Annotated in this window: 41 protein-coding genes and 1 pseudogene; 15 read left to right on the top strand and 27 right to left on the bottom strand. The window is 70.9% G+C overall.

The window, feature by feature from the left end:
• Nucleotides 1–889: 889 nt before the first annotated feature.
• Nucleotides 890–1,417, bottom strand: coding sequence for a TerD family protein (locus ON26_RS21570; protein ID WP_040798034.1), 528 nt, complete (start codon nt 1,415–1,417; stop codon nt 890–892).
• A gap of 134 nt (nt 1,418–1,551) precedes the next feature.
• Nucleotides 1,552–2,451 carry a LysR family transcriptional regulator ArgP gene (locus ON26_RS21565; protein WP_040798033.1) on the bottom strand — a complete coding sequence of 300 codons (900 nt, stop codon included), beginning with the start codon at nt 2,449–2,451 and terminating at the stop codon, nt 1,552–1,554.
• Between the two features lie 70 nt (nt 2,452–2,521).
• Here ON26_RS21565 and ON26_RS21560 point away from each other — a divergent pair, with 70 nt between their 5' ends.
• Nucleotides 2,522–3,148 carry a LysE/ArgO family amino acid transporter gene (locus ON26_RS21560; RefSeq protein WP_040798032.1) on the top strand — a complete coding sequence of 209 codons (627 nt, stop codon included), beginning with the start codon at nt 2,522–2,524 and terminating at the stop codon, nt 3,146–3,148.
• A gap of 113 nt (nt 3,149–3,261) precedes the next feature.
• On the opposite strand, the pseudogene ON26_RS34695 reads toward ON26_RS21560, so the two are convergent.
• The 7 genes and pseudogenes from ON26_RS34695 to ON26_RS21530 form a co-directional block, all read right to left on the bottom strand.
• Nucleotides 3,262–3,798: pseudogene (locus ON26_RS34695) on the bottom strand (Rpn family recombination-promoting nuclease/putative transposase); the annotation flags it as partial.
• Nucleotides 3,799–3,935: 137 nt separating this feature from the next.
• A complete protein-coding gene (locus tag ON26_RS21555; protein WP_169333759.1) occupies nt 3,936–7,748 on the bottom strand; it encodes a multifunctional oxoglutarate decarboxylase/oxoglutarate dehydrogenase thiamine pyrophosphate-binding subunit/dihydrolipoyllysine-residue succinyltransferase subunit in 3,813 nt (1,270 codons plus the stop codon).
• A 195-nt stretch (nt 7,749–7,943) separates the two neighbouring features.
• Nucleotides 7,944–11,636, bottom strand: coding sequence for an ABC transporter ATP-binding protein (locus ON26_RS21550; RefSeq protein WP_083884269.1), 3,693 nt, complete (start codon nt 11,634–11,636; stop codon nt 7,944–7,946).
• A 195-nt stretch (nt 11,637–11,831) separates the two neighbouring features.
• Complete coding sequence (locus tag ON26_RS21545) at nt 11,832–12,611, bottom strand: ABC transporter permease (protein ID WP_040798031.1); 780 nt, start codon at nt 12,609–12,611, stop codon at nt 11,832–11,834.
• Nucleotides 12,608–13,582 (bottom strand): ABC transporter ATP-binding protein, encoded by a 975-nt coding sequence (locus ON26_RS21540; RefSeq protein ID WP_051027330.1) that lies wholly within the window; start codon nt 13,580–13,582, stop codon nt 12,608–12,610. Before ON26_RS21540 ends, ON26_RS21545 begins: the two co-directional genes overlap by 4 nt.
• Nucleotides 13,579–14,346: a hypothetical protein gene (locus ON26_RS21535; RefSeq protein WP_051027329.1), complete on the bottom strand. Its 768-nt coding sequence runs from the start codon at nt 14,344–14,346 to the stop codon at nt 13,579–13,581. Before ON26_RS21535 ends, ON26_RS21540 begins: the two co-directional genes overlap by 4 nt.
• Nucleotides 14,347–14,471: 125 nt before the next feature.
• The gene (locus tag ON26_RS21530; RefSeq protein ID WP_040798030.1) at nt 14,472–15,494 is read right to left on the bottom strand and encodes a glutathione S-transferase family protein; all 1,023 of its coding nucleotides are present in this window, start codon (nt 15,492–15,494) and stop codon (nt 14,472–14,474) included.
• Nucleotides 15,495–15,532: 38 nt separating this feature from the next.
• Between ON26_RS21530 and ON26_RS21525 the strand changes: the two genes are divergently transcribed.
• Nucleotides 15,533–16,336 carry an enoyl-CoA hydratase/isomerase family protein gene (locus ON26_RS21525; RefSeq protein WP_040798029.1) on the top strand — a complete coding sequence of 268 codons (804 nt, stop codon included), beginning with the start codon at nt 15,533–15,535 and terminating at the stop codon, nt 16,334–16,336.
• A gap of 119 nt (nt 16,337–16,455) precedes the next feature.
• Entirely contained in the window at nt 16,456–17,661 is a 1,206-nt protein-coding gene (locus ON26_RS21520; RefSeq protein ID WP_040798028.1) for a class I adenylate-forming enzyme family protein, read from the top strand.
• Nucleotides 17,662–17,665: 4 nt separating this feature from the next.
• On the opposite strand, the gene ON26_RS21515 is transcribed toward ON26_RS21520, so the two are convergent.
• Nucleotides 17,666–18,412: a tyrosine-protein phosphatase gene (locus ON26_RS21515; protein WP_040798027.1), complete on the bottom strand. Its 747-nt coding sequence runs from the start codon at nt 18,410–18,412 to the stop codon at nt 17,666–17,668.
• A 431-nt stretch (nt 18,413–18,843) separates the two neighbouring features.
• On the opposite strand from ON26_RS21515, the gene ON26_RS21510 reads away from it, so the two are divergent.
• Nucleotides 18,844–19,323, top strand: coding sequence for a hypothetical protein (locus tag ON26_RS21510; RefSeq protein ID WP_040798026.1), 480 nt, complete (start codon nt 18,844–18,846; stop codon nt 19,321–19,323).
• 53 nt (nt 19,324–19,376) lie between these two features.
• Nucleotides 19,377–20,555, top strand: a complete 1,179-nt coding sequence (locus tag ON26_RS21505) for an amino acid deaminase/aldolase (RefSeq protein ID WP_040798047.1) — start codon at nt 19,377–19,379, stop codon at nt 20,553–20,555.
• A 16-nt stretch (nt 20,556–20,571) separates the two neighbouring features.
• Here ON26_RS21505 and ON26_RS21500 read toward each other — a convergent pair whose 3' ends face one another.
• Both ON26_RS21500 and ON26_RS21495 read right to left on the bottom strand, forming a co-directional pair.
• Complete coding sequence (locus ON26_RS21500; protein ID WP_245545944.1) at nt 20,572–23,904, bottom strand: bifunctional RecB family nuclease/DEAD/DEAH box helicase; 3,333 nt, start codon at nt 23,902–23,904, stop codon at nt 20,572–20,574.
• Nucleotides 23,905–24,040: 136 nt separating this feature from the next.
• Complete coding sequence (locus ON26_RS21495; protein WP_040798025.1) at nt 24,041–25,870, bottom strand: DEAD/DEAH box helicase; 1,830 nt, start codon at nt 25,868–25,870, stop codon at nt 24,041–24,043.
• Between the two features lie 62 nt (nt 25,871–25,932).
• Between ON26_RS21495 and ON26_RS21490 the strand changes: the two genes are divergently transcribed.
• Together ON26_RS21490 and ON26_RS21485 are read left to right on the top strand one after the other, a co-directional pair.
• A complete protein-coding gene (locus ON26_RS21490) occupies nt 25,933–26,787 on the top strand; it encodes a carbon-nitrogen hydrolase family protein (protein WP_051027327.1) in 855 nt (284 codons plus the stop codon).
• 13 nt (nt 26,788–26,800) lie between these two features.
• Nucleotides 26,801–27,427 carry a phosphoribosyltransferase gene (locus ON26_RS21485; protein WP_040798024.1) on the top strand — a complete coding sequence of 209 codons (627 nt, stop codon included), beginning with the start codon at nt 26,801–26,803 and terminating at the stop codon, nt 27,425–27,427.
• Nucleotides 27,428–27,450: 23 nt separating this feature from the next.
• Here ON26_RS21485 and ON26_RS21480 read toward each other — a convergent pair whose 3' ends face one another.
• The 6 genes from ON26_RS21480 to ON26_RS21455 all read right to left on the bottom strand — a co-directional run bounded on the left by ON26_RS21480 (nt 27,451) and on the right by ON26_RS21455 (nt 32,620).
• Nucleotides 27,451–27,981 carry a gamma carbonic anhydrase family protein gene (locus ON26_RS21480; protein ID WP_040798023.1) on the bottom strand — a complete coding sequence of 177 codons (531 nt, stop codon included), beginning with the start codon at nt 27,979–27,981 and terminating at the stop codon, nt 27,451–27,453.
• Nucleotides 27,982–28,000: 19 nt separating this feature from the next.
• Nucleotides 28,001–28,870 (bottom strand): ESX secretion-associated protein EspG, encoded by an 870-nt coding sequence (locus ON26_RS21475; protein WP_040798022.1) that lies wholly within the window; start codon nt 28,868–28,870, stop codon nt 28,001–28,003.
• Nucleotides 28,867–30,495, bottom strand: a complete 1,629-nt coding sequence (locus tag ON26_RS21470; RefSeq protein ID WP_040798021.1) for a PPE domain-containing protein — start codon at nt 30,493–30,495, stop codon at nt 28,867–28,869. The genes ON26_RS21475 and ON26_RS21470 overlap by 4 nt, the downstream gene beginning before the upstream one ends.
• Nucleotides 30,488–30,874, bottom strand: coding sequence for a hypothetical protein (locus ON26_RS21465; protein WP_040798020.1), 387 nt, complete (start codon nt 30,872–30,874; stop codon nt 30,488–30,490). Before ON26_RS21465 ends, ON26_RS21470 begins: the two co-directional genes overlap by 8 nt.
• A 57-nt stretch (nt 30,875–30,931) precedes the next feature.
• Nucleotides 30,932–31,657, bottom strand: coding sequence for an alpha/beta hydrolase (locus tag ON26_RS21460; protein ID WP_040798019.1), 726 nt, complete (start codon nt 31,655–31,657; stop codon nt 30,932–30,934).
• A gap of 96 nt (nt 31,658–31,753) precedes the next feature.
• Nucleotides 31,754–32,620 carry a glycosyltransferase family 2 protein gene (locus ON26_RS21455; RefSeq protein ID WP_040798018.1) on the bottom strand — a complete coding sequence of 289 codons (867 nt, stop codon included), beginning with the start codon at nt 32,618–32,620 and terminating at the stop codon, nt 31,754–31,756.
• Nucleotides 32,621–32,799: 179 nt separating this feature from the next.
• Between ON26_RS21455 and ON26_RS21450 the strand changes: the two genes are divergently transcribed.
• Together ON26_RS21450 and ON26_RS21445 are read left to right on the top strand one after the other, a co-directional pair.
• On the top strand, nt 32,800–33,099 hold the full coding sequence (locus tag ON26_RS21450) for a DUF6191 domain-containing protein (protein WP_051027326.1): 300 nt from the start codon (nt 32,800–32,802) through the stop codon (nt 33,097–33,099).
• A gap of 252 nt (nt 33,100–33,351) precedes the next feature.
• Nucleotides 33,352–34,668, top strand: coding sequence for a wax ester/triacylglycerol synthase domain-containing protein (locus ON26_RS21445; RefSeq protein ID WP_040798017.1), 1,317 nt, complete (start codon nt 33,352–33,354; stop codon nt 34,666–34,668).
• A 3-nt stretch (nt 34,669–34,671) separates the two neighbouring features.
• Here ON26_RS21445 and ON26_RS21440 read toward each other — a convergent pair whose 3' ends face one another.
• The 6 genes from ON26_RS21440 to ON26_RS21415 form a co-directional block, all read right to left on the bottom strand.
• Complete coding sequence (locus tag ON26_RS21440) at nt 34,672–36,930, bottom strand: SDR family NAD(P)-dependent oxidoreductase (RefSeq protein ID WP_040798043.1); 2,259 nt, start codon at nt 36,928–36,930, stop codon at nt 34,672–34,674.
• A 9-nt stretch (nt 36,931–36,939) separates the two neighbouring features.
• On the bottom strand, nt 36,940–37,968 hold the full coding sequence (locus ON26_RS21435; protein WP_040798016.1) for a zinc-binding dehydrogenase: 1,029 nt from the start codon (nt 37,966–37,968) through the stop codon (nt 36,940–36,942).
• Nucleotides 37,965–38,657, bottom strand: coding sequence for an O-methyltransferase (locus ON26_RS21430; protein ID WP_083884264.1), 693 nt, complete (start codon nt 38,655–38,657; stop codon nt 37,965–37,967). Before ON26_RS21430 ends, ON26_RS21435 begins: the two co-directional genes overlap by 4 nt.
• Nucleotides 38,650–39,480, bottom strand: coding sequence for a 3-methyl-L-tyrosine peroxygenase-related protein (locus tag ON26_RS31760; RefSeq protein ID WP_051027324.1), 831 nt, complete (start codon nt 39,478–39,480; stop codon nt 38,650–38,652). Before ON26_RS31760 ends, ON26_RS21430 begins: the two co-directional genes overlap by 8 nt.
• On the bottom strand, nt 39,477–40,988 hold the full coding sequence (locus tag ON26_RS21420; protein ID WP_169333758.1) for an HAL/PAL/TAL family ammonia-lyase: 1,512 nt from the start codon (nt 40,986–40,988) through the stop codon (nt 39,477–39,479). Before ON26_RS21420 ends, ON26_RS31760 begins: the two co-directional genes overlap by 4 nt.
• Before the next feature lie 350 nt (nt 40,989–41,338).
• Nucleotides 41,339–42,061 carry a hypothetical protein gene (locus ON26_RS21415; protein WP_051027323.1) on the bottom strand — a complete coding sequence of 241 codons (723 nt, stop codon included), beginning with the start codon at nt 42,059–42,061 and terminating at the stop codon, nt 41,339–41,341.
• A gap of 237 nt (nt 42,062–42,298) precedes the next feature.
• Between ON26_RS21415 and ON26_RS21410 the strand changes: the two genes are divergently transcribed.
• Both ON26_RS21410 and ON26_RS21405 read left to right on the top strand, forming a co-directional pair.
• A complete protein-coding gene (locus tag ON26_RS21410) occupies nt 42,299–43,471 on the top strand; it encodes an acyl-CoA dehydrogenase family protein (RefSeq protein ID WP_040798015.1) in 1,173 nt (390 codons plus the stop codon).
• Nucleotides 43,472–43,480: 9 nt separating this feature from the next.
• Complete coding sequence (locus ON26_RS21405; protein WP_040798014.1) at nt 43,481–44,611, top strand: acyl-CoA dehydrogenase family protein; 1,131 nt, start codon at nt 43,481–43,483, stop codon at nt 44,609–44,611.
• A 295-nt stretch (nt 44,612–44,906) separates the two neighbouring features.
• Here ON26_RS21405 and ON26_RS21400 read toward each other — a convergent pair whose 3' ends face one another.
• Nucleotides 44,907–45,635 carry a hypothetical protein gene (locus ON26_RS21400; protein ID WP_040798013.1) on the bottom strand — a complete coding sequence of 243 codons (729 nt, stop codon included), beginning with the start codon at nt 45,633–45,635 and terminating at the stop codon, nt 44,907–44,909.
• Nucleotides 45,636–46,072: 437 nt separating this feature from the next.
• Between ON26_RS21400 and ON26_RS33930 the strand changes: the two genes are divergently transcribed.
• A complete protein-coding gene (locus tag ON26_RS33930; protein WP_169333757.1) occupies nt 46,073–46,243 on the top strand; it encodes a hypothetical protein in 171 nt (56 codons plus the stop codon).
• Nucleotides 46,244–46,303: 60 nt separating this feature from the next.
• On the opposite strand, the gene ON26_RS21390 is transcribed toward ON26_RS33930, so the two are convergent.
• Complete coding sequence (locus ON26_RS21390) at nt 46,304–47,275, bottom strand: hydroxymethylglutaryl-CoA lyase-like TIM-barrel protein (RefSeq protein WP_051027322.1); 972 nt, start codon at nt 47,273–47,275, stop codon at nt 46,304–46,306.
• Between the two features lie 291 nt (nt 47,276–47,566).
• Nucleotides 47,567–48,337, bottom strand: coding sequence for a deoxyribonuclease IV (locus ON26_RS21385; RefSeq protein WP_040798037.1), 771 nt, complete (start codon nt 48,335–48,337; stop codon nt 47,567–47,569).
• Between the two features lie 249 nt (nt 48,338–48,586).
• Between ON26_RS21385 and ON26_RS32500 the strand changes: the two genes are divergently transcribed.
• From ON26_RS32500 to ON26_RS21370, 3 genes are all read left to right on the top strand, one after another.
• Nucleotides 48,587–50,290: a serine/threonine-protein kinase gene (locus tag ON26_RS32500; protein ID WP_306307250.1), complete on the top strand. Its 1,704-nt coding sequence runs from the start codon at nt 48,587–48,589 to the stop codon at nt 50,288–50,290.
• 105 nt (nt 50,291–50,395) lie between these two features.
• On the top strand, nt 50,396–52,171 hold the full coding sequence (locus tag ON26_RS21375) for a serine/threonine-protein kinase (protein WP_040798011.1): 1,776 nt from the start codon (nt 50,396–50,398) through the stop codon (nt 52,169–52,171).
• Nucleotides 52,172–52,173: 2 nt separating this feature from the next.
• The coding region (locus ON26_RS21370) for a serine/threonine-protein kinase (protein WP_040798035.1) at nt 52,174–53,045 on the top strand (872 nt) is incomplete at its 3' end.

Raw genomic sequence — 53,045 nt, 5'->3', positions numbered from 1 at the left:
GTTGCCCCCGACCACCCGTATGCGAATCACCGCGCCGTCTTGCATCATGCTGCCCCCTGGCTGGTCCGGCATGGCGAAAGCCGGCATGCTCGTCGCCCCGCCCGATTTTCCGACCCGGCCATACTACTATCGAAACACGTTCTGTCAGAGCAACTTTGGCGACACTCTAGTCTTCGTCCTCGTTGTCCTCGCATATCCAGCGGGACGCTGGGGCCGATCCGCCGTTCAACCGCACAGGCAGTTGCCGGCCACATCGGGCCGGATATCGCATGCGGGACATGGCTCCGGCCGGCGTGAGCTGAGCTGGCTTGCCGTCGCCTCGATCGGTTCCGGGACGTAAGGTGTGTACTGCTTGCATTCTTCGAAAGCCCTCCCGCGCGGACGGGGCGCGAGGCGCCTACGTGCCAGCGCGATCGTGTGCTCGGTCACGCCTTCGAAGTGAACCTCTGCTGCCGTTGCGCAGGCCTTGTCGTCCTCCTGCGGGTGATCCCGGAACCGGGTTCTCGCCCACGCGTCGAACAATCGGGTGTCGGTCGGGCGCTTTCTGCTGTCTCGGCTCCGTCGATCGTAGGTGTCCACGGCTGAGCGGCTCCTCATATGTCACTGATTCCAGGGCAACGCGTGACGGAAATGTACATGGTGAGGAGGACGTACTCGCATACTTGAAAGTCTCTGCCGGAGTCACTCGATCCGATCGGGATCGAATCGAGGGGCAGCACCTTTGGTTGTCGGGAAAGGTGGATCGCGATCGGCGGTCGGAACGCCAACGGGGAGCTTCCGGTCGTCTTCGATCGGTATCCGGCAGTGCTGACGACGCCCCTGGGTCTTTCCTTCTACCGCGTCGGCGTCGCAGAGTGGGGCTGTTGCCGGGCATTCGTCCGGCGCGGGTTCAGGGGAGGTACTGATCCAGCTGCTGGATCGCCTCGACCGGATGCTGGGCGTCGATGGCCGACGCGATCTCGCGGTACATCCAGCCCTCGCCCGCGCGCACCAGTTCGCCCGCGAGGAACCCGTGGGCGGGGTCGTTGAGCAGGTAGTAGGCGATCTGCTGTCCGGTGACGCCGTCGATCAGGCGGCAGTAGGAGTTCTGGACCTCGTCCATGGTCTGGCCGGTGTAGGAGGTCATGAGGAAGACGATGGCGGTGACCACCGGGGAGATGCGGGTGAGGTCGACGGTGATGATCTCGTCGTCGCCTTCGCCCTCGCCGGTGGTGGAGTCGCCGAGCAAGCGCACGGCGCCGTCCTGGGAGAACAATTGATCGTGATAGACCACGTCCACCAACTGGTGTCCCGCGAAAAGTATCGCCGCGGCATTGAGATCGATCTCGCTGCGGACTCGCGTCCATCTGGCTCGATCGGCCGGGTCCCAGCCCAGCCCCAATGTCACGAAGGACAGTCCTGTATTCGACACGTGCACCCTCTCGTCGCCGCCCCGACCTGAAAAATGTTGTGTCTGCACGCTATACCCTGGCAAATGCTCGCGTATCGTGCGTTCGTCCGGCAGACAGTATGTGCCCCTTGATTCCTCGACCCGCGCGTTTCGAGGGATGTTCAGTGATGAAGGGATTCGGCTGCCGCGGCGGCGATGGCCTCAGCGACGAGTGCGAGCGCTGGCACGTCCAGTTTCCACTGTTGCCAGTACAGCGGCACATCCACCCACCGGCCGGGTGTCAGATTCTCCAGAACGCCCGAGTCGATCAGGGGTCGGGCGTGGGGTTCGGGCAGCATGCCCCAGCCCAGGCCCGCGGCGACGGCGTCGCGGTAGCCCTCGGAGGTGGGGATGTGGTGGCGGTGGCGGCAGGCGTTCGAAGATCCGTATCTCAGGCCCCGGATGAAGCTGTCCTGCAGGTTGTCCTGGCGGTCGAAGACGATCACGGGTGCCTGGGGGAGGCGTTCGCGTAGTGGGCTGCCGGTGAGGTGGCGGGCGATGAACGCGGGAGTCGCGCAGGGGAGGTAGCGGGCGGCGCCCAGCGAGCGGACGCTGCAGCCGGTGACCGGCTCGGCGGCCGAGGTCACCGCCGCCATGACCTGGCCTTCGCGCAGCAGGGTCGCGGTGTAGGCCTCGTCCTGGCGGTGCAGGTCGAACAGGATCGGTGGATCCTGCGGGACGCGAGTGAGGGCGGGCAGGAACCAGGTGGCCAGGGAATCGGCGTTGACGGCGATGGACAGCCGGGCGGGGCCCGATTCCGCCGCGATGCCGAGTTCGCGCACGGCGTCACGCTGCAGCGTCGCGAGCTGTCGGGCGAAACGCACCACGGTCCGGCCTGATTCGGTGGCGCGGACCGGTTTCGTGCGGGTCACCAGTACTCGGCCGGTGCGCTGTTCGAGTGCCTTGATCCGCTGGCTGACGGCCGACGGAGTGACGTGCAACGCGGCCGCGGCGGCGTCGAAGGTGCCCTCGTCCACTACCGCCAGCAGCGTGAGCACCTGATCGGCCGGTAGCTCTGTCATCACGACATCTAATGATAGATAAGAAACTTCAGCTGTACTGATGATGCTGTGCTGCCTAGCGTCGGAGGGCGTGGACAGCGGCATTCTCACCACGGCGGGCGCGGGATTCGGTGCGGGCCTGTCTCTCATCGTCGCGATCGGCGCGCAGAACGCATTCGTTCTGCGTCACGGTGCGCGCGGACGATCGGTGGCGCCGGTAGTCGGGATCTGCGCGCTGTCCGATGCGGTTCTCATCGCGCTCGGTGTCGCGGGTTCGGGGGCGGTGGTCACCGCTTGGCCGGCCGCACTCACCGCGGTCGGTGTGGCCGGCGGCGGATTCCTGATCTGCTACGGGCTGCTCGCCGCCCACCGGGCCCTGTGCCCGGCCGCCGGGCAAGCGCTCAGCGCCACCGGTCCGGCGCCGGGTTCCGTCCGCGCCGCGATCCTCACCTGCCTGGCCATGACCTGGCTCAACCCGCACGTCTATCTCGACACCGTGCTGCTGCTCGGCTCGATCGCCACCGGCCACGGCTCGCTGCGCTGGATCTTCGGGCTGGGGGCGATGACCGCCAGCTTGGTCTGGTTCACCGGGCTCGGCTACGGCGCCAAGATGCTCAGTCCTGTTCTTAGCCGGCCGAGCGTGTGGCGGGTGCTGGACCTGCTCGTCGCCGTCACGATGCTCACGATGGGTGTTGCCTTGCTGGCCCGCGCTTGGTGACTACGCCTGGAGCGCAGATCATCCAGCCCACCCGGAGCGGCGAGCAGGTCCTGCAGGTCGGTCAGCAGGGGTGTCAGGTCGTCGCCCAGAGTGCGGTTGCCTGTGGCGATCCGGTGCAGTACCAGCATCAGCCGCGTGGCCGGGGTGAGGTGGCGGGCGCGCAGGGTGGGGAGGTCGACCGTGGTCAGGTCGTCGAGGATCAGGCGCAGGCGGGGTAGGTGCTCGCCGAGGGCGGGGCGGGTGACCGGATCGATGTCGATGAGTTCGGACAGTTCGGTGGGGGTATTCCAGCGTCGGGCGTTCGGGCCGCTGTGGATGACGACAGGGACGACGGCGGGCAGCACGGTGGTGTCGGGATGCTCGTCGAGGTAGCGGTTCCAGATGGCGACGAGGTATTCGGTCATGCGCAGTGGCATGAAACGGTCGGGGCGGCTCTGGTGTTCGACGAGCAGGTAGACGAACGCGTGATGGCCGTCGAGGCGGGTGCGGAAGGGCAGGTCGCTGTAGCGGGAGCGCAGCTGGGTGGATACGAAGCTGCACGACTCCAGCGTCAGGGTGTCCCAATCGAACCGGGCGGCAACGGTTTCCGGAAGAACGGCGCGTAATTCGCCTGCGGCGTGGTGGGGTCGCGACATGATGCGCCGGAACAAGGATCGGCCGAATCAGTGTGTCGCGCAGAGGAATCCGCCTACATATCGGCGTGTCCTGCTACGTGTCGGTTGGAGGGGAACGAACGCCCGCGGGCCGGGCAGCGTGATCGCTGCCCGGCCCGCGGAGTCGGTGAGAACTACTTGGTCGGCTCGAAGGCCTCGGCGATGATCTCGGCCTGCTCCACCGCGTGCACCTTCGACGATCCCGAGGACGGGGCCGACATGGCGCGACGGGAGATGCGGCGCAGCCTGCCCAGGCGGGCGGGCAGGTGCTCGGGCAGGTTGAGCCCGTAGAAGGGCCAGGCGCCCTGGTTGGCCGGCTCTTCCTGGACCCAGGCGATGTCGGTGGCGTTCGGGTAGCCCTCGAGTGCCTCGTTCAGGCGGAACTTCGGCATGGGGTAGAGCTGCTCGACGCGCACGATCGCCACGTCCTCGCGCTTCTGCTTGGCCTTCTCCGCGGCCAGCTCCCAGTAGAGCTTGCCGCTGGTCAGCAGCACGCGCTTGACCTTGGACCGGTCGCCGATGCCCTGCTCGTAGGCGGGCTCGTCGAACACCGAGCGGAACTTCGACTCGGTGAAGTCCTTGATGTCGGACACCACGGCCTTGTTGCGCAGCATCGACTTCGGAGTGAAGACGATCAGCGGGCGGCGGATGCCGTCGTGGTGGTGACGACGCAGCAGGTGGAAGTAGTTCGCCGGGGTGGACGGCACCGCCACGGTCATCGAACCCTCCGCGCACAGCTGGAGGAACCGCTCGATGCGGCCGGAGGTGTGGTCCGGGCCCTGGCCCTCGTGGCCGTGCGGCAGCAGCAGCACCACATCGGAGAGCTGGCCCCATTTGGCCTCACCGGAGGAGATGAACTCGTCGATGATGGACTGCGCGCCGTTGACGAAGTCGCCGAACTGCGCCTCCCACAGCACCAGGGCGTTGGGGTTGCCCAGGGAGTAGCCGTATTCGAAGCCCACCGCGGCGTATTCGCTCAGCGCCGAGTCGTGCACGGCGAACCAGCCGGGGTTCTCACTGCCGATGTTGTGCAGCGGGGTGTATTCCTCGGCGGTCTTGCGGTCGATGATGACCGCGTGGCGCTGGGTGAAGGTGCCGCGACGGGAGTCCTGGCCGGTCAGGCGGACGGCCTTGCCCTCGTCGATGAGCGTGCCGAAGGCCAGCAGCTCGGCGAAGGCCCAGTCGATCTTGCCCTCGTAGGCCATCTCGCGGCGCTTCTCCAGCACCGGCTTGACGCGCGGGTGCACGTTGAAGCCGTCCGGCACGTTGAGGAAGGCGTCGCCGATGCGCTGCAGGACCGATTTGTCCACAGCGGTGTGCACGGTGCCGGGCACGGTCTGGTCGTCCTCGACCGACTCGCTCGGCCCCGGCGGGTACTTCTCCAGCTCGCGGACCTCGTTGAACACGCGCTCCAGCTGACCCTGGTAGTCGCGCAGCGCGTCTTCGGCTTCCTTGAGCGAGATGTCGCCGCGGCCGATCAGGCTCTCGGTGTAGCTCTTGCGGACCGAGCGCTTGGTGTCGATGACGTCGTACATGTACGGCTGGGTCATCGACGGGTCGTCGCCCTCGTTGTGGCCGCGACGGCGGTAGCAGATCAGGTCGATGACCACGTCCTTGCGGAACTTCTGCCGGAAGTCGACCGCCAGGCGCGCGACCCAGTCGCAGGCCTCCGGGTCGTCGCCGTTGACATGGAAGATCGGCGCGCCGATGAACTTCGCGATGTCGGTGGAGTACTCGGTGGAGCGGCTGTTCTCCGGGGCGGTGGTGAAGCCGATCTGGTTGTTCACCACGATGTGGATGGTGCCGCCGGTGCGGTAACCGCGCAGACCCGACAGGTTCAGCGTCTCGGCGACCACGCCCTGGCCGGCGAACGCGGCGTCACCGTGCAGCATCAGCGGCATGACCGAGAAGCCCTCGGGGCCGTCGCCCTTGTCGAGCAGATCCTGCTTGGCGCGCACCAGACCCTCGAGCACCGGGTCGACCGCCTCCAGATGCGAGGGGTTGGCGGTGAGCGAGACCTGGATCTCGTTGTCGCCGAACATCTGCAGGTAGGTGCCCTTGGCGCCCAGGTGGTACTTCACGTCGCCGGAGCCGTGGGTGGCGGCCGGGTTCATGTTGCCCTCGAACTCGGTGAAGATCTTCGAGTAAGGCTTGCCGACGATATTGGCCAGCACGTTGAGCCTGCCGCGGTGCGGCATGCCGATGACGACCTCGTCGAGGCTGTGCTCGGCGCTCTGGTCGAGCACGGCGTCCATCATCGGGATGACCGCCTCGGCGCCCTCCAGCGAGAAGCGCTTCTGGCCGACGTACTTGGTCTGCAGGAAGGTCTCGAACGCCTCGGCGGCGTTGAGCCGGTTCAGGATGTACTTCTGCTGGGCGACGGTCGGCTTGACGTGCTTCTGCTCGACGCGGTCCTGGATCCACTGCAGCTGCTCGGTGTCGAGGATGTGGGTGTACTCCACGCCGACGTGGCGGGCGTACGCGTCGCGCAGCACCGACAGCACGTCGCGCAGCTTCATCCGCTCCTGGCCGTGGAAGCCGCCGACGTTGAACTCGCGGTCGAGATCCCACAGGGTCAGCCCGTGGGTGGTGACGTCGAGGTCGGGGTGGCTGCGGAACTTGTCCTTGACCAGGCGCAGCGGGTCGGTGTCGGCCATCAGGTGGCCGCGGTTGCGGTAGGCCGCGATCATCTCGAGCACCCGGGTGCTCTTGTCGACGCCGCGTTCCTTGACGTCCTTGCGCCAGCGGACCGGTTCGTAGGGCACGCCGAGGCCGTGGAAGATCTCGTCGTAGAACTCGTCGGAGATCAGCAGGTTGTGGATGGTGCGCAGGAAGTCGCCGGACTCCGCGCCCTGGATGATGCGGTGGTCGTAGGTCGAGGTCAGCGTCATCAGCTTGCCGACGCCGATCTCGGCGATCCGCTCGTCGCTCATGCCCTGGAACTCGGCCGGGTACTCCATCGCGCCCGCGCCGATGATGGCGCCCTGGTTGGGCATCAGGCGCGGCACCGAGTGCACGGTGCCGATGGTGCCGGGGTTGGTGAGCGAGATGGTGACGCCGGAGAAGTCCTCGGCGGTCAGCTTGCCCACGCGGGCGCGCTTGACGATGTCCTCGTAGGCGGCGTGGAACTGCGCGAAGCTCATCTCGTCGGCGCCCTTGATGGCCGCGACGACCAGCGAACGGCTGCCGTCCTTACCCGCCAGGTCGATGGCGAGGCCGAGATTGGTGTGCGCGGGGGTGACCGCGTGCGGCTTGCCGTCGATCTCGGCGAAATGGCGGTTCATGTTGGGGAACGCCTTGACCGCCTGGACGATCGCGTAGCCCAGCAGGTGGGTGAACGAGATCTTGCCGCCACGGGTACGGGCGAGGTGGTTGTTGATGACCAGACGGTTGTCGATCATCAGCTTGGCCGGGATGGCGCGGACCGAGGTGGCGGTCGGGATGGTCAGCGAAGCCGACATGTTCTTGACGACGGCGGCAGCCGCGCCGCGCAGCACCTTCGATTCGTCGGCGGCCGCGGCGGGCTTGGGGCCGCCGGAGGTCGGCGCGGCGTTGGAGGAGGGCGCGGGCGTGGTCTGCGGGGCGCGCGTGGTGGCGGCCTTCGCGGCCGGAGCCTGCGCAGCCGCCGCCTTCGCAGCGGGAGCCTTGGGAGCGGGCTTCGTCGCGGCTGCCTCGGTCGCGGCCTTGGGAGCCGGAGCGGGCGCGGCGGTCTTCGTCGAGGGCGCTGCCGCCTGCTGCGCGGTAGCTGTGCCGGGCGGGGCGGCGGTCGTGCGGCCGTTGGCGCTGGCGTCGGAGTTGGCGTCTGGTGTGTAGTCGGCGAGGAATTCGTGCCAGCTCTCGTCGACCGAAGATGGATCCTGTTGGTACTTCAGATACATCTCGTCGACCAGCCACTGGTTCTGACCGAACTGGGAAGTTGAACTGCTCACAGCAGGTGTTCGCCTCATTTCGTTCTTTGCGCTGCGACGTTTGTGACGTGCCCGGCACGGGGATCGGCGGGTGCGCGCCGATGCGCCCTCTGTCGAGGATATGCCCAGCAGACGATCAGCGTTGCCAGCACCACCCGCCGGAACCGAACCCATTTGTGTTCGACCCGTCCGGCGATGACCTTATTCCTTCGCTTCCGGACGGTGTCGCTCGCGTCACCCTTCTGTGACCGCGCCGTGGACCGCGGTCGCCGGACTCGCGGACCACAGTCGCGCGTACGCGCCGCCTTCGGCCAGCAACCGGTCGTGGGGCCCGAACTCGACGATGCGCCCGCGCTCGACGACGCCGATGGCGTCGGCCCTGGCCGCGGTAGCCAGCCGGTGCGCGACCACCACGGTGGTGCGCCCCCGGGCCACGGAACTGCTCGCTGCCAGCACCGATGCCTCGGTGTCCGGGTCGAGGGTGGCGGTTGCCTCGTCGAGCAACAGCAGATCGGGACGGACGAGTTCGGCGCGGGCCAGTGCGATGAGCTGGCGCTGGCCCGCCGAGAGGCCGCGACCGCGTTCGCCCACCGGCTGGCGCAGCCCCTGCGGCAGCGAGGCGATCATGTCGGTCGCGCCCACCGCCGCCACGGCGGCGGCGATGTCCGACTCGCTCGCGGATGGTTTCCCGAATGCAATGTTGCTCGCGACGTCACCGGTGAACAGGTGAGCCTCCTGCGGGACGATCCCGAGCCGGGCGCGGTAGTCGGCTAGACGATAGTCGCGCAGGTCCACGCCGTCGACCTCGATGGATCCGCCGCTCGCCTCGGTGCGGGGCAGGTCGTAGAGGCGAGCCAGCAGTTTGACGATGGTCGACTTGCCCGCGCCGGTCGGTCCGACCAGTGCGACGGTAGCGCCCGCGGGTATGTCGATGCTCACCCCGCTCAGCGCCGGGTTGCTGGTGCCGGGGTAGCTGAACCGCACGTCGTCGAACTCGACCTCGCCGCGCAGCCGGCCGGTGATCGGCGTCGCCTCGGGGGGATCGGCGGCGATCGAGGAAGGCGTGCGCAGCAGGTCGCCGATGCGGCGCAGGCCCACCCTGGCCTGCTGGTAGCCGTCGAAGACCTGGGAGAGCTGGGTGATCGGGCCGAACAGCAGTTGCAGATACAGCACGAACGCCACCAGCGTGCCGGGCGTGGTGGCGCCGGTCGCCACCTCGCGGGCGCCGAAGAACACCACCACGGCCAGCGCCAGATCCGCCCACGACACCACGAACGCGAAATACAGCGCGATCGCCCGCTGCGCGCGCATCCGGGAATTCCGGTAGCGCTGGGAGTACTCGGCGAAGCGGCGGGCGGCGAACGGCTCGTGCCGGTTGGCCTGCACCGCGCGCAGGCCGGTGACGTTCTCCTGGAAGTCGGCGTTCACCGCCGACACGTGCTCGCGCGAGATCGAGTACGCGGTGGCGGACACCCGCCGGAACAGCACCGTCGCCAGGATCAGCGGCGGCACCGCGGCGAGCATGACCAGCGCCAGCGAGAGGTCGATGACCAGCAGTGCGACGGAGATGCCCGCCACGGTGAGCAGCCCGATCAGGGTGGTGGCCACGCCGGTCTGCAGGAAGCTCGACAGAGCGTCCACATCGGTGGTCATCCTGGTCATGATCCGGCCGGACAGTTCCCGCTCGTAGTAGTCCAGGCCCAGCCGTTGCAGGTGCGCGTAACTGCGCACCCGCAGCCCGTAGAGGACCCGTTCGCCGGTGCGGGCGGTGAGCACGATGGTCACCGCCCCGACCGCCAGTGCGGCCGACACCAGCGCGATGCCGATGACCGCGGCGCGCACCAGGGCCCCGGATTCGCCTTGGCCGACCCCGGTGTCGAGGGCGTAGCGGACCAGCGGCGGGAAGGCGACGCCGAGCACCGCGTCGGCCGCGAGCAGGGCTACCACGGCGGCGACCAGCAGGCGGACCGGGCGCAGCAGCCGGGTCAGCCGGAAGCCGGGGTCGGGGGTTCGGAACCGGGCGTCGTCGAGCCCGGGCTCCTCGGTGGCGGGCGGCAGCGCCGCCAGCGTGCGACGCAGTTCCGGGGTCTCGGCGATGTCGGCGGCCGCGCGGCCGAAACCACCGCCCGGTTTGGCGGCGGCGGCGAGTTTGCGTGTCCGCACGACCGGGACCGGCTCGGCGACGGGCGCCACCGGGTGGGCCGCGCCGGGCAGCCGGATCACCCGTTCGGCGTGGGCGAGGGTGGACTCCCGGTGCGCGAGGATGATCGTGGTCCGGCCGCCCCGATCGGGCAGGGAGTCGAAGATGGCGGCCTCGGTGACGGCGTCCACGGCGGAGGTGGCGTCGTCGAGGACGAGAATCCGCGGCCGGGCGAGCAGCACCCTGGCCAGGGCGATGCGCTGCCGCTGTCCGCCGGACAGGGTCAGCCCGCGTTCGCCGACCACGGTGTCGTAGCCATCGGGCAGTTCGGAGATGAACTCGTCGGCGGCGGCCATCTGCGCGGCCCGGCGGATCTCGCCGTCGGTCGCGTCGGGCTTGCCCAGGGAGATGTTCGCGGCGATGGTGTCGGAGAACAGGAAGGGGTCGTCGAAGACCACGCCCACGGCGGCGCGCAGTTCGTCGGCGCGCAGGTCGGCGAGGTCGATGCCGGCGTGCGCGTGTCCATCCGCGGCGCCGTTCGCCCCGAAGAGCCGGATGGAACCGGAGTCCGGGGCATAGAAGCGGGGCAGCAGTAGTGACAGGGTGGTCTTGCCCGACCCGGCGGGCCCGATGATCGCGACGGTCTCGCCGGGGCGCACGGTGAGGTCGAAATCGCGCAGGATGGGCCGGTCGGGCTCGAAGCCGAAGGTGAGCGCGTCGATCTCGATGCCGAGCGGGCCGTCCGGCAGCGGCCTCGGGTGCGGCGGGTCGACGAGCGTGGGCGCGGTGTCGATGACCTGGTAGACCCGCTCGGCGGCGGCCCTGGTGAGCTGGGCCAGGATGATCACCGAGGACATCGCGCGGGTCGCCGAGGTCATGGTCGAGACGTAGGCGGCGAAGGCGAGGAAGGTGCCGACGCTGATCCCGCCGCGCAGGGCCAGCCAGCCGCCGAAGGCGATCACCGCCACCAGACCGGCCTGCGGGATGGCCGCCACCACCGGCGCGAACCGGGAGTCGATGACCGCGGCCCGCATCCGTTCGCTGTAGAGGCGACGGGCGTGCCGTTCGAGCAGATCGACCATCCTGGCCTCCTGCCCGAAGCCCTTCACCACGCGCACGCCGGTGACCGTCTCCTCGACGTGCTGGGCCAGGTCGGCGGCCCGCTGCTGGGCCGACCAGGTGGCCGCGAACAGCCGCGGCCGCATCCGGTAGACCATGACCCCGATAGCGGGCACGACCAGCAGCGCGACCACGGCCAACGGCGGCGACAGCCACAGCATCACCGCCGCCGCCAGCACGAACTGCAACAGCGCCATCCCCGACAGCGGCACCATGGCCAGCAGACCCTGCACCAGCTGCAGATCGGTGATCGACCGGGAGACCACCTGCCCGGTGCGCAGCGCGTCCTGCCCGGCCCCGTCGAGCCGTTGCAGGGAGCGCAACACCCGCACCCGCAGTCCGTGCTGCACGTCCAGCGACAGCCGACCGGCGAGCAGCCTGCGCCCGAAGGCGGCGACGAACCGGCCGACGGCGAGCAGCGCGAGCAGGATCGCGACCGTTCCGATGACTCCGGTATCGCCGACGCTCGCGGCGTCCAGCGCCCGCTTGGTCAACAGGGGCGCCGATACCTCGACCAGCGCCCCCGCCAGCAGCGTGCCGCCGATTCCGGCGAGCGTGCCGGGATGCCGCAGGCTCTCCGCCCACAACCGGCGAATCCAGCCGGGCGCATCGGAATCGCTCCCCGCAGACCCGGCCGCCGCCGACACCCCCGCCGCACCAGTCACCATCGCCTCGCCGACACCACCGTTCCGCAGTCCCATGTCACGTCACCGTGTTCGACGTTAGCCATCCCGGCCGACAGGCGACGTGTTCGCCCGGACACACCGGCCCCGACCAGGCCACGGTTGCACGCCGGGACCTTTCAGCCGACGGGGGACGGGTGGGTGCGGCGCCGCCGCGGGGCGAGACGGGGAACGCTGTGCTCAGAGGTCGCGGTCGCGCAGCATCCACCAGCCCGCGCCCGCGCTCGCGACGGCCCACAGCAGCAGCACCACGAGCGCCGCCGGAGTCGGCGCGAAGACCCCGGCGTCCTCGAACGAGCCGACCGCCACGGCGCCGACCGTGGCCGAGCCGGGCAGCAGTGTGGCCACCCCGCCGAGGCCGAGCCCCTCGGCGACCATCCAGACCAACGGCTCCCCGATCAGCAGCCAGCCGAGCAGCGCCGCGACGGCGCCGGTGGAGGTGCGCAGGATCAGACCGACCCCGGCGCCGATCAGCGCCCAGCAGACCGTGGCGAACAGGCCGGTGCCCAGCATCGCCCACAGCCTGCCGTCGAAGTCGAACTTGCCGCGTCCGAAGAGGAACAGGCAGGCCAGCGCGACGAGCTCGGTCACCACCGCCACGGCGGCCGCGGCAGCCGCGATCACCAGTAGCTTCGCGCCGGCCAGCCGGTCGCGATCGGGTGTGAACACCACGGTCACCGGCATCGAGCCGTAGCGGAACTCGCCACCGGTGAGCGCCGCGCCGAACGCGCCCGCGCCGAGCACGGCGGCCAGGATCGCCATTATCAGGCCGATGGTGGCGGCCCCGGTGACCGGCTGCGCGCGCGGATCCACCGGCCCGGCCATGGCCGCGGTCACCGAAGCGGCGACCAGCGCGACCGCGGGCAGCAGCGCGGCCAGCAGCACACACCAGCGCAGGGTCATCACCTTGCGGGCTTCGGCGGTGAGTGGTGGCACCAGTTCCCTGGGCAGCGTCGTCATCGGGGCATTCCTCGAGGCATCGGCGGCGGGCGCATGGGCGCGGAATAGGGCGAGGGCTGCGGCACGAAGGACGGCGGTGCGTGCAGCGGCGTCGTGGTCCGCGGCTTGGTGAGCGAGGCGAGCACGCGATCCGGGTGGATCGGGTCGGCCACGATGCCGTCGATGCGCACCCCGGCCGCGCTCGCGATCTCGCGGATCTGCGGCTCGGTCGCCTCGGCCACCGCCAGCCGCCCGTCCTGGCGGATGACCGCGTCGGTGAAGCCGCGCGCGGCCAGCGCGGTGGCCAGCGCCACGGGCACCGGGGCCGCGACGATCAGCCGGTCGGGATTACCCCGCCGCAGTTTCGCCGGGGTGCCCGTATAGACGACCGAGCCTTCGCTGAGCACGACCAGCTGATCGGCCGTCGACACCACCGAAGACAGCGTGGCGCCGGTGATCAGCGCCGCCCCGCCGCGCCTGGCGTGAGCGCGCAGGAGGTCGTGCAGCCTGCCGCGTTCGGCGGCGTCGAGCCCTTCGATCGCGTCGTCCAGCAGCAGCACCCGGGGATCGGGCAGCAGCGCGGTGGCCAGCGCCAGCCGGGTCTGTTGGCCGAAGGACAGTTCGCCCGCGCGAGTACGCGCCTGGTCGGTGAGCCCGACCGCGGCGAGTACCTCCGGCACCCGGTCGCGTCGGACATCGGCCGCGGCGGCGTAGACGTCCAGGTGATCGGCGGCGGCCCTGGCCGGATGCAGCCCGCGCGGGTTGAGCACCGCGCCCACCGGACCGGTGACGCCGATCTGCGCGCTTCCCGCGTCCGGGGCGGTGAAGCCGAGTAGCACGCGCAGCACCGTCGTCTTGCCCGATCCGGCCGGGCCGACCAGGCCGGTGACCGTGCCCGGCGCGACGGTGAAGCCGACTTCCGCCAGCGCCGGGACGAACTCGTAGCGCTTGGTCAGCCCACGAACGGTGATGGCGGGACGCGTCGCCGTCACCGGCGCTCGATCGGCTTCGGGGCCTTCGTGGATCCGTTGTGCCGCGCCGGACCGGCCTGCTTCGCGGCATCGATGGCGGTCATCGGGGCCGCGTCGATCACCGGGACGCGGTGTCCGGACCAGTCCAGCGGCGGCGGGCCGAAGGCCTTGCGGGCATTGTCGACCGTCGCACGGCCCAGCGCCCGGTTGCCGACGCCGCCGATCACCGCGCCGATGCCCATGGGGATCACCTTGCCCGCCATCAGCGCCAGGCGCTTGGTCAGGAACCGCACGATGAACCGCTTCATCAGCGAGTCGTTCATGCCGGACAGGCCGGGCACCTTCTCGCCGAGGAGGGTGCCCCAGTTCTTCGCCGACCGCCCGACCGAGCGCTCCACGATCTGCATGCCGCTGTCGCCGAGCACCACCGCGAGCACCAGTGCCCTGCGCTGCTCCTTGGCTTCCGGGGCGACCCCGTGGACGGCCGCGATGGCCAGCGTGTAGAGCGCCGAGGCTTCGAGGAAGAACGCCGTCTCGGCGGTGATCGTGGCCAGCGAGGCGACCGTGCCGACGCCGGGCATGGCCGCGGTGGCGCCCGCCGCCGTGCCGCTTCCCGTCACCGCGAGCAGGTACTGCTTCTCGATGCGGGCGACGATCTGGTTCGGGCTCTCTCCGGGGTGCGCCCGGCGGAGGCGCTCGATGTACTTGTCGACAGCGGGGCCCTGCAGTTTGGCACCGTTCTCCAGCAAAGCGATCACGGTCTTCTCGAACGCGCCGTTACTCATGACCTCACTACCCCTTCGATCCGGCCTGGCTGAACTCTATGGCACCGAACCCACGCCGGCCCAACACGGCAACGATCCGTGTGCAGACCGGGTTCCCCCGTTCGGAGCGGGAAAACCCGGCCGGCTCAGGCGCCGGGACCGCCGGTGACCTCCTCGCCGGAAACCGGTGGGCCGGGCGGGGTTCCGTCGCCGAACGGCCGCCCGCCCAGCGCTTCGCGGCCGTGCGGGGACAGCCAGTTCGACAGGTCGGGGCCCTTGGGCACCACGCCGGTCGGATTCACATCGGTGTGCACCGCGTAGTAATGGGTCTTGATCTGCGCGAAGTCGACGGTGTCGCCGAAGCCCGGCGTCTGGAACAGGTCGCGCGCGTAGCTCCACAGCACCGGCATCTCGCTGAGCTTCTGCCGGTTGCACTTGAAGTGGCCGTGGTAGACCGGATCGAACCGGACCAGCGTGGTGAACAGCCGCACGTCGGCCTCGGTGATGGTGTCGCCGACCAGGTAGCGCTGGTTGGACAGCCGTTCGGTCAGCCAGTCCAGCCGGGCGAACAGGCGGTCGTAGGCGCGTTCGTAGGCGTCCTGGGCGCCGGCGAATCCGCAGCGATAGACGCCGTTGTTCACATCGCGGAAGATCACCTCGGCGACCTCGTCGATCTCCGCGCGCAGCTCCTCGGGATACAGCTGTGGCGCGCCGGGCCGGTGGAACCGCGTCCACTCGGTGGAGAAGTCCAAGGTGATCTGCGCGTAGTCGTTGGTGACCACCTGCCCGGTGGGCACGTCCACGATCGCGGGCACCGTGATACCGCGCGGGTAGTCGGGGAAACGGGCCAGGTAGGCGTCACGCAGGCGGGGGATGCCGAGCACCGGGTCGACCCCGCCCGGATCCAGGTCGAAAGTCCAGCTGTATTTGTCGTGGGTGGGCCCGCACAGGCCCAGCGATATCGCGTCTTCGAGGCCGAGCAGCCTGCGCACGATCAGCGTGCGATTGGCCCACGGACAGGCACGGGCCGCGACCAGCCGATACCGCCCCGACTCGACCGGATATCCGTCACGGCCGTCGGCGGTGATCCGGGTGGTGATGTAGTTGGTGTCGCGCTTGAACTCGCCCGGCTCGACGTAGGAACCGGCTGTGGATTCCGTCTCGGTCACCCGGCCAGTCTTGCAGATCGACCCCTTAGGCTGCCGGTATGAGCGAGAACACCTCGAAGACCGCCACCCGGCTGGACCGTGAGACCACCGCGGCAGGCGCCGAAGTCGCGGTTCTGACGCTGGCGAATCCGCCGCTGAACCTGTTCGACCAGGCCATGTTCGACGGCCTGGTCGCCGATATCGCCGAACTGTCCGCGAATCCGCCGCGCGCGGTGCTGCTGCGCGCCGAGGGCAAGGTCGTCTCCGGCGGCGTCGACGTGCACACCTTCGACGGGCTGACCGTCGAGACCGGTACCGCCCTGTGGCGCAGGCTCTTCGACGACATCATCCATCCGCTCGAGGCGCTGCCGTGCCCGGTGCTGTTCGCCGCGCACGGGCTCACCTTGACCGCCGCCTTCGAGGTGGCACTGGCCTGCGACATCATCCTGGCCACTCCGAAGGCGAAGTTCGGCCTGGTGGAGACCGTGGTCGGGCTGACCCCCTCGATGGGCGGCCCGCAGCGGCTCGCCGAGCGTGTCGGCTCCGGCCGCGCCCGCGAGTTCGTGATGACCGCCGACCTCTACGACGCCGCCACCATGGCCGACTGGGGCGTGGTCAACTACATCCACGACGATCTCGACCCGGCGGCGCTGGCGCTGGCGCACAAGCTGGCCGACGGCCCGACCAAGGCGCACGCGGCCACCAAGAAGATCATCGAGGCCTGGCGCTCCGGCGGCGTGGCCCATGCCGACGCGGTGACCCCCGAGGTCTCCGGCGTGCTCTTCGACACCGAGGACCTGCAGGGCGGCGTGCGCAGCTTCCTGGAGAACGGCCCGGGCAAGGCGACCTATCGGGGCCGCTGACCCCGGCGGGATCGGCCCGCCGGCGAGCCGATCCGCGGCGAAACGACGATTGCCCGCGAAATTGTGATCCGCGTCATATAGTTCAGGGGCCTGCTGGATCCAGGCGCCGCGGAGGACGAATGACGCAGCAGATGGTGGTCGAGTACCCGGTGGACGGTCGGCACGCCCCGATGGCGCGGGGCGCCGACGGAGTGCTCAGGTACGGCAATCTCAATCCCGCGCTGACGGAGCTGCTCGACCGTCAGGTGCACGCCTTCGCGAACCGGGAGGCGGTCGTCGAGGTGGGTGGGCCCCGGCTCACCTACCGCGAGCTGTGGCATTCGGGGGCGCGCATCGCCGGCGGATTGCAGCAGCACGGCATCGGCTACGGCGACCGGGTCGCCATCCGCATGCCCGCGGGTCTGCGCTGGGTCCGCGCCTTCCTGGGCGCGTTGCTCAGCGGGGCGGTCCCGGTGCTCGTGCCGAGCGGTCTGCCGCACCGGGTCGCCGAGCAGGTACTCGCCGACAGCGCGGCCGATTTCGTGCTCGGCACGGGCGCGCCTCTGCCCGACGGGCCGTCGTTCATCGACGACGGCGCCTCGCTCGACGAGCTGGCGGTGCTCTGCTACACCAGCGATCCGCACGAGTCCAAGGGCGTGGAACTGACCAACGAGAATCTGCTCTCGGCGGTCAGGTCCCTGGTATCGACCCTCGATCTGCCGACCGACGGCGTGCGCAACCTGGTCCTGCTACCCCTGGCGGGCACGCGCGGGTGCGTGGACCAGCTGCTGCCCACCTTCGCCGTCGGCGGCACCGTGGTCTTCGCGCGCGACACCGCGGGCATCGCCGAAGCCCTTGTGGCAGAACGGGTCGACATGATCTCGGCGACCCCCGAAGTGTTCGCCGGCCTGCGTTCCACGCTGGCAGCCATGCGCTCGGACGGCCTGTGTACCCACGGCGTGCGTCGCCTCAGCAGTGCGGGCAGGCGTACGCGGCCCGCGGCGCCGGCGCCGGGCGATGTCGCCGAGGCGCTGCGCGAGACCTTCCCCGCGGCCAGGCACTGGCGGCTGTGGGGCTCCACCGAGACCAGCGGCATCGGTCTCGCGGTCGCCGACGCCGATGCGGGCTCCGTGCTCGGACGCCCGTTCGGCGGAACGGAATTGGCGCTGGCGGGTCCACGCGCCGCCACGGGAGTCGGCGAATTGCTGTGTCGCGGACCGAATGTCAGCAACGGCTACTGGAACGACCCGGCCTCGACGGCCAACCGGTTCACCGGCGGCTGGTTCCGCACCGGCGACCAGGTCCGCATCACCGCGGACGGGCTGGTGCACCGGGCGACCGCGTGAGCCGCTAGACCAGCAGCCGTTCGCGCAAGCGCTCGAGCAGCTTGGCGTCGATACCGGCCGCGTCGAGGAAGACATCGTGGTCGCCGTGCAGCTCCCGCACCGAATCCGTGGCGATCCGCAGGTACTCCTCGCGCACGCCGAGCAGATCGGTGGACGGCTCCGCGCCGCGGCCGAGGGTTTCGGCCAGCATCGCGCGCAATGCCGGCACGGCGTGATTGCTGAGCAGGTAGTCGGTGTAGACGTCCTCCTCGACGACGCCGACCGCGCGCAACAGGGTGGCGACCGCCCATCCGGTGCGGTCCTTGCCGGCCGCGCAGTGCACCAGCACCGCGCCCTGTCCGCGCGCGATGGACTCGGCGATCTCGGTGATCGCCGCATTGGCCTCCGGCAGCTTCGGGAACACGCGGTAGACCTCGAGCATGTGGGCGAGCGCGGAGGTGCCGTCGGAGTCGTGTGGCGGGGCCGCGCCCATCCGCGAGTCGAACGGTGTCACCCGCAGCCGGACGTGGTCGGGCAGATTGTCGTGGCCGATGTTCTCGATCTCGCGCAGTCCACGCAGATCGTGCACGTCGGTGACGCCCAGCTCGCGCAGCACGGCGTGACCGCGTTCGCCGAGACCGCTGAGCTGAGCCGACCGCAGCAGTACGCCGGGGCGGATCCGAGCGCCGGAGGCAGTGCGTAGCCCGCCGGTGTCGCGGAAGTTGAAGGTGCCGGGAATGTGGAACTGATCGGCCGAAGACGGGGAGGTCACGGCTACAGGCTATCGACGGCCGGTGCCCGGCGAGCAACATGTGACCCGGTCGGTGCCCGGAATGCCGGTGTGGTGCCGATCCGGAGTGTGTAATCGGCCACATGGCCTGGCCTTGCGGTGATCGTTCCGTACTCTGAAGCGAGGTGCGGGTACCGGATGAACAATCCTGCCCGCGCCGAACAGGGTAGCGAGGGTCCCGAGGCGCGGGTTCGGCCAGAAGGCAAGCCCCGCAACGTTGCGGTGGAGTCCCGGTCGGATAACAAAACAATCTTTCAGTATGAAAATTAGCGCTGTACCCGTTCTCAAATCATGGAAACCCTCTACCATTGATGAACGTTGGACCGGACGGTCCGGTGGAAGCTGGACTGTCCGCCGAGTTCAGCGAGTCGCGCCGTGCAGGGGCGCGAGGTCTTTCGCCGAGGGAGTCGTCGTTGAGCGCACGTGGAGAAATTGTGGAAAGCCGGTTGCGGCCGACCGTCTGCGAGGCGGTCGAAACGGCAGCAGCCTCGCTCGATCACGGCGGAGTTCGGGCGTTGCGAGTGCTGTTGCACGCCGGCATCACGGCCTACTGGCCACTGGTCAAGGCCACCCCGTACAAACAGATCACCGCCTACGAATCCACCGTCCGCACCATAAGGCAACGCTGGGAAGCCAGTTCCGAATGCGTGGCCGACCCCATCGCGGCGACCACCTTCCGCCAGATGGACGCCGAGATCGCCGCCTTCCTGGAGTTGTGCGCGGAGCGGTCGAACACCCAGTGGCTGGAGCCGGTCGACGCGATCGCCGCCTACTGCGTCTCGATGTTGCAGGGCACCGTACTGCGCTGGCTGGCGTGCTGCGACGACGAGACCACCCTGGTGGTGCTCGACGACCTGGTCAGCGGGTTGACCGCGCGGGCGGTCGAGGTCTGAACGCGTCCCCGCGGTACTGGACGTCTGTCCAACTTGGTGGTTGAGTGGACGAGGTGAGCCAGACCTCGTCGATTCCCGGGCTGCACGCGGCCACCGCCGACCTCGATCCGCCACTCGCGGCGCTGGATCTCACCGCCTTGCGCGCGAACGCCGCCGATCTGGTGCGCCGCGCCGCCGGCACGCCGATCCGGGTCGCCTCGAAGTCGGTGCGCTGTCGTGCCGTGCTGGAGTCGGTGCTCGGCTCCGGCCTGACCGCCGACGGCGGCTTCGCGGGCATCATGTCCTATTCGTTGCGCGAAGCGCTGTGGCTGGCCCGGCTCGGCGCCCGTGACATCCTGCTCGGCTATCCGACCGTCGATCGTGCCGCGCTGGCCGAGCTCGGCACCGACGAGACAGCGCTGTCCTCGATCACCCTGATGATCGACGACACGGCCCAGCTGGAGCTGACCCGCGCCGCACTCGGCAGCGACCGGATCCGTCCCCGGGTGTGCCTGGATGTGGACGCCTCGCTGCGTCTGGGGCCGGTGCACCTCGGCGTACGGCGCTCCCCGCTGCGCACGCCCGACCAGGCCGCCGAACTGGCCCGCGCCGCCGGAGCCGCAGGTTTCCAGGTCGTCGGCGTGATGACCTACGAGGCGCAGATCGCCGGCCTGCCCGACAGCAATCCGGCCGTGCGCCTGGTCAAGAAGCTCTCCGCCGCCGAGATCGGCCGCCGTCGCGCCGCGGTCCTCGACGCGGTGCGTTCGGTGACCGGCCCGCTGCGCATCGTCAACAGCGGCGGCACCGGCTCGCTGGAGGTGAGCGCCGCCGACCCGCAGGTCACCGAGGTCACCGCCGGGTCGGGCCTCTACGTTCCGACGCTGTTCGACCACTACCGCGCCTTCACTCCGCGCCCGGCGCTGTTCTTCGCCACCCCCGTGCTGCGTACGCCCGCCCCCGGTATCGCCACCGTGTTCGCCGGCGGCTATATCGCCTCGGGCCCGGCGGGCGCCGCGCGCGTGCCGAAACCGGTGTGGCCCGAGGGACTCGGACTGCTCGGCACCGAGGGCGCGGGCGAGGTTCAGACGCCGCTGTCGGGCGCGCGGTCCCTGCGCATCGGTGACCGGGTGTGGTTCCGGCACGCGAAGGCCGGTGAACTGTGCGAGCGCTTCGACGTGGTGCACCTGGTCGAGCCGGACGGATCCCGCACCACGGTGCCGACCTACCGGGGCGAGGGCAAGAACTTCGGCTGAACCGCCGCGACGGAGTTCACCCGAGCCGCAGGAACCTGCCCGGCTCGGTGAGCTCCTCGGGCGTCTCCGGCAGATAGGCGGTGAGCAGCGGCGAGCGGATGACGATGGCCTTCCACATGGCCCGGCTCACCGCGGCCCGGATCAGGCCGGGGGAGAACAACGCCGCCATGCCGTCCGGGGCGTCCTGCGGCGCGGAGGTGGTCATCGAGATCAGTACGACCGCGGTCTCCCTGCCCCGGAACCGGTCGACCGTGCCGACCAGCACATCCTCGATCTTGGCCCGCGCCAACAGAGTTCGGATGCGCCCGACCTGCGCCTCGTAGGGCGCGATGACGAACAGGTCGTGCGGATGCAGCCGCCGGGTCTGGCCGCCCTCGCTCCACGAACGCCCGAGCAGGCCGCGGACCTGGCGCACCACCTCGCGCGCCTCGGTCACCGACTCGGTCGAATCGCCGTGGTGCGAGACCGTCACCGTCTCGATGCCCGGTGCGACTCCATCGAGTTGCCTTGCGGTGGTGATCATTTCGTCCGCCGAGAGTCGGCCGTCGTAGTACAGCCGCGACAGCGGGCCGCACACCCGCGGATGCATCCGGCGGGTGCGATCGAGGAAGTAGCCGCGTCCGGCGGGCACCGTATCGCGTCCGTCCAGCAGCCAGCCGAGCACCGAGTCCGCCACCGGCGCCGGATGAGCGGCCCGCGCGAGGGCGGGCTGCGGGTCGCCGACCAGCAGCAGCGAGCGCGCGCCGCCTGCCACCGCGGCCACCTCGGCGAGCGGGAACCGGCCCGCGTCCGCGACCACCAGCAGATCCAGGCTGCCCGCGGGCACCCGCGCCGGGTCGGTGAAATCGCCCGGCAGGCCGCCGATCACGCAACCGTTGACCGCTTGATCGAGGAATCGCGCGAACCGCTGCGGGTCGATCACCGCCCACTCCGGCGCGACGGTCTCGGCCTCGGATTCGGCGACCAGTTCCGGCAGCACGCCGGCCGCGACGATGGCCTCGAACAGGTTTTCCACCGTCGGGCGGCTGTGTGCCACGATGCCGATCCGCCAGTGCCTGCGGGTCACCAGCTGGGCGACCACCCGCGCGGTGACGTCGGTCTTCCCGGTCCCCGACGGACCCTGCACCACCAGATAGGAATCGTCGAGACCGGCGACGGCCGCGGTGAGCGCGGCGAGGTGATCGCCGTGCACCGGCGGCAAGGCGCCGCTGTGCAGCCGGGGCGCCCGCCTGCCGAGGATGTCGAAGAACGCGCCCGAGGGCAGTTCGGGCAGGGTCATCAGCAGCCGCTGGGCGGTCGCCTCGACCGCGGCCTCCGCGCGAAAATCCCACTCCGGCACGCCGGGAGCGATGGCGATCGGAAGATCGCCGTAGGGCGCGCCGTCCTCCGGCAGGATCTCCTCCAAGCGCACCGCGTCGTCGAAATCGGCATCGACCGTGCATCCGAGCACCACCGCTGTCCCGGTCGTGCGCCGCCCGAACGCGCCCACCCGGTCGTAGAAGGTGTGCACCCTGGTGCCCGGCGGCAGCGCGGCGGGCGCTGCGGTGCCGGTCGGTCCGGGCCGCAAGCCGCCGCCGGAACCGATCCGCCCGGTCAGGGTGAGGAACCGTCGCATGGTCGCGCCGTCCGGGCTGCGATGCCACTTGGTGTCCACGGTGCCCCAGTCGGCGATGAGTACTCCCGGCGCGTCGGCCCACTCCCGCACCGGATGGGTCAGCCGGTCGGTGTGCGCCCAGCTCGACGCCCGCCGCTCCCGCCGCCGGTAGCCGAGTATCGCCGCCATGACCGCGGCCGGATGAGCCGAATCGTCCTGCTCGGCAGCGTATTCGGCCAGCGCGGCTTCGACCGACGACGGCGGCGGCGGCGGACTTTGCGCCCCGCCATCGGTGCGATGGCCGTCCGGCTGCGTCGGTCGAAGCCGCTGGTCCTCGCCGGGATGAGGCGTTGCCACGGCCGATTCGTGGCGCCGCGTGGATTCCGGGAGGCGGCGCAGCCAGTCGCTCAACAGCAACAGCGCCACGTCGTCGGGGCGATCGTCGGGCAGCAGGGCCCGCAACCGGTCGAGGCGATAGGAGCCGACGCCGATGAGCACCGCATTGCGGACCACCGGGTAGAGGTCCACCAGCAGGCGCGCGTGCAGCAGGTCGTCGAGCAACTCTTCGTCGCCGAGACCGTCGCCCTGCGACAGCAGCGCCGTCCGCACCTCGCCCGCGTAGTGGTAGAGGTGCGCACCGGGATGGGCGCGCAGATGCGCGTCGGCGTAGCCGAGCACCTGGGTGACCGGGCGATGCCCGGCGGGCACGCTCAGCAGCGTGCCGCCGCGGTCCCCGAGGCGCCAGCGCTCGGCGCGGCCCGTGGGGCCGAACTCGACGGTCAGGGCCAGGTCGTCGGGATGGGCCGGGGGCAGCGCGGCCGGCATGACCGGATCCAGCAGCGCGTAGGCGGGCGCTCCGGAGGACTCGGTGCGCAATTGCAGACCGGCTTGGTCGCGCAATGCCGCCACCGTGCGGGCGGACAGGCCCGGCACCTCGTCGTCGAGGACGGCCAACCGGTCGATCGTGTGCACTCCGGCATCGCGCAGCCGCGCCCGGACGGTGCCGGGCATACCGGCCACCAGCAGCAGATCCCGCGCGGCGGTCAGCTCGGGCAGGCACACCGGGCACTGCCCGCAGGCCAGATAGCGCGGATCGCCCCACTGCACGGGCAGCAGTTCGCCCAGCTTCTCCTCGAGAATCTCGCCCACCCGCTCGCGCCGCGCCCGGTACACCGCCGCTGCCGTGTCGAGCGGGTGCTCGGAAACCGCTGAGCCGCAGTGCACAACGAGCGCGGGGGCGATCCGGGCCGCGCCGACCCCGCCCGGAGGTGCCGAGCCCGCGGCGATTCCAGCGCTCGCGGTGATCTCCGCGCAGGCGGCGAGTTCGAGCACGGTGTCGATCCGGGTGCCGGGCGAATCCGCTGTTCCGTGCAGGACGAGGCCCGCCTGCTCGTCGCGCACGAGATAGGCGCAGCAGGCGGCGAATCCGTCGGTGAGGAAGGTCGCGTTCCGCACCGCTCGCGCGCCCGCGCGCAGCGCGCCCAGGGTGGCGGCGTGGGCGGCGCGCAGGGCATCGGCTCCGGTGCCCGACGTCGAAAGCGGGTTGTGCGGGGCGATCTCGGCGATGGACGACCCGTACTCCGCGCGCATGCGCGCGTGCAGCGGTGCTGATCCGCTCGATGCCGGCGAGCCGGAAGAGCCGGTGGGACCGGGAGCGCCGGCGACAGCGTCGAGCATGCCGAGCTCTGCGTCCAGCGCGCGAAGCACGGCGAACTCGCAGCGCGCCGCTCGCACCAGATCGGTGGCGGTGGCCACTACACGATCACCGAAGACGAACACACGCCCCTCCCGTTGGACGGCCGCCGGCCGGGACACCAGCAACCGGCGCGTCCGCTGCGCGCCGGTCGGCAACACTGTAAGCCAGTGCCTCTGACCTCGGGGAAGCCCGGGGTCAGGAGCGCGGCTTGCGACGTTCCTGGCGTTTGCCGGTGTCGCGCTCGCGGCGCGGACCCCGGCTGCCGAACGAAGTCGCCGCCCGATGCGCGGGCGGGCCCGAATCCAGCTGCAGCTGGATCAGCACGCCGCTGATCCTGGTGCGGCGCAATGCCTCCAGAGTTTCCTCCGGCAGATGGGCGGGCAGCTCGACCAGGCTGTGGTCGGGCCGGATGCTGATATGACCGAAGTCGCTACGACGCAGGCCGCCCTCGTTGGCGATGGCGCCGACGATCGCGCCCGGCACCACCCGGTGCCGCTTGCCGACGCTGATTCGGTAGGTGGCCAGTTCGGCGCCGGTGGCACGATGATGCGAGCCGCCGGTGGGCGCGCCGCGCTCCTCGTCGAAGCGGCGGGCCGGACGATCACGCGGAACCCGTTCGCGGCGTTCCGGTTCCGGCTCCGGCTCCATGAAGAAGTTGTCGCCGTCGTAGGAACCGATCGCGAGCGCGGCCGCGATGTCGACCAGCGGGATGTTGTGTTCGCGCTCGTAGTCCTCGATGAGCTTGCGGAACAGCGGCAGGTTCGACGAGGCGAGGTTGTCGGTGATGGTGTCGCCGAACTTGGCCACACGCTGCGCGTTCACGTCCTCGACGCTGGGTAGCTGCATCTCCTCGAGCGGATGCCGGGTGGCGCGCTCGATGGCCTTGAGCAGGTGGCGTTCGCGGGGCGCGACGAACAGCAGCGCCTTGCCGCTGCGCCCGGCCCGGCCGGTGCGGCCGATGCGATGCACATAGGACTCGGTGTCGTGCGGGATGTCGTAGTTGACGACGTGCGAGATGCGGTCCACGTCCAGGCCGCGCGCGGCGACGTCGGTGGCCACCAGGATGTCCAGTGTGCCGGACTTGAGCTGGCCGATGGTGCGCTCGCGCTGGTTCTGGGCGATGTCGCCGTTGATGGCGGCGGCGGAGAAACCGCGGGCGCGCAGCTTCTCGGCGAGTTCCTCGGTGCCCTGCTTGGTGCGGACGAAGATGATCATCGCCTCGAACGGCTCGACCTCGAGCACCCGGGTCAGCGCGTCCAGCTTGCGCTGGTGCGAGACCTGTACCCACCGCTGGGTGATATTGGTGGCGGTCTGGGTCTTGGCCTTGACGGTGATCTCGACCGGCTCGCGCAGGTACTGCTTGGAGATCTTGCGGATCGCCGAGGGCATGGTCGCCGAGAACAGCGCGACCTGCTTCTCGCGCGGGGTGTCGGCGAGGATGCGCTCGACATCCTCCTGGAACCCCATCTTGAGCATCTCGTCGGCTTCGTCGAGCACCAGGTACTGCAGCTGCGACAGGTCGAGCGTGCCCTTCTCCAGGTGGTCGATCACCCGGCCGGGCGTGCCGACGACCACCTGGGCGCCCCGGCGCAGGCCGGAGAGCTGGACGCCGTAGCTCTGGCCGCCGTAGATCGGCAGCACGTGCAGACCGGGGATGTGGGTGGAATAGCGACCGAAGGCCTCGGCGACCTGGATGGCCAGCTCCCTGGTCGGGGCGAGCACCAGGGCGCGCGGCGCTTTGCCGGATGTTTCCAGACCCATCAGGATCGGGATGGCGAAGGCGGCCGTCTTGCCGGTGCCGGTCTGCGCGAGACCGACGACATCGGCGCCGTCCAGCAGCGGCGGGATGGTCGCCGCCTGAATGGGGGAGGGATTCTCGTAACCGACATCGGCGATAGCCCGCAGGATGCGGTCGTCGATGCCCAAGTCGGCGAAGGACGGGCCGGCCGAGTCGGAACCGGCTTCGGTTCCGCCCGTGTCCCTGTCGTCGTCGCCAGGAACGCTGTCGACCTGATTGGTACTCATTGACCAGGAGTTTACTGCCTGCCGGTGGCCTCCCCGGTCACCGGGTGAATACGGTGAGACCTATGCAACTCGAGCACGAGGCCTCCGAACAGCGACAGCGCGGCCCCGCGGTGACTGTCGGGGTGGTCCAGTTCACTCCCGGCACCGACCCCGAAGCCAACCTCGCGGCGCTCGGTGAGCACGTCCGCGCGGCCGCCGGGCGCGGCGCGCGCGTGGTGATCGCCCCGGAGTACGCGATGCACGCGGTGCGCAGACTGGACGAGCGGGTGTTGCCCGCCGCCCAGCCGCTGGACGGCCCGTTCACTTCCGGTCTGGCCGCACTCGCTCGCGACGCCGGGGTGTACCTGGTCGCGGGCATGATCGAGACCGGCAGCGACGGCGATGCCCGCATCCGCAACACGCTCGTGGCCGTCGACCCGGCAGGCGAGCGGATCGCCGTCTACCGCAAGGTGCACCTCTACGACGCCTTCGGTCACAAGGAGTCCGATGTCGTCGAGCCGGGACCGCTGACCGAACCGGTCACCTTCACCGCCGACGGGGTGACCATCGGCTTGCAGACCTGCTTCGACCTGCGTTTCCCCGAGGGATTCCGGCGGCTCGCGGCGGCGGGCGCGCAGGTGATCGCGGTCCCCGCGCAGTGGATCCCCGGCCCGGGCAAGGTCGACCAGTGGACCACCCTGCTCCGGGCCCGCGCCATCGAGAACACGGTCTATCTCGCCGCCGCCGACCAGGCCGAACCGCTCGGCTCGGGCTCGTCGATGATCATCGATCCGGCGGGCGCGGTGCTGGCCGAACTCGGCGCCGACACCGGCGTGCTCACCGCGACCGCCGAGCTCGACCACCTCGACGCCGTGCGCACCCGCAATCCCAGCCTGGCGCTGCGCCGATTCGCCATCACCGCGCGCACGCAGGAGTAGCGTTCGAACCGAGATGAACCACTACGCCGATCGGTTCGCCGCCGGTCGCGCGCTGGGCGCGGCACTGGCGCACCTGCGCGCGGCGGAACCGCTCGTGCTCGGCCTGCCCAGGGGCGGCGTGCCGGTGGCGGCCGAGGTGCACCGCGCCCTCGGCGGTGATCTCGACATTCTGCTGGTCCGCAAGCTGGGGGTGCCCTGGCAGCCGGAACTGGCCATGGGCGCGCTCGGCGAAGGCGGGGTCCGGGTGCTCAACGACGACGTGATCCGCCGGATCGGCGTGCGCCGGGAACAGCTGGCCGAGGTCGAGCGCGCCGAACGGACCGAGCTGGCCCGCCGGGTGCACGCCCTGCGCGGCGACCACGATCCGCTGCCCATGGGCGGTCGCACGGTGATCCTGGTGGACGACGGCATGGCCACCGGGGCCACCATGGTGGCGGCCTGCCGGGTGGTGCGCTCGCATTCGCCCGCCCGCCTGGTGGTCGCGGTCCCGATCTCCTCGGTCGAGGCGCACTCCTGGGTGTCCGGGGAGGCCGACGAAGTGGTCTGCCCTTGGATTCCCGCGGAACTCGGCGGCGTCGGCGGCGCGTACATCGACTTCCACCAGCTCGCCGACGACGAGGTGACGGCGCTGCTGCGGTGAATGCCGCCTGCCGGGTGGCGGGGTCAGCGTGGGACTTCGGTGATCCCGTCGCGGTGGCGACGCCCGAGATCGACGTAGAAGCCGGTGCTGATGCGCAACCACTCCTCGGCCGCGGTGCCCTCCACGGGGCGTTTCACCACGGCGGGCGAGCCCGCCGCCAGCACCCCGTCGGGGATGTCGGTGAGCGGCGAGACCACCGAGTGCGCGGCGACCATACTGCCCACGCCGATGCGCGCCATGTCCAGCACCGTGCTGTTGTTGCCGACGATCGAGCCCGCGCCCAGCGCGGCGCCGTGGAAGACCACACCGTGCGCGATGGTCGCCCCGGCGCCGATCTCGATGGGTGCGTCCTCCGGTCCGTGCAGCACCGAATTGTCCTGCACATTGGCGTTCTCGCCGATCAGGATGGGCGTCACATCGGCGCGCAGCACCGCGCCGTACCAGATCGACGCACCGGCGGCGACGCGCACATCGCCGATCAACATCGCGTTCGGCGCCAGGAAAGCGGTCGGATCCACTTGCGGCCGTTTGCCTTCGAATTCGTAGAGGGGCACTGCCCCACCGTAGGCGGGCTCACCAGCGTTCGGTATGCGCGGCCGTCTTCTCGGCCGCCTCCAGCATCGGTCGCAGGTGCGCGCCGAAGGTCTCCGCGGTGACCGGCGCGACATGCACCTCGGCGCCGGTGCGCACCGCGTAGCGTCCGTCGCCGCCGACATCGATCCAGCACAGCACCCCGAACGGGCGCAGGCGCGCGGGCTCGGCCGCGCCCGCGCGCCGCCGGGCCGAGACCACGATCTGCCCGATCCCGGCCCGCGGGCGGTTGAGCAACCTGCGGATCCGGGCGTCGGTCGTCGGGCCGGAGACCGGCACCGTCACCAGATCGCGGCTATCCATCTTCACCTTCGCCAGCGGGGCGCTCAGCCGCGCTCCGGTACCCGGCGGGCACTCCGGCAGCACCGAGACGACGCGCGCGGCGAGGTTGTCCGGATGGCCGACGTAGAGCCGCACCGGCCCGCCCCGTTCCGGATCGGATCCGGGGCGCTGGGCGGCGACCACGGCGATATTGCCGGAGGTCGCGCCGAGTACCCGGACCGGACGGGCGTCCGGTGCTGCGGTGCGATCGACGAACTCGTCCGGTTCGTTCTCGGGTGGGGGCGCGATCGCCGTGGTGGGTTCGTCGCTGTCCGCCGTCTCCGCGCTCGCGCCGCCGGCCTGCCGTCCGAACACCTCGACCAGTACCGAGGGCCGGGCGAGCACCCGCAGGGCGGCTTCGAGGTCGGCGTCGAGCGTGCGCGCACACCATTCGTCGAGTTCGGGTTGCCGGGCGGCGCGTTCGAACGCGTCGCGGGCGGAGGGGCGCACCGCCAGCGGATAGGGGATGCGATCGCCGTCGGTGCGCGCCCACGCCGCGGCGAACTGGTCGGGCGTCAGCGTCCAGGTCACTCGCGCTCGGTCCAATCGCCGACCACCGGGGGCGTCGCCGGATCCAGATCGCCGATCAGCTCGCCCGCCGGTGCGCGGGTCGTATCGGGGTCGAGATCCGCATAGCCCGAGCCGCCGTAACCCGAGCCGCTGTAACCAGAGCCGCCGTAACTCGAGTCGCCGAAACCGGAGTCATCGAGATCGAGGTCATGGGAACCGGATGCGCCGAAGCCCTGGTCGGTGCGGCCGGAGCCGTGCCCGCCGTCGAATGCGAGTTCCAGATCGTCGAAGACGAAATCCTCCTCCGCCCAGTCCAGTTCATCGTCCTCGTCACCCCGGTCCCGCTCGGTACGTGCGGCGTTCGCCGGCACCGACGAGCCCGAACGTGGCGTATCGCCCGCCGCGAGCGCACCGCCGAGCAGGCCGCCGACCGCTCCGGCGCCCGCTCCGGCACCGACCGCCGACTCCCCGTCGCGATCGGATCCACGCGTGCCCGGCGTGCTCTGGTCGGTCCCGCTCGGGTTCGTCTCGTGCCCGGCTGCGCCGGTGCCGAGGGCAGCCGCGGTCGCGCCCGCCTCGGTCACACTCGCGCCGTAGGTGGCCTCGGGCGCGTCGGGGGCGGGTGCGCCGTCGACGGCGGCGGCCTGCGCGGTCGTGCTCGCCCCGTCGCGCCTGCGTTCCTTGTCGGAAGCCGGTCGGGGCCCGCCGGTGATCGGTGCTGAACCCGTCGGTGCCGAGGTCGGGGGAACTGTGGCGCGCGTGGGTGCGCTCTCGGCCCGGGCAGCGCCGGCGACCCCCGCGCGCCTCGTGGAGTCCGACGACGCGGACCGCGCGGGGACAGTGCCTCCGGGCCCACCCGTCGGTGCGCCGACAGCGGCGCCGGCCGTGGGCAGCGCGGTCGACGGGACCGGCGCGCTCGCGGCAGGCGCCGCGGATACCGGCGCGGCCGGATTGCCCGCAGCGGTCGTCGCCACGGCGGCCTGTGCCGCGACGGTCGCCGCGGGATCATCGCGCCCCGGCGCCGTGGCGCCCGCCGTGCCGGGAGCGCCGGACGAGAGCCCGGCATCGGTGGCGGTCACGGCGTCGGGGAAGGCGGGCACGTCCACGCCGACGCCGAGGAAGGCCGGGATATAGATGGTGTCCATCGCGCGCACGACGTCCAGCCGCTCACCCTCGACGGTCTTCTGGGTGTCGACGTTCGCCGTCGCCTGGGCCGGATCGAGCAGGGCGGCGGCCAGATCCGGCTGCGCCGCCGAGGGCATCCCCACCGCCGAGCGCAGCGCCTCGGCGGCCTCGGCCGCGCGCACCAGCCGCTGGGACACCACCGCCATCACGTCGGCCAGTTGCCTGCCCTGCAGTTCGAACGCGGCCACGGCGGCGGCGGCGGTGCTCGACGCGGCGCCGCGCCAGCCGTCGGCGATCGCGCCGCGAATCTCGGTGTGCGCCTGCGACACCGCGTCGGCGAGCCCGGTCGCCGTCGCCTGCCAGGACTGCGCGCCCGCGCTCAGCAGACTCGGGTCGATGGCCTGGACATTGCGGAAGATCTCGGCGTGGGTGAGGCCGTCGAAGACCTCGGCGTTCGGCGCGTACGCGGGATCGGTGCGGGTGTGCTCGCCGCGCTCGGCGGCGAGGGGGATCTCACGCACGGCCCGCCTCCCGCGGTGCGGGATCGACGGCGGTGAGCGAGCCGGCGAGTGCGGTGTCGGTGGCGTCGTAGGCCGCGGCCGCGGCACGGAATACGCGCGCGAGTTCCCGTGCGGAGGCGGCGTATTCGCGCAGCAGGTCGAGTGCGGTGTCGGCCTTGCCCTCGAATCCCTGCCGCAGTGCCGCACCGGAGTCGAAGCCTCCGAAACCGGGCAGCGAGGTGGCGGGGCCGAGCACCGCCAGCTGCGCCTCCACGTCGTCGGCGAGTTGTTCGTAGCGGCGCGCGCACCGTTCGTGCGCGCCCTCGGCGATCAGCACCCCGTCGATGTGGAGCGAGCCCTCCTCGGCCGCTCTGGCCAGGGCCGCCAACTGTGGTCGCACCGCACCGTCCCCCTTACTCGTCGTGCCGTATTCCCCGCGCCGCCTGCCTGGTGTTCGCTACCGCGCGACCACCGAGTCCGGGATCACCACTTCACGCAGCCACTGCGCGATATCGGCGGCAACGCGCCCCTTCACCGGTTCGTGCAGCAGGTCGTGTCCGGCCTCGGCGTACTCCCGCAAATCTACCGATTCGTGGCGCGCAGTCCAGAGCCGAATGCCTTCCACGGGCGCCCGCCGGTCCTCGGCGCCGTGTACGGCGAGCACCGGAAGGGTGGCGGGCAGCGCCGTTCCGGGCGCGCCCGGCAGGCCGCCGCCGAGCGCACGGCGCGGCACGCCGGACAGCACCAGACCGTGCAGCCATTCCAGCGGCACGCTCGGGCTCAGCGGGTAGCTCGACTCCACGCCGCCGAGATCGGCTCCGCTCGTGGTGTCGGGCACCGCCGCGCCGAGCAGGCCGAGTGTGGTCACCGCGCCGAGCGAATGGCCCATCAGCACCAGCGGCAGCTCCGGCCGCTCGTCGTGGGCGCGCCGCACCAGCACGGTCGCGTCGGCGACCAGCTCGGCCAGCGTGCCCGGCTGCTCGGGATCGCCCTCGCTGAGCCCGTGACCGGCCAGGTCGAGGCCCCACACCTCGACGCCGATGGCGTTCAGGGACCGGGCGAAGCGATGGTAGTTGCCGCTGTGCTGGCCGAGCCCGTGCAGCAGCACGGCCACCGCGAAGGGAGAGTCGACCGGCCATCGCCGATAGTGCAAGCGGCCACGCGTGCCGTCGAAGAAGAGCATTGGTCGATACTGCCAAATCTCGTGCGTCTCAGGGTACTTCACCATGTCGGCGCGGAACCGGCTAGGATGCGCGGCCGGTTCCGCGGTTCTGGTGCCTCAGTTCCTGGCCAGACGCCCGGTCACGGCCGTGCGGGCCGAAGCGACGACCGCGCGTACCGCCAGGCCCGCGGCGACCAGTGGTGCGAACACGATCCACGGGGTGCCACGGTGATAGTCGACGTAGAACCGCAGGGCGCTGCGATGATGGCTGCGCACCTTGCGAAACGGCGCGGAACGCATGCTGCCGCCCTCGCGATGCTTGATGCCCACGCTCGGATCGAGCACGACGCGCCAGCCGGCCCGGTGCATGTCCAGGGCCATCTTGGTTTCCTCGAAGTACAGGAAGTAGCGCTCGTCGAAGCCGCCGACCTCCTCGAAGGCTTCGCGGCGGAAGAGCATGCAGCAACCGGAGATCCAGTCCACGTCGCCCGCCGTGGTGAGCCGCTTGCCGAAGTAGCGGCGGGTGGCGGGATTGCCCGGCCAGACCCCGCCCAGCAATGCGTGCGCGATGCCGACGAGCAGTGAGGGGAACGCCCGCCCGCTCGGGTACGGCGTGCCGTCCAGGCGCAGGATCTGCGGCCCGATCATGCCGATCCGCTCGTCCGTGCGCGCGGTCTCCACCAGGGTGGCGATCGAGGCGGGGGAGAGTTGGGTGTCCGGATTGGCCACCAGCAGCCACTCCGCGTCGGTCTGCGCGGCGGCCTGGTTGATGGCGGTGGACAGGCCGACATTGCGCTTGTTGCGGGTGACGCGGCCACCGTAGGCGGCGACGAGGTCGGGGCCGTTGTCGGTGGAGGTGTTGTCCACGCACACCACGTCCGCCCGCAGGGGCTCCACAGCGGCTTCGAGTGAGTCCAGAAAGCTGGGCAGATCCTCGGCGCTCTGATATGTGATCAGGAGCACGCCGACCGTCTTGTCGCGCATGGCCGCGAACCTATCAGCTTCGCGCGCCGGAGGAGAATGCCGGATCGAGCGGGTCGGCCGGACGGCTCGACCTGCTTCGGTTCCCGCCGGCGGACCTTCTCGGGAACCGGACGCGGACCGTCGGCTCGCGTACTCTGGGGCGCGACAGGCGGACTCGGGATCCGTCGAGGGAGTGACATATGGGGTCGGTGTGGTTCGCGATCGGGGTGGTCGCGGTTCTGGTCGTCTTCGACCAGCTGGCGTTGTGGGCCGAGCGGCGTGGCTGGATGTACTGGCGCAAGTCCAAGGGCGGCAGTGCGGCGGCCACCGGGGTGCTCGAACACATGGACAACCTGTTCAATCCCGGGACGCGCAATCTCATCGAGGAACGTGAGTCCAAGCGGCTGGTACGAGTGGACATCGACGCGGCCTCCGGCGGCGGCGAACTCGACCTCGAATCGCGGACGGTCTATCTGCGCGTCGGCAAGACGACGTCGTAGGCGGATCGGGAGCGCCGCGCCCGGCTGCGGACCCGGCTGTGCCGTGCCGTGAACATCTGTTGCCGTCCCGGCGAAATCTGGGCATCGGGCGAGCGGCCGCATCCGGTACGCGCCATGAAAATTCCTTCGCTGGAACATATTTCGTGTATCCGTGGTGAATTGCTCTGCGGTCGCGAGGATTCGGCCGTGGCGCTAGCGTGCCCGTCGTAGCGTGACCGCAAGAACCGGTTGGATCGTGCTCGACCGGCACCGGTGGCCGGGCGCGGTGACCGGATCGCCGAGCTGGTGGAGAGCGTCCCGATGACCGCCGATTTCCTGACCACGTCGTTTGCCGAACTCGGCGCCCTGGCGCCGGACCCGACCGATATGTACATCGCCCTGCGCCTGCGCGTGTCCGGCGCGGCTCCAACACCGCGGACGCTGCGCGACCGGGTGGCCGAACGTTTGCCGTTGCTCCCCGAGCTCACCGAGCGCCTGGTGACCGGGCCGCGGCCGCGCTGGGAGCCGGACCCCGAGTTCGACCTGGACCGGCACGTCCGGCAGGTCCGGGTCGGGCAGGAGGGCGCTCGTACTCACGATGGCACCCCTGGTCGCGGACAGAACCCGGTCGTCGCCGAGGTGCGTGGGTCCGTCGGTATCCCGGTGCACGCCCTGCTCGGCGAGTCACCCGACCCGCTGCGGCCGCCGTGGCAATTGCTGATCGAGTCCGACCCCGCCGCCGACCGGTGGACCCTGTTCTATCTGGCTCACCACGCGCGTCAGGACGTGACGGGCGCGCGGCACACCGTGACCCGGTTGCTCGGGGACGCCACCCCGCTCCCGCTCGACGACCCACCGCTACACCGGCATCGCTGGCTCGGCGGACTGGCTGCCGTCATGCCCGACCTGCGACGTTCGGAGCGCCGATCGGCCCCGGCGCGGAAGTTCCCGACCGGTCCGGGCCGGTTGCTGGGCGAAGTCACCGTCGGATCCTCGCTGCTGACCGCCACCGCTGCGGCCACCGGTGCGACCGTCAACCAGGTGCACCTCGCGGCCCTCTCGGTTGCGCTGCGCCGCTGGTCGCCGGACTGGGAGCGCGCCGACAGCCGCGAGATCGCCATCCCGCTGGACACCCGGCTCCTCGGTGAGGTCGCCTACGCGGCCAACCGGATCGGACTGATGCGGGTGCTGTTGCCGGGCTACGAACCGGACCCGCGCGCCCGCCTCGAAGACCTGAGGCTCGCCGCGAGCCGCGCCAGGATCGCCCGGCACCGGCGCGCGACCAGGAAGCTGTCGGCCGGCCCGCGCCGGGTGGCCGCCTGGGCGCAGGGGCGGGTCACCGACCCGGCGGTCATCGGCGTCACCGCCTCCAACGTGCGCATCGATCAGGGCATCACGGTGCTCGGCGCCCCTGTGCTCGAGTGCGCCGCCCTCCCGTGGCTGCCGCCGGGCCACGAGTGCTTCAGCCTGCTGACCACTTACAACGGCAGCGCCACCCTGGCCGCGGTCGCGCCATCCGACTGCCCCGACCCGGCCGACCTGGTGGACGCCTGGGCCGGGGCCCTGCGAGAGCTGTCGTCGCAGGCGTGAGCCCTATGCCGGAGCCGGCAGCAGATCCCCGACCGTGACGTACTCGCCCGAGCGGTGGTCGGCCGCACCGAGTGCCGCGGCGACCAGCGCGCGGGTGGAGTCCGCCACGGGGGTGAGGCCGCCGCGCGCACGGGCCGCGGTGGCCCAATCGAGGATCCTGTCGGCGAACGGATCACCGACGCGCCCGCGATCGAAGTGGGCCTGGGTGATGCCCGCCGCGACCAGTCCCGGGTCGTAGGCGATGGTGGTGACGCCGGTGCCGCGCAGTTCCCCGGCGAGGTTCGCGTTCAGCGAGATCAGTGCGGCCTTGGAGATCGAGTAGGCGGCGGCGTGCGGCCAGCGGTGTCGTCCGGCATTGCTGACCAGATGAACGAGCCTGCCGCTGCCCTGGGCGATCAGGTGGGGGACCGCCGCCCTGGTCATCGCGACCGTCGCGCGCACATTGGTCTCCATCGTGGCCCACCAGGCTGCCTCGTCGACCTCCCAGATCGGCCCGATCGGCCCCGCCACGCCTGCGTTGGCGATCAGGATGTCGATGCCGCCGAACGACTCGGTGATCCGGTGCAGTGTCAGGTCCGCCGCGCCGGGCGCGGTGAGGTCGGCCACCACGTACTCGGCCGCGCCGTCGATGTCCCGGGCGAGTCGCACCGTCTCCCGCAGAGCCTGCTCGTCACGGCCGGTGACCAGCACCCGCGCACCCGCCGCCGCGAGTGCCACGGCGAATTCCCGACCCAGCCCGCGCGATCCGCCGGACACCAGCACCCGCAATGCGGGCGGACGCACCGGCTTCCCGGTCGCCGAGCGGGGAATGGCGCGTACCCGCTCGATCATCCGGACGCGCTTGTGGGGTGCCAGCATCCCGGCCGCGTATTCGGTGATCGTGGCGAGCGGAACCTGCTCTCCGAGAACGACATACGCCTTGGGGATCTCCCCGGCCACGGGATCGGGTACCCCGCAGACCAGCGCCTCGCGCACTGCCGGGTGAGTGGTGAGCACGTCTTCGAGCTCGGCCGGCCACACCTGATTGCCCTTGTACTTGATCATGGATTTGATCCGCCCGGTGATCCGGACGAATCCCTCGGCGTCGGTGGCCACGAGATCGCCGGTGCGCAACCAGCCCTGCGCCGGCCCCGCGGTCTCGACCGCGCCGGGCACGACCTGCGGTCCGCGCACCCAGAGTTCACCGGGACCGCCCGGCTCGGCCCGCGCCCCGCTCGCCGGATCGACCAGCCGGATCTCGGTGCCGGGCACCGGGATTCCCACCGACCCGGCCGGAGCCGGCCGGTCGTCGGGAGTGAAGAACAGGCACCCCGCCTCGGTCATCCCGAAGCCCTGGACCACCGGCGCGCCCAGCCGTTCGGCCGCGCCGCGCGCCACCTGGGCAGGCAGCGGCGCGCCGCCGGAGACCACCCGCCGCAATCGCGGGAGCGGCGCGAACGCCGGGGCGGCCGCGATCTCGGCCAGCACGCTGGGCACGGTGTAGGCCAGCTCCACCCGGTAGGCACGCAGCAGGTCGAGGAAGTCGTCGACCCGGAACGGGGTGGCGGGCAGGACGAGCGTGGCGCCGGCCCGCAGCACCGGGTTCATCGCCATCTGCATGCCGTAGATGTGGCGCAGCGGTGGGATCGCCGCCACCGCAGTCCCCGTGGGCAACCGGTGCAACTCCGCGATCTGCGCCAGGTTGGCCACGATATTGCGGTGTGTCACCGTGATCCGTTTGGCCGCGCCGGTGGTGCCGCTCGAACGCATGAGCACGGCGGGCCGGTCACCGCCGTGCCAGGCGACCGGTTCGGCGGCCGCGTCCACCGCGGCTTTCCACGGCGTCGCACCGTCGGGTGCTCCGTCGTCGACGACGATCGTCCGGCCGGCCTCGAACACTGTTCCGATTCCCTCGCCGCCGCTCGTGAGCCGTTCGGTGATCAGGGCGGCGATACCGGCGCCGTCCCGATCCGCGCCGGACTCGTGGGCCGGATCGCGCGGGTCGAGCGTGAGCACGACCCCACCCGCGGCGAGCACACCGTGGTAGGCGACGACGAATTCGTAACTGTTCTCGACGGCGACGCCGACCGCGTCGCCGTCCCGCACGCCGCTGCGCCGCAGGTGCCCGGCCAGCCCGGCCACCGCCCGGCGCAGCTCGCGGTAGGTGAACTCGCGGCGGGAACCACGGGTGTGATCCACCACCGCGGGCCGGTCGTCGGCCGGGGCCGCGCCCAGCACGTACTCGGTGATCGCGACGGCGCCGGGATCGGCGAACCCACTCACCAGCACTCCTCAGACTTCGATCAGGACCTTGGTGGCCTGGCGCCGCGCCATCGCCAGGTAGCCCTCGGCCGCCGCGTCCAGCGTCACCGATCTGTCGAAGACGGGACCGGGATCGAGCCTGCCCGCGACGACCTCGCCGAGCAGTTCGGGCAGATAACGCCTGGCCGGGGTCAACCCGCCGGTGACGGTGACATTGCGCAGGAAGCACGACATCAGGTCAAGGCCGCCGTGCGGTCCGCCGACCAGGCTCAGCGTGCCGCCGTCGGCGCATACGGCCGAGGCGGTGTCCAGCGCGTCCTGTTCACCGACGCCGTCGATCACCAGGTCGACGCCGATGCCGTCGGTGGCCTCCATGATCTGCGCCCGCGCCTCGTCGCCACGGGTGGTCACCAGATCGGTCGCACCGAAGATCTTTCCGGTGTGCAGGCGCGACTCGTGCCGGCCCACCAGGAAGATCCGCCGCGCCCCGGCCCGTCGTGCGGCGAGCACCGCGCACAGTCCGACCGCGCCGTCCCCGAGGACGGCCACGGTCGCCGACGGTCCGAGTGCCCGCGCACCGGCCGTCGCGTGGTGACCGGTGGCCATCACATCGGCCAGGGCCAGCACCGCCGGGATGCGTTCGTCGCGCTCGTCCATCGGCACCGTCACCAGGGTGGCGTCGGCGAAGGGCACCCGGATGGCCTCGGCCTGTGCGCCGCCCGCCGCGATCGCCCACATCCCGCCGCTGCGGCAGGAGGTCGGCACGCCGCGCACGCAGTGGTGGCAGGTGCCGTCGGCGAACATGAACGGCGCGACCACCAGATCGCCGCGCCGCAGCGTGCGCACCTCGGGCCCGATTTCCTCGACCACGCCGACGAATTCGTGTCCGCACGCCGGACCGGGCACCGGGCCCGGACGGCCGGCGAAGGCCCGCAGATCGGTGCCGCAGATGCCCGCGGCGACGATCCGGACCACCGCGTCGGCAGGATTCTCCAGCCTCGCGTCGGGAACTTCGGTGACCTCGAGTTCGCCCGGTGAGGTCAGCATGACCGCCTTCACCGCGCACCTCCGACCTTGCGCGCCAGCGTCAACCCGTCGGCGACGGTGAGCAGCACCGATTCGACCCGCTCGTCGTCGAGGACGTGCCGGTTGAACGCGCGGATGGCGGCGGCATTGCCCACCGCGTCCGGGCTCACGGCCTCACCGGCGTAGAGCACGTTGTCGACGATGATCAGCCCGCCCGGGCGCACCCGCGGCACCAGCTGCTCCCAGTAGCCGATGTAGCCGACTTTGTCGGCGTCGATGAACACGAGGTCGATCAGCGGCTCGTCGGGCAGTTCGGCCAGCGATTCGGCGGCCGGGCCGACCAGCTGGGTGATCCGATCGGCGACGCCTGCTTCCTGCCAGGCACGCCGGGCGATCGGCGACCACCGGTCGGTGATGTCACAGGTGGTGATCCGCGCGTCCGGGTCTGTGCCGAGCGCGATGGCCAGGGTCGAATAGCCGGTGAAGGTGCCCACCTCGACGACGGTGCGGGCGCCGACGAGCCGGGTCAGCAGTGTCAGCAGCGCCCCCTGTTCCACCGGGATCTGCATCTCGGCCGCATCGCCGAGCGCGAGTGTCGCCTCGATCAGCCCGCGCTGGGCGGCGCTGACCGGTCCGGCCTGGGCGCGCACATACGCGGCCAGCTCCGGGGTGACCGGCAGGGTCTTGTCGCTGTACTGCGGCGGGGTCGTCGTCTCAGCCAAGGTGGATCCGTCCTCTTCTCAGAATGGTGTCGGCCAGGCGCGCCACGGCGTGGATGTGCTCGGCCAGCTGGGTCTGCAGTGCGTCGACCTGCGCACGCCCGTAGCTGATCTCGCTCGGGTGGGCGGCCAGGTCGTCGAGCGCGGCGCGCACCCGGATCCGCAGTTGCGCGCGGAACTCGTGGGCGCACAGCTCGGTGCGATCGGTCAGGAAGAAGGCGTCGACGACGTCGGATTCCGCGCGGGTCGGCTCCGCGCGGACGTCGCGCCCGGTCTCGCGCAGCAGGGACTTGCCCGTAGGCACCAGCCGGGCGCCGACGCTCATGTGCACGAGCCGGTTCAGCTTCAGCGAGGCCTTCAGCGGGGAGGCGGCGTCGACGTCCAGCTTCGCGAACCGGGCGCCGATCTCCCGGTAGTCGCGCGCCCACGTGCCGCTCATGGCGGGATCGGCGGCCTTCATCCTGGCCCGCAGCACCGTGTCGTAGATCTCGGGGGAGCAGGTGCCCGCGTACAGCAGCAGCGCCGAGTAGCTGTCGTAGAGCTCGGCCAGCTCGCGCTCCGCCTCCTGCTCGCCGTCGGCGGCGTCGCCGAGCGCCTCGATCATGAGCCGCCAGACGCAGAACGACAGGTGGTGACCGAGCAGCCAGCGATACCAGGCCAGCGCGGCCTCGTCACCGTCGGGAGCCGCCGGATACGGCTGCGTGGGATCGATGTAGGGGACCTCGCAGCGGATGAATTCGGCTGTCGGCCAGGGCATTCTGAGCTGGCCGAGATCGATGTCGAGTATCGGTGGCCGGCTCGTGTGGGTTCTGAAGACGGCGGTCATATCGCCTGCTCCCTGTCGAAAAGGCCGTCGAGAACGTCTGCGGCGGCACGGATGTCGGCGTCGAGGATTCGGTCCTGTTCGATCGGGGCGACCCGATCGACGAGTGCGTCGAGCAGCGCGACGTTGGCGGGCGCTGTCGGTTTCCTGGTTCCGGTGTGCGCGGCTTGCACCAGCGCCACACCGAGGCAGCCGTGCAGCAGCCGCAGCGACCGGCTCTGCTCGAAAGCGGTGAGAGCGGCCTGCGTTCCGAACGGCACCACGTCCTGGTTGTGCATGTTCGTCGGCACCGACTGCATGGCCGCGGGGACGCAGTTCCGGCGCATCGAGACCACCGTCGCGGTCGCCAGCACCTGCAGGCCCTGGATGGCGTGATGCTTGCCGGGGTCGGTGGAGAGCATGGGCGGACGCCCGCCGTTGCGGTGCGGGTCGACCAGCAGATCGATCTGGCGTTCGGCGAGATTGCCCATCTGGGTGAGCGCGGAGGAGATCGTGTCCGCCGCGAAGGCCGAGGGCTGGCCGAAGAAGTTGCCGCCGTGCGCGACCAGATCCTCTTCGGCGAAGAACAGCGGATTGTCGCTGACACCGTTGAGATCCCGGGTCACCACCTCCGCCGCCCACGACAGCGCCGAGTCCGCCGCGCCGAGCAGCTGCGGCGTGCAGCGGATGCTGTAGGGCTCCTGCAACGGGCGGCCCTCGACCGGCACCAGTCCGGTCAATCGCCGCGACAGATGCGCACCGACCGCCTCGACCTCCGGATGCCCGAACGCGGCGAGCAGCGGCGGCGCGAGAAAGGCCGGGGCACAACCGAGCAGGTCGGCCAGCAGGGCCACCAGCGCGACGGCGGTGCGTACCGAGCGGGCCGCCGAATGCGCGGCGAGCCCGGCCACCGCGCTGGTCACCGAGATGCCGTTGACCAGTGCCAGGGCATCGCGGCCGTCCAGCCGCAGCGGGTCGAGTCCCACCACGGCCAGCGCCTCGGTCGCGGGCATGCGCACTCCGTCGACGTAGGCGTGACCGACGCCGCGCAACGACTGCACCGCGTGCGCCAGCGGTATGAGATCGCCGCTGGCGCCGACGGATCCGAGCGAGGGGATCGCCGGGGCGAAACCGGTGGCCAACATGGCCGCCAGCGCGTGGACGACCGCATCGGAGACACCGGACAGGCCGCGCGAGAGCGACCACAGCCGGGCCAGCATCACCGCGCGGGCCACGTCGGGAGCCAGCTCCGGCCCCTGCCCCACGGTGAGATGCCCGAGCACATTGTCACATTGGTCGGCGGCCGACTCCCGGCCGTCGAAACCGACCAGCGCGCCGAAGCCGGTGGTCGCGCCGTAGACCGGACGTCCCTCGTCCAGAACGGTTTTCACGAACGCGCTGCCTTGTTTCATCGCGGCCGATGCGGCCTCGGTGAACTCGATGTCCAGCGGTGTAGCGGCCAGTGTCAAGGCGGCCGGGGTCAATGCCGATCCCAGCGTGAGCGAGTGGGGACAGGGGGATTCGTCCGTCATCCATGCGTCCTTGTTCCGAAGGCAGAGCGAATGTCATTGGCGTCAGGACTGTTCCGCCCGGTCCGAGTCGGCGGTTCAGCCCCCTTGCGCGATCAGTACACGGCTGTTCGGTTACGAGGTGAGGTCTGCTCGTGGGCCGGTATACGACGAACGGTGGAACGAGATGTGCCGATCGGTCTGCTCAGCGGGCGAGCGCGGCAGCCCGACGATCGGCCGTCCGGGCCCGGCAGACCGGAGCCCCGAGTGGACCCCGGGGGACGAGGGAGGCGTCGGTCGACGAAAAAGGGTGGCATCGCGTGTGCGATGCCACCCTTCGGGGCGGAGATGTCCGGCTGTGCGGCGTCGGTCCGTCAGGCGGGCGCGGCCGCGGGTTCCGGGATGGGAACCAGGGCCGGATCCGGGACCGGCGCGATGGCGGGGTTCGGCGCCGGTGCGCCGTCGGGCGCGGGCAGTGGGGCGTCCGGCACGGAGAAGGTGCCGACGGTCGGCGTCATGACGCAGTGCGCGCCCGGGTAGCCGATGACGCCCCACATCGAGGCGATCACGGTGCCGGGGCCGCTCTCGACGGTGCGCGACAGCGTGGGCAGGCCCTCGGGGGTGCGGTCGTCGAGCGTGTCGATGCCGCTGCGGCCGTTGTTGACATTGACCCAGGCGACCACCAGGCCGGAGTTCAGCGGCATGCCGGTGTGGGCGGGGGTGGCGCTGAACCGCAGCCGGCCGGGCTCGGGCCGTTCGGCGTTCTCGGCGGTGCGGCCGTAGGTGGTCGCCGCGGCGATGATGGTGGTGATCGGGCCGTTGCTGCCGCAGCCGAAGGTGGGCGCGGCGTAGGCGAAGGGCGCCCACACGCCCGAGATGTCACGCAGCTGCGCCACGTCGACGAGCTTCGTGTACTGACCGAGCGCGCCGACGCCCGCCTGGGCGGCCTGGTCCTCGCCCGCGCGTTCGGTGAGCTCGGCGATGGCGTCGGCGACCGGCACCGTGTCGTCGGCGACTGCGGGAATGGCGGTCGCGGCCGCGCCCACGCCCAGCGTGAGAGCGGCGACGGCGGACAGTGCGATGGTTCTGCCGTTCACCGAATAACTCCTCGAACCTCTCGGGCGTGTACTAGGGCGTCAAGGTACCAGTTCGCGCCGGTGAACGCCGCGTGGACGGACCGTTGAGCGCCCGGAATGCGGCATCCGGCCCGCACCGTCACCGGTTCGGTGCGGTGTCGTGGCACACGGTGCGGAAAAGGTGTGGTCCACTCGACACAGGGGCACGGCCCGCGGGTAGGTTCTTATCGTACGTACGAGACACAACGGGAGTTGCGTATGAAAATATCCCTGTCCCCTGACGAGGTAGCCTTCCGCGACGAATTGCGGCAGTTCTACCGCACGCAGATCCCCGCGGATATTCGTGAGCGTGTCGAGCACGGCCGCGAGTTGTCTCGCGAGGACATCGTCACCACGCACAAGATCCTCAACGACAACGGGCTGGCCGTGCCGAACTGGCCGGTCGAATGGGGCGGCAAGGACTGGACCCCCATGCAGCGCCACATCTGGCTCGACGAGATGCAGCTGGCCTCGGTGCCCGAGCCGCTGACGTTCAATGCCACGATGATCGGCCCCGTCATCGCGCACTTCGGCTCGCAGGAACTCAAGGAACGCTTCCTGCCCGCGACCGCGGCGCTGGACATCTGGTGGTGCCAGGGCTTCTCCGAACCCGACGCCGGTTCGGATCTCGCCTCGCTGCGCACCACCGCGGTCCGCGACGGCGACTCCTACATCGTCAACGGCCAGAAGATCTGGACCACCTCGGCCCAGTACGCCGACTGGATCTTCTGCCTCGTGCGCACCGACCCGAACGCGCCGAAGAAGCAGGCGGGCATCTCGATGCTGCTCTTCGACGTCGAATCGCCCGGCGTGACCATCCGCCCGATCAAGACGATCGACGGCGGCCACGAGGTCAACGAGGTCTTCTTCGAGAACGTCCGGGTGCCCGCCGACCAGCTCGTCGGCGTCGAGAACCAGGGCTGGACCTACGCGAAGTTCCTGCTCGGCAACGAGCGCACCGGCATCACCGGGGTCGGCTCGACCAAGGTCAAGATCGCCGTCGCCAAGGAGCACGCGCGCGAGGTGAAGGCCGGTTCGGGCACCCTGCTCGATGATCCGGTGTTCGCCAGCCGGATCGCCGAACTGGAGAACGAACTGCTCGCGCTGGAGCTCACCCAGCTGCGGGTGGTCTCCAACTCCGCCGACGGCAAGCCGAACCCGGCCTCCTCGGTGCTCAAGCTGCGCGGTTCGGAACTGCAGCAGGCGGCCACCGAACTGCTGCTCGACATCGCGGGCCCCGACGCCATCCCGGTCGGCGCGGAGGGCATCGCCTCCCCGGACTGGGCCCAGCGCAGCGGCGGCAAGTACCTCAACTACCGCAAGACCACCATCTACGGAGGCTCGAACGAGGTGCAGCGCACCATCATCGCCTCCACGATCCTCGGATTGTGAGGACAGGGCATGGATTTCGAACTCACTGAAGAACAGGTCATGCTGCGCGACACCGTGCGTGACCTCCTCTCTCGCGCCTACGACTCCGAAACCCGCCTGAAGGTGACCGATACCGACCTGGGCTGGAGCCGTGACGTCTGGCGTCAGCTCGCCGAACTCGGCGTGCTCGGCCTCGGGTTCTCCGAAGAGGACGGCGGCGCGGGCGCGAGCCCCGTCGAGACCCTGGTGGTGCTCGAGGAGTTCGGCGTGCGGCTGGCCCCGGAACCGCTGCTGGACGCGGTGGTCGTGCCGGGCTCGCTGGTCGCGCGCCTGGGCACCGACGCGCAGCGCTCGGCGATCCTGCCCGCCGTCTCCGGCGGCGAACTGCTGCTGGCCTTCGCGCACTCCGAGCCCGGCGTGCGCTGGCCGTCGGAGGAACTGTCCACCCGGGCCGAGAGCGCGGGCGAGGGCTACACCCTGACCGGCGTGAAGAACCCGGTGCCGCACGGAGATTGCGCCGACCGACTCGTGGTGAGCGCGGTGCTGCCCGACGGCGGCCTCGGCCTGTTCCTGGTCGCGCCCGACGCCTCCGGCGTCACCCGGACCCCGTACCGCACCATCGACGGCCTGCGCGGCGCGCAGCTCGAATTCGCCTCCACCCCCGCCGAACTGCTCGGCGAGCCGGGCGTGGACACCGCCGCCGCGGTGCGGGAGGCGCTCGGTTACGCGCATGCGGGCCTGGCCGCCGAATCCGTCGGCGCGATGACCGAGTCGCTGCGGCTGACCTCGGAGTACCTGCGCACCCGCAAGCAGTTCGGCGTCACGCTGTCGAAGTTCCAGACACTGACCCAGCGTGCGGCCAACATGTACGTCTCGCTGGAGCTGGCGCGCAGCATGAACCTGTACCTGACCGCGGCGGTCGCCGACGGGGTGTTCGACCCGGTCGTCATCTCGCGGGTGCGCCTGCAGGTGGCCAAGGCGGCCAGGCACGTCGGCCAGGAGGCCATCCAGATGCACGGCGGCATCGGCATCACCGCCGAGTACCCGGTCTCCCACTACGTGGCCAGGCTCACCGCGATCGGGCGCACGCTCGGCGGCGAGCACGAGCACCTGGCCGTGCTGCGGGAGGCGACGCGCGGCTACGACCTGGTCGAGCTGTAGGAACGGTTACCGGGTTCGTCCCGGAGTGAGCGGCGGTGCGCCGGCGGCGCGCCGCCGCTTTTCGTTGCGGCTCGGGCTTGCTTCGCCCGGACCGATGCTTCGGCGCCCGGATCGGTATCTCGGCGCCCGGATCGGCATTTCGGCCCCGGATCGGTATTTCGGCCCCGGATCGGCGCGTCGGCACCCGGATCGGGCGATTTCGGGTCGCGGTCGACGATTTGCCGGGCTCGCCGAAGTTCGGCGGGCCGATCGCCCGGCGCCGTCGCGCCCGCCCGCGGGAGCCCGCCCGAATCGATCACTCCTGTCGGAGCTGGGGCACCGTCGGCGCGGGCGGCGATGTGCTCGTCGGCGCGGGAGCGGCCGGCTGATCATCCGGCTGTGCGGCGGGTGGCTGCGGGGCCGAGGGCGGCTGCGTGCCTCCGGACGGTGGAACGCTCTCGGCGAGGGCGACGCTGTGCGGCTCGGCGCCGATGCCCGCGGCGGGGGTGCGGGGATCGCCGGGCGCGGGATCCGATTCGGTGGCCGGATCGCCTGCGGTTGGCTCCTCGTCGTCTGCCGGCTCGTCGGCGCCGGAGCCCGGGCCGCTGTCGGTGGGCTCCTCGACCGGCTCGGGCGCGGTCGGCGTGCGCGAGAGGGTGCGCCTGGTCGTCGTCGGTTCGTCGGCGTCGCCGGACTCCTCGTCGCGCGGCTCGGTGCTGCGCGGCGCCGTAGTGCGTGGCGGGCGGGTGGTGGTGGGGCCGTCGTCGGGAGTCGTGGTCATCGTCCGGTAGCCGGCGGGCCTGCGCGGCGGCCCGTCCGGAGCCACCTGCCAACTCGGGGACGGCGGGATGACCACCGGCTCCGTCGTCGAACCGGAATCGTCGTCCTGAACGACCGCCACGGCGGCGGGCCTGCTGTCGAGCGGGGGCGGCGGCACGTAGGTGTCGTCACCGCCGATGCCGCAGGAGCCGATCACGATCAGGCCGAGGGATACCGCGCCGACCGCTATTCCCGGCCCCACGAGCTTGGTCCTGCTGCTCTCCATCGGGGCTACTCCTCGTGCGTCTGTCGAGGCTCACCTTAAACCAGGCTCCGGTCACCGGCGACGTGGGAGGTGTCGCACATCTCCCTGAACAGGCATTTTGAAATAGTGAAGGTTCACATCTCGAAATGATTTCATCGGCGTGTCGCGACGACGTGTCGTGGTCGAGGGGTGCCGGGTGGTCGTAGCGTGTGGTTGCGGTTACGCGTGAGACGCCAGGAGTCGAACGACGCGACGCGCTCGAATCCCCTGCGCGACAGCACTACCCGCACGGCGTCATCGAGGAGTTGATGATGGGAGCTTACTCGGCATCCCGGGTGTCCGCCGCAGATCAGGCCTCCGCGGACAAGGTCTTCGCAGATCAGGCGCCGATGCCGGCGCAGGAGCCCGTGATCCCGGTGCCGGCCGGATCCCGGACCCCCGCGAGATATGCGACGCCGATGAAATGGGCGGCGTGGTTGTTCTTCGCCGGCGGCCTGATCGCCGCGGTCCTCGGCATCGCCGGTCTGCACGTCGAGATCACCGTGGTCGGACTGATCCTGGCCTGCACCGCCGGGCTCGTCCTGCTCAAGATCCGCGCCGACGGCTCGCCCGCCGAGGAAACCGCCTGAACCAGCGGCCGGTGTCGCGGGTCCGGGCGGGAACCACCCCGCCCGCAACCGCGTGGTCGTTCAGTTCGCCCGGGCGACCGCGGCGGTCCAAGCGAACGGCGTCGACTCGGTCCGCACCCCCTGCGCGGTGCGGGAGCGGTTCGGCTCGTCGAGATCGGCGAGCAAGCCTTCGGACAGATCCACCAGGGTGGCCAGCGCGCCGGGCGTGAGCCAGTCCGGGCGAGTGGCGAACAGGATGTCCTCGCTGGAGGTGTTGCCGCTCGCGCCGGGCGCGAAGGGGCAGCCGCCCAGCCCGCCGAGCGAGCCGTCGACCATGCTCGCGCCCGCTTCGATCGCGGCGAGGGTATTGGCCACGCCCATGCCCCACGTGTCGTGACCGTGGAAGACGATCCGCCGCTGCGGCGAGGTGTCCCGGATCGCGGCGATCAGCGCGTGGACCTGACCGGGATGGGCCTGGCCGAGGGTGTCCGCGATCACCACGTCCACGGCGCCCTCGGTGCGCGGATCACAGGCGATCGAGACCACCCGTTCCGGATCGACATCGCCGTCGAACGGGCAGGTGAAGCTGGTGGCCAGGCACAGCTGGATGCGCCCGTCCACCGACTCGGCCAGCCGCACCGCCTCGGGCATGGCCGCGACGCTGGCCTCGGTGTCGCGGCCGATATTGGCGCGATTGTGCGCGTCGGACACCGAGAAGCAGTACTGGAAATTCCGCACGCCCGCGGCGGCCGCCTTCTCCACGTGCCTCGGCGTGGCCACCCACACCCAGCAGCGAGCCAGCTCCTCGGGGGTCAGCGCCTCGACCAGGGCCATGGTGTCGGCCATCGGCGGCACCAGGTCGGGGCGCGCCATCGAGCCGATCTCCAGTTCCGGAACGCCGAGGCCGAGCAGCGTGCGCACGATCTCGATCTTGCGCTCCAGCGGCAGGGGTTTGCCGGTGAGCTGGAGCCCGTCGCGCAGCGTCACATCTCGCAGGATGGCCCCGCGCAGCGCGGCCGACCGCGCGGCGGTGCCGCTGCCGCTGATCAGCATCGTGGCCGGTCCTCCCTGGCCTGCGGGGGCACGCACATCACGCCGCCCCACGGTTTCTGATTCGCCCCGGCGGGGTTCGGGTTGATCGTGGGCCTGGCGTGACCCGGCGCGCGCGACTCCCATCGGTTGCGGCCGACCGGTCGCCTGCCCTCTTCGCGCCTACGCCTCATGTGCCCTCGACACACAGTGGCCGATGACCACGGCCGCGGCATTGCCTGCCTCGCTACTCATGCTCACCAGTGTGAACCATCAGCCCGATCGGCGCGGGTGCAGCCCGATGCACGGCCGCGCTCAGCCGATGTGCTCTCGCAGGTACGCCAGGTCCTCGGCGACGCCTTCGGCGGGGGTCTCGAGCACCACCGGGGCGCCCGCGGTGCGGCACACCTCGGCCAGCAACTGCGGGTCGATGGTGCCGTCGGCGAAGTTGGCGTGCCGGTCGGCGCCGGAGTCGAAGGCGTCGCGCGAGGAGTTCAGGTGCACGAGATCGATGCGGCCGGTGATGGCCTTGATCCGGTCGACCACGCCGACCAGATCCTCGCCGCCCGCCCAGGCGTGGCAGGTGTCCAGGCAGAAGCCCGCGCCGTAGTCGCCGACCGCGTCCCACAGCCGGGAGATCATGTCGAAGTGCCGGGCCATGGCGTGGTTGCCGCCCGCGGTGTTCTCGATCAGGATCGGCACCGCGAAGCCGCCCTTGTCCTGCTGCCGCTCGAACAGCTTGCGCCAGTTGTCGATTCCGGCGTCGATCTCGGCGTCGGACCGGACGTGACCGCCGTGCACCACGAGCCCGAAGGCGCCCAGATCCGCGGCGGCCTTCGCCTGCTGGGCGACGGCGTTGCGGGAGGGCATGCGCAGCCGGTTGTTCGTGCTGGCCACGTTGATCTGGTACGAGGAATGCACCACGACGTCGATCGGGCTGGCCAGGATCTCCTCGGTACGCGGGTGCGGGACGGGTTTGTCCCAGCTCTGCGGGTCGACGACGAACATCTGGATGACCTCGGCGCCCAGTTTCTCGCCGAAGCCGATGGGATCGCTGTCGAGCCGGACGTGTGCTCCGATGCGCATGCCCACAGCCTAACGAGTGGTGCCGACATCCGGGCCGGCCCACCGATCCCGACGGAGCGGACGCGCGGACCGCCGGGATGACCGACAATGCGTAGGAACATCGGCCGGGAAAGATCGGCCGGGAAAGATCGGCCACTGTTGCACCCGCGGGCTCCGGCGAGATACATCGGTAGGAGCTCGGGCGATCGTGGTCTCGGTTCGAGGGTCCCGGGCGCCGGGGCCGTCGGGAACATCGGTTGGAACCAGGGGGTGAGGATCACTGTGTTGCAGATCGGCGAAACCTTCGCCGGCTACGAGATCAAACGTGTGCTGGGCAAGGGTGGCATGGGCACGGTGTATCTGGCCAAGCATCCGCGTCTGCCGCGCCTGACCGCGCTGAAGCTGCTGGCGCGCGAGCTCTACACCGATACCGAGATCAGGGGCCGGTTCGAGCGCGAAGCCGATCTGGTCGCCCAGCTGGACCATCCCAATATCGTCACCGTCTACGACCGCGGCGCCGAGGACGACCAGCTGTGGATCTCGATGCAGTTCATCTCCGGATCCGACGCCGCCAGTGTCGATGTGGACGTGCTCGCCCCGGCCCGCGCGGTGCAGATCATCGCCGAGGTCGGCGCCGCACTGGATTTCGCGCACGCCAACGGTGTGCTGCACCGCGACATCAAACCGGCCAACATCCTGCTGGCCAAAGCGCCCATCGGTCATCCGGAACGGGTGCTGCTCACCGATTTCGGCATCGCGGGCGTGCGTGATTCCGACACCACGCTGGCCTCCGGCGACACCATCACCGCCACCCTGGCCTACGCCGCCCCCGAACAGCTCGGCGGGCGCACCCTCGACCACCGCGCCGATCAGTACTCGCTGGGCTGCACCCTGTACTGGCTGCTGACCGGCTCGGCGCCCTTCCCGAACGGCAACCCGGCCAAGGTGATCCACGATCACCTCTACAGTCCGCCGCCGTCGGTGCGTGCCACCCGGCCCGCCCTGCCGCCTCAGCTCGACGCGGTGCTGGCCAGGGCGATGGCCAAGAATCCCGCCGACCGGTTCGACACCTGCACCGAGTTCGCCGCCGCCGCCAGGCAGGCGCTGGCGGTCGTGCGCCCGCCCACCGCCCCGCCGCAGCAGCACGCGCCCTACGGCGGGCCCGCCGGATACCCGACCGGCGCCGCCCCGGTGCACCAGGGCTACCCGCCTCGGTCCGGCCCCTCCGGATATCCGGTCGCCCCGCCCCCGGCGAGCGGGCCGTATCCCACGGCGCCGTACCCGGGCAATCCGTACCCCGGGAGTCCGTATCCGGTGGGGAACCCGGCCCATCCCGCGGCGAACGGTCCCTACCCGGCCGCGCCTCGCCCCGGCACGAACTCGCCGTACCCGGTGCAGGGACCGCGCCCGGGCACGAATCAGCCCTATCCCGCGTCGAATCCGGCGAATCCGTCCTACCCGTCGACATACGGGCCGTACCCGACCACGGGTGCCCAGCACCCTCCGGCCGGATACCCGAACAGGCCGGCCACCGGATACGCGACTCCGCACCACGGGCCGCCCACATCCGCAGGCCCGCAGAGCCATCCGGGATACCCGCACGCCACCGGCCATCCGGGACAGTCCGCGCAGCCGTGGGCGCAACAGCCCGCGCCCGGGCTGCCGCCGACCACCCCGTTCCCGGCAACGCCCGGCGCGGTGGACCTCTCGCGTTCGTATCACCGGAGCGCGCCCGATTCCGGTCCGGCGGTCCCGCCGCGTCCGGCGACCGCGCCGCTGTCCACACAGCCGCCTGCCACCGCCTCGTCCGCCGCCGACCGGCCCGCCTCGGGCCGGTCGCCGCGGTCGGGCGGACGCACCCCGCGTCCGATCGTGATCGCTCTGCCGGACCGGGTCCGGCGCGGTCGCCCCGCACCCGCGGGCAACGGTGGAGCGAGCGGCTCCGCGGACGGCGAAGGACGCCCTCCGCCCTGACGTTTCCACGGCGTTCGGCACATGCGCCGACTGCTATGGTTTCGATGATTTCTCATGCTTGACGCCTCCCGGTGGGTCCCGGTGCTGGCGGGAATTGGAGCAGACATGCTGGCCAGCGGTGAGGTCTTCGCCGGCTATGTCATCGAGCGGCAACTCGGCCGCGGTGGCATGGGATCGGTCTACCTGGCGAAACATCCGCGTCTGCCGAGGATGACAGCGCTCAAGCTGTTGAACCGGGAGATGTTCGACGACAAGGAGGTGCGGGCGCGATTCGAAAGGGAGGCGGATCTGGTCGCCCGGCTCGACCACCCCAATATCGTCACCGTCTACGACCGTGGTGTCGAAGACGAGCAGTTGTGGATCTCGATGCAGTACATCGACGGCGTCGATGCCGCCTCGGTGGATCCGAAGACGCTGCCGCCCGCGCGCGCGGTGCAGATCATCAAGGAGACCGCCGACGCGCTCGACTACGCGCACGGCATGGGCGTGCTGCACCGTGATGTGAAGCCGGCCAACATCCTGCTGGCGCGGTCGAGCGGCGGCCGCGGCGAACGCGTCTACCTGACCGACTTCGGTATCGCCCGCCTGCGCGACGACACCGGCCATCTCACCCAGACCGGCACCTTCACCGCCACCCTGGCCTACGCCTCACCCGAGCAGCTGACCGGCGCGAGCCTCGACGGCCGCAGCGACCAGTACTCGCTGGCATGCGCGCTGTTCTGGCTGTTCACCGGCAGCGGCCCGTTCGCGGCGACCAATCCGGCCCAGGTGATCCAAGGGCATCTGCAGAGCCCGCCGCCCGCGCTGAGCAGCGTGCGCCCCGGCCTGCCCCAGGTGCTCGACGCGGTGCTCGCCAAGGCGATGGCCAAGCGGCCGGAGGATCGTTTCGCCTCCTGCTCGGAGTTCGCCGCCGCCGCGCAGGCCGCGCTGAGCGGGCAGAGCTCGCCCGCGCTGCCGGTGACGCCCGTGCATCCGGGCACCGGTCCGCAGCATCCGATCTCCTCGGGCCCGCACCAGATGGTGAACCCGATGACGGGCGCGCAGCCGACCGGCGGTCCGATGACCGGTGCGCCCTACCAGCAGGTCGGACAGGGCCAGCTCACCGGAGCCACCCATGCGATGACCGGCGGCCCCGCGATGGGGTACCAGCCCGGTCATACGGCCACCGCCGCGATGACGCAGCAGGGCGGACAGGTTCCGCCGTACACCTCGCCGGGCACCTACGGCTTCACCGGGGGCGGGCGTCCGCCGACGCAGCCGGGCAAGCCGGCAGGCAAGTCCAACACCGGCCTGATCGTGGCTATCGCCGTCGGCGTGGTGGTGTTGCTCCTGGTGGGCCTCGGCATCGTCGGTGTGCTGGCCTCCGGTGAGGACGAGCCGCGCGCGGACGACCGGACGAGCACCACGGTCGCGCCGCCGCCGATCGTCGCCGACAGCGACGCCATCAGCCGCGAATTCCCCCGCATGGTGCCCGACAACGAGGACGGCGACGTCGGCTACAACGGCGCGACCTGCGGTTCCTACACCTCGGCCAGTCCGTCGATCCCGACCGACGGCACCCCGGACTTCGGCAACTGGGTCCACCAGTGGGACTGCTTCGGCGGCGGCGGCAACGACGACCCGTTCTTCACCATCTACGCCTACGCGACGCCGCAGGACGCGCAGGCGGCGCTGGCCAATCTGCCCTCCGACGCGGTGCAGTCGTCCGACACCAACGGTGGCCGGACCTACACCAACTACAAGTTCGAGAACAGCGGCCCGAAGATGGTCACCGTCTTCACCGGTGATCCGGACCGCGCGCAGTTCCTGATGTACACCGACGGCATCGTCGGTAGCATCGACGAGGTGTTGCGCTGGTGGCGTTCGGCCCCGCTGAACTGACCGTGCTCGAACGCGGAGCGGTTTTCGCCGGGTACACCGTCGAGCGGCTGCTCGGCCGGGGTGGCATGGGAGCGGTATATCTGGCCCGCCATCCCCGGCTCCCCCGGTGGACGGCGTTGAAGCTGTTGAACCGGGAGATGTTCCACAACGCGGAGATCCGCGCGCGGTTCGAGCGGGAGGCCGAGCTGGTCGCCCGGCTCGACCACCCGAATATCGTCGGGGTGTACGACCGCGGTGTCGAGGGCGAGCAGCTGTGGATCTCCATGCGCTTCATCGACGGCGTGGACGCGGCGTCGATCGACCTCGCCGCGCTGCCGCCGTGGCGGGCGGGGCGGATCGTCGGCGAGACGGCCAAGGCGCTGGATTTCGCCCACGCGCGCGGGGTTCTGCATCGAGATGTGAAGCCCGCCAACATTCTGCTCGAGCCCGGCGAAGCCGGTGCGGACGAACGGGTGTACCTCACCGATTTCGGCATCGCCCGGCCGCGCGAGGAATCCGCCGGGCTCACCCGGACCGGCACCTTCACCGCCACCCTGGCCTTCGCCGCACCCGAGCAGCTCTCCGGTGCGCGGCTGGACCATCGCAGCGATCAGTACTCGCTGGCCTGCACGTTGTTCCGATTGCTCACCGGCACGCTCCCGTTCCCCGCCGACAACCCGGTGGCGATCATCGCCGGCCACCTGCACGACCCGCCGCCGTCCGCGTCCCGGCGGCGTTCCGGCGTGCCCGCGGCCCTCGACGGGGTGCTCGCCCGGGCCATGGCGAAGCAACCGGGGGACCGCTTCGACAGCTGCGTCGAGTTCGCCGAGGCGGCCCGGCGCGCGCTCACCGCGCCGGTGCCGAACCGTTCGGCCGCGCCCGCTGCGCATTCGCC

Source organism: Nocardia higoensis NBRC 100133, assembly GCF_000308595.1.
Lineage (GTDB): Bacteria > Actinomycetota > Actinomycetes > Mycobacteriales > Mycobacteriaceae > Nocardia > Nocardia higoensis.
This window is presented reverse-complemented; position numbering and strand designations above follow the sequence as displayed.

What these genes read in the sequence shown, in the direction of transcription:
- ON26_RS21565 (WP_040798033.1), bottom strand. Translation starts at nt 2,451, where the DNA reads ATGACAGAGCTACCGGCCGATCAGGTGCTCACGCTGCTGGCGGTAGTG.
- ON26_RS21555 (WP_169333759.1), bottom strand. Translation starts at nt 7,748, where the DNA reads ATGAGGCGAACACCTGCTGTGAGCAGTTCAACTTCCCAGTTCGGTCAG.
- ON26_RS21550 (WP_083884269.1), bottom strand. Translation starts at nt 11,636, where the DNA reads ATGGTGACTGGTGCGGCGGGGGTGTCGGCGGCGGCCGGGTCTGCGGGG.
- ON26_RS21545 (WP_040798031.1), bottom strand. Translation starts at nt 12,611, where the DNA reads ATGACGACGCTGCCCAGGGAACTGGTGCCACCACTCACCGCCGAAGCC.
- ON26_RS21535 (WP_051027329.1), bottom strand. Translation starts at nt 14,346, where the DNA reads ATGAGTAACGGCGCGTTCGAGAAGACCGTGATCGCTTTGCTGGAGAAC.
- ON26_RS21525 (WP_040798029.1), top strand. Translation starts at nt 15,533, where the DNA reads ATGAGCGAGAACACCTCGAAGACCGCCACCCGGCTGGACCGTGAGACC.
- ON26_RS21520 (WP_040798028.1), top strand. Translation starts at nt 16,456, where the DNA reads ATGACGCAGCAGATGGTGGTCGAGTACCCGGTGGACGGTCGGCACGCC.
- ON26_RS21495 (WP_040798025.1), bottom strand. Translation starts at nt 25,870, where the DNA reads ATGAGTACCAATCAGGTCGACAGCGTTCCTGGCGACGACGACAGGGAC.
- ON26_RS21490 (WP_051027327.1), top strand. Translation starts at nt 25,933, where the DNA reads ATGCAACTCGAGCACGAGGCCTCCGAACAGCGACAGCGCGGCCCCGCG.
- ON26_RS21485 (WP_040798024.1), top strand. Translation starts at nt 26,801, where the DNA reads ATGAACCACTACGCCGATCGGTTCGCCGCCGGTCGCGCGCTGGGCGCG.
- ON26_RS21460 (WP_040798019.1), bottom strand. Translation starts at nt 31,657, where the DNA reads ATGCTCTTCTTCGACGGCACGCGTGGCCGCTTGCACTATCGGCGATGG.
- ON26_RS21455 (WP_040798018.1), bottom strand. Translation starts at nt 32,620, where the DNA reads ATGCGCGACAAGACGGTCGGCGTGCTCCTGATCACATATCAGAGCGCC.
- ON26_RS21450 (WP_051027326.1), top strand. Translation starts at nt 32,800, where the DNA reads ATGGGGTCGGTGTGGTTCGCGATCGGGGTGGTCGCGGTTCTGGTCGTC.
- ON26_RS31760 (WP_051027324.1), bottom strand. Translation starts at nt 39,480, where the DNA reads ATGACCGCCGTCTTCAGAACCCACACGAGCCGGCCACCGATACTCGAC.
- ON26_RS21420 (WP_169333758.1), bottom strand. Translation starts at nt 40,988, where the DNA reads ATGACGGACGAATCCCCCTGTCCCCACTCGCTCACGCTGGGATCGGCA.
- ON26_RS21410 (WP_040798015.1), top strand. Translation starts at nt 42,299, where the DNA reads ATGAAAATATCCCTGTCCCCTGACGAGGTAGCCTTCCGCGACGAATTG.
- ON26_RS21405 (WP_040798014.1), top strand. Translation starts at nt 43,481, where the DNA reads ATGGATTTCGAACTCACTGAAGAACAGGTCATGCTGCGCGACACCGTG.
- ON26_RS21400 (WP_040798013.1), bottom strand. Translation starts at nt 45,635, where the DNA reads ATGGAGAGCAGCAGGACCAAGCTCGTGGGGCCGGGAATAGCGGTCGGC.
- ON26_RS33930 (WP_169333757.1), top strand. Translation starts at nt 46,073, where the DNA reads ATGAAATGGGCGGCGTGGTTGTTCTTCGCCGGCGGCCTGATCGCCGCG.
- ON26_RS21390 (WP_051027322.1), bottom strand. Translation starts at nt 47,275, where the DNA reads ATGCTGATCAGCGGCAGCGGCACCGCCGCGCGGTCGGCCGCGCTGCGC.
- ON26_RS21385 (WP_040798037.1), bottom strand. Translation starts at nt 48,337, where the DNA reads ATGCGCATCGGAGCACACGTCCGGCTCGACAGCGATCCCATCGGCTTC.
- ON26_RS21375 (WP_040798011.1), top strand. Translation starts at nt 50,396, where the DNA reads ATGCTGGCCAGCGGTGAGGTCTTCGCCGGCTATGTCATCGAGCGGCAA.